Origin of the sequence: Paraburkholderia sp. BR10936 (assembly GCF_040965735.1) — a bacterium.
Taxonomy (GTDB): domain Bacteria; phylum Pseudomonadota; class Gammaproteobacteria; order Burkholderiales; family Burkholderiaceae; genus Paraburkholderia; species Paraburkholderia nodosa_A.
On the sequence record NZ_JBFRCM010000025.1, the window covers coordinates 1 to 57,671 of the forward strand.

General features: G+C 56.7%; 42 protein-coding genes and 14 pseudogenes. 21 read left to right on the top strand and 35 right to left on the bottom strand.

Annotation, left to right across the window (positions count from 1 at the left end):
* Positions 1-345: 345 nt before the first annotated feature.
* The 3 genes from nifH to nifK all read left to right on the top strand — a co-directional run bounded on the left by nifH (position 346) and on the right by nifK (position 4,402).
* Positions 346-1,227, top strand: coding sequence for a nitrogenase iron protein (nifH, locus tag AB4Y36_RS35240; protein ID WP_069268295.1), 882 nt, complete (start codon positions 346-348; stop codon positions 1,225-1,227).
* A gap of 79 nt (positions 1,228-1,306) precedes the next feature.
* On the top strand, positions 1,307-2,770 hold the full coding sequence (nifD, locus tag AB4Y36_RS35245; protein ID WP_069268296.1) for a nitrogenase molybdenum-iron protein alpha chain: 1,464 nt from the start codon (positions 1,307-1,309) through the stop codon (positions 2,768-2,770).
* Positions 2,771-2,842: 72 nt separating this feature from the next.
* Positions 2,843-4,402, top strand: coding sequence for a nitrogenase molybdenum-iron protein subunit beta (gene nifK, locus AB4Y36_RS35250; RefSeq protein WP_368685446.1), 1,560 nt, complete (start codon positions 2,843-2,845; stop codon positions 4,400-4,402).
* A 1,257-nt stretch (positions 4,403-5,659) separates the two neighbouring features.
* Here the strand turns inward: nifK and AB4Y36_RS35255 are convergent.
* Entirely contained in the window at positions 5,660-6,037 is a 378-nt protein-coding gene (locus AB4Y36_RS35255; protein ID WP_083245583.1) for an iron-sulfur cluster assembly accessory protein, read from the bottom strand.
* A 501-nt stretch (positions 6,038-6,538) separates the two neighbouring features.
* Here AB4Y36_RS35255 and AB4Y36_RS35260 point away from each other — a divergent pair.
* The 7 genes and pseudogenes from AB4Y36_RS35260 to AB4Y36_RS35290 form a co-directional block, all read left to right on the top strand.
* Entirely contained in the window at positions 6,539-7,039 is a 501-nt protein-coding gene (locus AB4Y36_RS35260) for an Lrp/AsnC family transcriptional regulator (protein WP_069268299.1), read from the top strand.
* 530 nt (positions 7,040-7,569) lie between these two features.
* Entirely contained in the window at positions 7,570-7,908 is a 339-nt protein-coding gene (gene nifW, locus AB4Y36_RS35265) for a nitrogenase stabilizing/protective protein NifW (RefSeq protein ID WP_069268345.1), read from the top strand.
* Positions 7,909-8,585: 677 nt separating this feature from the next.
* Positions 8,586-9,491: pseudogene (locus AB4Y36_RS35270) on the top strand (CoA transferase); the annotation flags it as partial.
* A 77-nt stretch (positions 9,492-9,568) separates the two neighbouring features.
* Positions 9,569-9,973: pseudogene (locus AB4Y36_RS35275) on the top strand (MFS transporter); the annotation flags it as partial.
* Positions 9,974-10,045: 72 nt separating this feature from the next.
* A pseudogene (locus tag AB4Y36_RS35280) lies at positions 10,046-11,177 on the top strand (amidohydrolase).
* Positions 11,162-11,350: pseudogene (locus AB4Y36_RS35285) on the top strand (IS110 family transposase); the annotation flags it as partial. The pseudogenes AB4Y36_RS35280 and AB4Y36_RS35285, both read left to right, overlap by 16 nt.
* Positions 11,351-11,392: 42 nt before the next feature.
* Positions 11,393-12,002 (top strand): annotated as a pseudogene (locus AB4Y36_RS35290) (IS110 family transposase); the annotation flags it as partial.
* A gap of 228 nt (positions 12,003-12,230) precedes the next feature.
* Here AB4Y36_RS35290 and AB4Y36_RS35295 read toward each other — a convergent pair.
* From AB4Y36_RS35295 to AB4Y36_RS35350, 12 genes are all read right to left on the bottom strand, one after another.
* Complete coding sequence (locus AB4Y36_RS35295; protein ID WP_342925257.1) at positions 12,231-12,911, bottom strand: ATP-dependent Clp protease proteolytic subunit; 681 nt, start codon at positions 12,909-12,911, stop codon at positions 12,231-12,233.
* 399 nt (positions 12,912-13,310) lie between these two features.
* Positions 13,311-14,297, bottom strand: coding sequence for an aromatic/alkene monooxygenase hydroxylase subunit beta (locus AB4Y36_RS35300; RefSeq protein ID WP_069268302.1), 987 nt, complete (start codon positions 14,295-14,297; stop codon positions 13,311-13,313).
* Between the two features lie 12 nt (positions 14,298-14,309).
* Complete coding sequence (locus tag AB4Y36_RS35305) at positions 14,310-14,624, bottom strand: MmoB/DmpM family protein (RefSeq protein ID WP_368619630.1); 315 nt, start codon at positions 14,622-14,624, stop codon at positions 14,310-14,312.
* 19 nt (positions 14,625-14,643) lie between these two features.
* The gene (locus AB4Y36_RS35310; protein ID WP_069268304.1) at positions 14,644-14,979 is read right to left on the bottom strand and encodes a Rieske 2Fe-2S domain-containing protein; all 336 of its coding nucleotides are present in this window, start codon (positions 14,977-14,979) and stop codon (positions 14,644-14,646) included.
* 7 nt (positions 14,980-14,986) lie between these two features.
* Entirely contained in the window at positions 14,987-15,247 is a 261-nt protein-coding gene (locus AB4Y36_RS35315; RefSeq protein ID WP_342925261.1) for a toluene-4-monooxygenase system B family protein, read from the bottom strand.
* A 24-nt stretch (positions 15,248-15,271) separates the two neighbouring features.
* On the bottom strand, positions 15,272-16,777 hold the full coding sequence (locus AB4Y36_RS35320; protein ID WP_368619629.1) for a toluene monooxygenase: 1,506 nt from the start codon (positions 16,775-16,777) through the stop codon (positions 15,272-15,274).
* 650 nt (positions 16,778-17,427) lie between these two features.
* The gene (locus tag AB4Y36_RS35325; RefSeq protein ID WP_069268307.1) at positions 17,428-17,814 is read right to left on the bottom strand and encodes an ATP-grasp domain-containing protein; all 387 of its coding nucleotides are present in this window, start codon (positions 17,812-17,814) and stop codon (positions 17,428-17,430) included.
* Between the two features lie 29 nt (positions 17,815-17,843).
* Positions 17,844-18,104, bottom strand: coding sequence for a hypothetical protein (locus AB4Y36_RS35330; protein ID WP_368619628.1), 261 nt, complete (start codon positions 18,102-18,104; stop codon positions 17,844-17,846).
* A 324-nt stretch (positions 18,105-18,428) separates the two neighbouring features.
* Positions 18,429-19,145, bottom strand: a complete 717-nt coding sequence (locus AB4Y36_RS35335; RefSeq protein ID WP_368619627.1) for a hypothetical protein — start codon at positions 19,143-19,145, stop codon at positions 18,429-18,431.
* A 158-nt stretch (positions 19,146-19,303) separates the two neighbouring features.
* Positions 19,304-19,504, bottom strand: a complete 201-nt coding sequence (locus AB4Y36_RS35340; RefSeq protein WP_368619626.1) for an EamA family transporter — start codon at positions 19,502-19,504, stop codon at positions 19,304-19,306.
* 22 nt (positions 19,505-19,526) lie between these two features.
* A complete protein-coding gene (locus AB4Y36_RS35345; RefSeq protein ID WP_342950270.1) occupies positions 19,527-19,778 on the bottom strand; it encodes a hypothetical protein in 252 nt (83 codons plus the stop codon).
* Positions 19,751-20,254, bottom strand: a complete 504-nt coding sequence (locus AB4Y36_RS35350) for a hypothetical protein (RefSeq protein ID WP_342950269.1) — start codon at positions 20,252-20,254, stop codon at positions 19,751-19,753. Before AB4Y36_RS35350 ends, AB4Y36_RS35345 begins: the two co-directional genes overlap by 28 nt.
* 537 nt (positions 20,255-20,791) lie before the next feature.
* Here AB4Y36_RS35350 and AB4Y36_RS35355 point away from each other — a divergent pair.
* From AB4Y36_RS35355 to AB4Y36_RS35365, 3 genes and pseudogenes are all read left to right on the top strand, one after another.
* Positions 20,792-22,018, top strand: coding sequence for a transposase (locus AB4Y36_RS35355; protein ID WP_368619625.1), 1,227 nt, complete (start codon positions 20,792-20,794; stop codon positions 22,016-22,018).
* 243 nt (positions 22,019-22,261) lie between these two features.
* A pseudogene (locus AB4Y36_RS35360) lies at positions 22,262-23,576 on the top strand (IS701 family transposase).
* 187 nt (positions 23,577-23,763) lie between these two features.
* Positions 23,764-24,930, top strand: a pseudogene (locus AB4Y36_RS35365) (IS3 family transposase).
* Between the two features lie 48 nt (positions 24,931-24,978).
* Here the strand turns inward: AB4Y36_RS35365 and AB4Y36_RS35370 are convergent.
* Entirely contained in the window at positions 24,979-25,422 is a 444-nt protein-coding gene (locus tag AB4Y36_RS35370; protein WP_368685447.1) for a universal stress protein, read from the bottom strand.
* A 113-nt stretch (positions 25,423-25,535) separates the two neighbouring features.
* Between AB4Y36_RS35370 and AB4Y36_RS35375 the strand changes: the two are divergent.
* Positions 25,536-26,157 (top strand): annotated as a pseudogene (locus AB4Y36_RS35375) (transposase); the annotation flags it as partial.
* Between the two features lie 77 nt (positions 26,158-26,234).
* On the opposite strand, the gene AB4Y36_RS35380 reads toward AB4Y36_RS35375, so the two are convergent.
* The 3 genes from AB4Y36_RS35380 to AB4Y36_RS35390 all read right to left on the bottom strand — a co-directional run bounded on the left by AB4Y36_RS35380 (position 26,235) and on the right by AB4Y36_RS35390 (position 30,335).
* Positions 26,235-27,041 carry a class I SAM-dependent methyltransferase gene (locus AB4Y36_RS35380; RefSeq protein WP_083245587.1) on the bottom strand — a complete coding sequence of 269 codons (807 nt, stop codon included), beginning with the start codon at positions 27,039-27,041 and terminating at the stop codon, positions 26,235-26,237.
* Positions 27,042-27,793: 752 nt separating this feature from the next.
* Complete coding sequence (locus AB4Y36_RS35385) at positions 27,794-28,819, bottom strand: aldo/keto reductase (protein ID WP_069268311.1); 1,026 nt, start codon at positions 28,817-28,819, stop codon at positions 27,794-27,796.
* A gap of 244 nt (positions 28,820-29,063) precedes the next feature.
* The gene (locus AB4Y36_RS35390; protein ID WP_218108682.1) at positions 29,064-30,335 is read right to left on the bottom strand and encodes an acyl-CoA dehydrogenase family protein; all 1,272 of its coding nucleotides are present in this window, start codon (positions 30,333-30,335) and stop codon (positions 29,064-29,066) included.
* An 804-nt stretch (positions 30,336-31,139) separates the two neighbouring features.
* Here AB4Y36_RS35390 and AB4Y36_RS35395 point away from each other — a divergent pair.
* From AB4Y36_RS35395 to AB4Y36_RS35420, 6 genes and pseudogenes are all read left to right on the top strand, one after another.
* Positions 31,140-31,516, top strand: a pseudogene (locus tag AB4Y36_RS35395) (transposase).
* A gap of 231 nt (positions 31,517-31,747) precedes the next feature.
* Positions 31,748-32,036 (top strand): annotated as a pseudogene (locus tag AB4Y36_RS35400) (helix-turn-helix domain-containing protein); the annotation flags it as partial.
* Positions 32,037-32,061: 25 nt separating this feature from the next.
* The gene (locus AB4Y36_RS35405; protein WP_368685448.1) at positions 32,062-32,331 is read left to right on the top strand and encodes a hypothetical protein; all 270 of its coding nucleotides are present in this window, start codon (positions 32,062-32,064) and stop codon (positions 32,329-32,331) included.
* A 13-nt stretch (positions 32,332-32,344) separates the two neighbouring features.
* A pseudogene (locus AB4Y36_RS35410) lies at positions 32,345-32,459 on the top strand (transposase); the annotation flags it as partial.
* A 52-nt stretch (positions 32,460-32,511) separates the two neighbouring features.
* Positions 32,512-33,234: pseudogene (locus tag AB4Y36_RS35415) on the top strand (IS6 family transposase).
* A 147-nt stretch (positions 33,235-33,381) separates the two neighbouring features.
* Positions 33,382-33,717 (top strand): H-NS family nucleoid-associated regulatory protein, encoded by a 336-nt coding sequence (locus tag AB4Y36_RS35420; RefSeq protein ID WP_069268313.1) that lies wholly within the window; start codon positions 33,382-33,384, stop codon positions 33,715-33,717.
* A 655-nt stretch (positions 33,718-34,372) separates the two neighbouring features.
* Here the strand turns inward: AB4Y36_RS35420 and AB4Y36_RS35425 are convergent.
* Both AB4Y36_RS35425 and AB4Y36_RS35430 read right to left on the bottom strand, forming a co-directional pair.
* A pseudogene (locus tag AB4Y36_RS35425) lies at positions 34,373-34,468 on the bottom strand (transposase); the annotation flags it as partial.
* 698 nt (positions 34,469-35,166) lie between these two features.
* A complete protein-coding gene (locus tag AB4Y36_RS35430) occupies positions 35,167-35,400 on the bottom strand; it encodes a hypothetical protein (RefSeq protein WP_176732985.1) in 234 nt (77 codons plus the stop codon).
* A 116-nt stretch (positions 35,401-35,516) separates the two neighbouring features.
* Between AB4Y36_RS35430 and AB4Y36_RS35435 the strand changes: the two are divergent.
* Positions 35,517-35,720, top strand: a pseudogene (locus tag AB4Y36_RS35435) (transposase domain-containing protein); the annotation flags it as partial.
* 73 nt (positions 35,721-35,793) lie between these two features.
* Here the strand turns inward: AB4Y36_RS35435 and AB4Y36_RS35440 are convergent.
* The 16 genes from AB4Y36_RS35440 to nodC all read right to left on the bottom strand — a co-directional run bounded on the left by AB4Y36_RS35440 (position 35,794) and on the right by nodC (position 57,401).
* Complete coding sequence (locus tag AB4Y36_RS35440) at positions 35,794-36,570, bottom strand: glycosyl hydrolase (protein ID WP_069268316.1); 777 nt, start codon at positions 36,568-36,570, stop codon at positions 35,794-35,796.
* Positions 36,571-36,661: 91 nt separating this feature from the next.
* The gene (locus tag AB4Y36_RS35445; protein ID WP_069268317.1) at positions 36,662-37,519 is read right to left on the bottom strand and encodes a sterol desaturase family protein; all 858 of its coding nucleotides are present in this window, start codon (positions 37,517-37,519) and stop codon (positions 36,662-36,664) included.
* A gap of 934 nt (positions 37,520-38,453) precedes the next feature.
* The gene (locus AB4Y36_RS35450; protein WP_368619623.1) at positions 38,454-39,809 is read right to left on the bottom strand and encodes a carboxyl transferase domain-containing protein; all 1,356 of its coding nucleotides are present in this window, start codon (positions 39,807-39,809) and stop codon (positions 38,454-38,456) included.
* 71 nt (positions 39,810-39,880) lie between these two features.
* Positions 39,881-41,221: an amidase family protein gene (locus AB4Y36_RS35455; RefSeq protein ID WP_368619622.1), complete on the bottom strand. Its 1,341-nt coding sequence runs from the start codon at positions 41,219-41,221 to the stop codon at positions 39,881-39,883.
* Positions 41,222-41,256: 35 nt separating this feature from the next.
* Positions 41,257-42,945, bottom strand: coding sequence for an NAD(P)/FAD-dependent oxidoreductase (locus AB4Y36_RS35460; RefSeq protein WP_368619621.1), 1,689 nt, complete (start codon positions 42,943-42,945; stop codon positions 41,257-41,259).
* Positions 42,946-43,607: 662 nt separating this feature from the next.
* Positions 43,608-46,652 carry an efflux RND transporter permease subunit gene (locus tag AB4Y36_RS35465; RefSeq protein ID WP_368619620.1) on the bottom strand — a complete coding sequence of 1,015 codons (3,045 nt, stop codon included), beginning with the start codon at positions 46,650-46,652 and terminating at the stop codon, positions 43,608-43,610.
* Between the two features lie 11 nt (positions 46,653-46,663).
* Entirely contained in the window at positions 46,664-47,815 is a 1,152-nt protein-coding gene (locus AB4Y36_RS35470; protein ID WP_368685449.1) for an efflux RND transporter periplasmic adaptor subunit, read from the bottom strand.
* A gap of 93 nt (positions 47,816-47,908) precedes the next feature.
* The gene (locus tag AB4Y36_RS35475) at positions 47,909-49,510 is read right to left on the bottom strand and encodes an efflux transporter outer membrane subunit (RefSeq protein ID WP_368619619.1); all 1,602 of its coding nucleotides are present in this window, start codon (positions 49,508-49,510) and stop codon (positions 47,909-47,911) included.
* A gap of 92 nt (positions 49,511-49,602) precedes the next feature.
* Positions 49,603-50,220 (bottom strand): adenylyl-sulfate kinase, encoded by a 618-nt coding sequence (gene cysC / locus AB4Y36_RS35480; RefSeq protein ID WP_368619618.1) that lies wholly within the window; start codon positions 50,218-50,220, stop codon positions 49,603-49,605.
* A 77-nt stretch (positions 50,221-50,297) separates the two neighbouring features.
* Positions 50,298-52,016 (bottom strand): nodulation protein NodU, encoded by a 1,719-nt coding sequence (gene nodU / locus AB4Y36_RS35485; RefSeq protein ID WP_069268347.1) that lies wholly within the window; start codon positions 52,014-52,016, stop codon positions 50,298-50,300.
* 13 nt (positions 52,017-52,029) lie between these two features.
* The gene (gene nodS / locus AB4Y36_RS35490) at positions 52,030-52,659 is read right to left on the bottom strand and encodes a nodulation methyltransferase NodS (RefSeq protein ID WP_368685450.1); all 630 of its coding nucleotides are present in this window, start codon (positions 52,657-52,659) and stop codon (positions 52,030-52,032) included.
* An 85-nt stretch (positions 52,660-52,744) separates the two neighbouring features.
* Positions 52,745-53,335 (bottom strand): NodA family N-acyltransferase, encoded by a 591-nt coding sequence (locus AB4Y36_RS35495; RefSeq protein WP_342922752.1) that lies wholly within the window; start codon positions 53,333-53,335, stop codon positions 52,745-52,747.
* A gap of 163 nt (positions 53,336-53,498) precedes the next feature.
* Complete coding sequence (locus AB4Y36_RS35500) at positions 53,499-54,296, bottom strand: sulfotransferase (RefSeq protein WP_083245588.1); 798 nt, start codon at positions 54,294-54,296, stop codon at positions 53,499-53,501.
* 95 nt (positions 54,297-54,391) lie between these two features.
* Entirely contained in the window at positions 54,392-55,183 is a 792-nt protein-coding gene (locus tag AB4Y36_RS35505) for an ABC transporter permease (RefSeq protein ID WP_305120853.1), read from the bottom strand.
* Positions 55,184-56,098 carry a nodulation factor ABC transporter ATP-binding protein NodI gene (nodI, locus tag AB4Y36_RS35510; RefSeq protein ID WP_368685451.1) on the bottom strand — a complete coding sequence of 305 codons (915 nt, stop codon included), beginning with the start codon at positions 56,096-56,098 and terminating at the stop codon, positions 55,184-55,186.
* 64 nt (positions 56,099-56,162) lie between these two features.
* The gene (nodC, locus tag AB4Y36_RS35515; RefSeq protein ID WP_083245589.1) at positions 56,163-57,401 is read right to left on the bottom strand and encodes a chitooligosaccharide synthase NodC; all 1,239 of its coding nucleotides are present in this window, start codon (positions 57,399-57,401) and stop codon (positions 56,163-56,165) included.
* Positions 57,402-57,671: the final 270 nt, after the last annotated feature.

Below are 57,671 nucleotides of genomic sequence, written 5' to 3' on the forward strand. Positions count from 1 at the left end.
TCCCTCCCTTTCTGGCCCACTGCCATTGAGCGAGGTGGGCCGAAAATGGTGGTGAAAATCTGGTTTGCGACAACAACGCACGATTTGTCAGGAAGCCGACGCTGCGAACGTCGGTAGGCGCCATGCCGACATGTTTTCTCAAAGCGCGATGTGCATGGCATTTCAACGATTCTGGAGTGTTGGCATAGAAACTGCACTATAGCGATCCGCGCGGACACCATCCGGCCAATGCGTGACTCCACAGAAGAAGATCATATGGACACTGCACGCTGAGGACATGATCGCGGCTTTGCAGCCTTGATTGGCAACCTTGGTTTAATCCTTCTATCTCAATGGAGTACCACGATGGCTCAACTTCGGCAGATCGCATTCTACGGAAAGGGCGGGATTGGAAAATCGACCACGTCGCAAAACACGCTCGCGGCGCTCAGCGACCTTGGGCAAAAGATCCTCATTGTCGGCTGCGATCCGAAGGCAGACTCGACACGGCTGATACTGCACGCGAAGGCGCAGGACACAATTCTCTCTCTCGCGGCGGAAGCCGGCTCTGTGGAGGACCTCGAACTCGAGGATGTCATGAAGATTGGCTACAAAGACATACGCTGTGTGGAGTCGGGCGGTCCCGAGCCGGGTGTCGGCTGCGCGGGTCGCGGTGTGATTACGTCGATCAATTTCCTGGAGGAGAATGGCGCCTACGACGGAGTGGACTACGTCTCATACGATGTGCTGGGCGACGTGGTGTGCGGAGGCTTTGCAATGCCAATTCGCGAGAACAAGGCACAGGAGATTTATATCGTGATGTCAGGCGAGATGATGGCTATGTACGCTGCGAACAATATCTCAAAAGGGATTCTCAAGTATGCCAACAGCGGTGGTGTGCGTTTGGGCGGCCTCATTTGCAACGAGCGCAAGACCGACAAGGAACTCGAGCTTGCGGAATCGCTCGCAGCGATGCTCGGCACACGTCTGATCCACTTCGTGCCGCGCGACAACGTCGTGCAACATGCGGAACTACGCCGCATGACTGTGATCGAGTACGCGCCAGAGAGCGCACAGGCCGGCCAGTATCGTGCGCTTGCAGAGAAGGTGCATAACAACGCCGGCAATGGCGTGATCCCAACGCCGATCACGATGGACGAACTCGAAGATCTCCTGATGGAAAAAGGAATCATGTCGCAGGTCGATGAGGCGAAGGTTGGCAAGACAGCGGCTGAGCTGACCGCTTGACGGCTGCGGGGATGACGGTTGCCGTGCGGCGTACGGCAACCGATCCCGGCGATCCCATTTCTCCACTTATGGATATGTAATGACCGAAACGGTTGAAGAACGTAAGGCCGCTCACAAGGCTCTCATTGACGAAGTGCTGCGAGCTTACCCGGAGAAGATGGCCAAGCGGCGGGCCAAGCATTTATGCACTTTCGAGCAGGGTAAGCCGGACTGTGGGGTGAAGTCCAACATTAAGTCGCTGCCTGGTGTGATGACGATTCGCGGCTGCGCATATGCCGGTTCGAAGGGCGTGGTCTGGGGGCCGATCAAGGACATGATTCACATCAGTCACGGACCAGTCGGCTGCGGCCAGTATTCGTGGGGTTCGCGCCGCAATTATTATGTCGGAACAACCGGAGTCGATACGTTTGTCACAATGCAATTTACTTCTGACTTTCAGGAGAAGGACATTGTGTTCGGTGGCGACAAGAAACTCGACAAAATCGTCGATGAGATTCAGGAGCTGTTTCCGCTCAACAGAGGCATATCAGTTCAAACCGAATGCCCGATCGGTCTGATCGGCGATGACATCGAGGCAGTTTCGAAGAAGAAGAGCGCACAGTATGGCGGGCACACAATCGTACCCGTACGCTGCGAGGGATTTCGCGGCGTATCGCAGTCGCTTGGGCATCATCTCGCAAACGATGCGATTCGCGATTGCGTGTTCGACCGTGTCGATCCGAATAAATATTCCGCGCTCGAGTCAACTCCGTACGACGTTGCGATCATCGGTGACTACAATATCGGTGGCGACGCATGGTCAAGCCGCATTCTCCTTGAGGAGATGGGTTTGCGCGTTATTGCGCAGTGGTCGGGCGACGGCACGCTCGCTGAACTGGAGAATACGCCGCGCTCAAAGCTTAACCTGCTCCACTGCTACCGGTCAATGAATTACATAAGCCGGCATATGGAAGAGAAGTATGGTGTCCCTTGGCTCGAATACAACTTTTTTGGTCCCACAATGATTGAAAGGAGCTTGAGAGAGATTGCGAGCCGATTTGACGACACGATCAAGACCAAGGCCGAGAAAGTGATCGCCAAATACCGTCTGCTCACGGATGCGGTAATCGCGAGATATAAGCCACGCCTCGAGGGTAAGAAAGTGATGCTTTTTGTAGGCGGCCTTCGCCCGCGCCACGTCATCGGGGCGTACGAAGACCTCGGCATGGAAGTCATTGGCACAGGCTACGAGTTTGCCCACAACGATGACTATCAGCGCACTACGCATCACATTCACGACGGCACGCTAATTTACGACGACGTGACCGGCTACGAATTCGAGCGGTTCGTCGAATGCATGCGGCCGGACCTCGTAGGTTCAGGAATCAAGGAAAAGTACGTCTTTCAGAAGATGGGTGTTCCTTTCCGCCAGATGCACAGTTGGGATTATTCAGGACCGTACCACGGCTACGACGGATTCGCGATCTTTGCGCGCGACATGGACATGGCAATTTCGAGTCCTGTCTGGAATCTCTCCAAGTCACCTTGGAAAAAGGCAGCGTGAGCCAGGTGGCCCCGTTGGCGGTACGGCCGTGTCGCCGGACGGCTCTTCAGGAAATCGATTCAGGAGCGAGTCATGCCCCAATCAAGCGACAAAATTCTCGATCACGAACTGCTCTTTCGCGAGCCGGAATATCAGGAGCTTTTGCGAAACAAGAAGCAACATTTTGAGTTTAACCATCCTGATGAGGCGGTGAGAGAGGTTGCCGAATGGACAAAGACTGAAGACTACAAGCAGAAAAACTTCGCGCGCGACTCGCTAACCATCAATCCAGCGAAGGCCTGCCAGCCTCTGGGGGCGGTATTTGTGGCAAACGGCTTTCATAAGACACTGCCGTTCGTGCACGGCTCTCAGGGCTGCGTGGCCTATTATCGCTCACACTTTTCGCGGCACTTCAAGGAGCCGACGTCGTGCGTGAGTTCGTCAATGACCGAAGACGCGGCGGTTTTCGGGGGTCTCAATAATATGATCGACGGTCTGGCGAATGCATACAACCTTTATAAGCCCGAGATGATCGCCGTATCGACGACCTGCATGGCAGAGGTCATCGGTGACGACCTCGATGCATTCATCAAGAATAGTAAGCAGAAGGGAAGCGTTCCGCAAGACTACGACGTGCCGTTCGCTCACACGCCCGCGTTTGTCGGCAGTCATGTGACGGGTTACGACAACGCTCTACTGGGCATTCTCAAACACTTCTGGGACGGCAAGGCCGGTACCGCAACACCACTCATACGTGTGCAGGACGAGAGTGTAAACTTTATCGGTGGCTTTGACGGTTTCGTGGTGGGCAACATCAAGGAGGTTCGACGTATCTTCGATCTGTTCGGCGTGAACGTCAACATCATCTGCGATCCTTCCGACACATGGAACACACCAACGGATGGCGAATTCCGCATGTACGAGGGTGGGACCACGAAGGAAGAAGTTGAACGTGCCCTGAATGCGAAAGCAACGTTCATTTTTCAAGAATATTGCTGCGAAAAGACGGCGAAGTATATCGCGGAACACGGCCAAGAGGTAATTGTGCTTAATTCGCCAGTCGGCGTTTCTGGTACCGACCATTTCCTCATGGAGATATCGCGTGTCACGGGCCGACCGATTCCGCCTGAACTGGAAAGGGAGCGGGGGCAACTCGTTGATGCAATGGCGGACAGTCAGGCTATTCTCCATGGCAAACGCTATGCGCTCTACGGCGATCCCGATCAGATGCTAGGTTACACGCAATTCCTGCTCGAGCTCGGTGCAGAGCCGGTGCATATTGTGTCGACAAACGGTAACGACGGCTGGGCCGAGAAGGTCAAGGCGTTGTTGGACGCGTCGCCATACGGTGCGGGATGCAGCGCCTATCCGAAGCGCGATCTCTGGCATCTGCGCTCGCTGCTATTTACCGAACCAGTCGATTTCCTGATCGGCAACACTCATGGGAAATACTTGGAGCGTGATACGCGAACACCGCTAGTGCGACTCGTGTTTCCTATTTTTGACCGGCACCACTATCACCGTTTCCCGACGTGGGGATATGAGGGAGGATTGCGCGTTCTATTGGCACTACTTGACGAATTCTTCGAAAAGCTCGATGCAAGTACAATCGACATTGCAGAGACTGATTACAGTTATGACATTGTTCGCTGATGACAGAATGATTGTTGCCTAGACTTGGTTTGCCCAGGCCCTCGACGTGGGCGATCGTGCGCGGCCGCTCGGCGGATCGCGGTCCGCACGATTTTTTACTAGTTGTCCACAGCACGCGGGTATGGCCGCGCTCCGTAGTCCGATTAGCAACTATCCTCTAAAAGCCCCTGCTGGAAGTTGTAAATCTCGATGAATTGACTTGATGCAATGAAAGAGGGCAGGGGAAGTAAGCCCTGCTGGTGTAGAGCGGGATTCGCGCGCTCATCTTCTCCGAGGAGCACGCAAACGGACGCGTCTGACACAGCCCTCCGTGGACGAATACGACGCTAGGTGTCCGCCTGGACATGGTTCTTGAGCTGGGCGAGAAGAACTGGAAGCTCCGCCCGTTCGCCACGTCGATCCCGATCAATTTGATCGCCGTGAAGTTTGTTGCGATTTCGAACCGTCGTCCAGGACTGAGGTGCAGCTGCCTATTTCCGGCGAGTTGAGCGGCCGTTTTGGTGAAGTCGACCAGGCTAGGGGGAGTGCGGCGTAGAGTTCAATTCTACCGCGACTGTTCGAGATCGGACTAGGCGCGTCATTCTTGCACATCGAATCGCCTCTTCGCTGCAAGCTTGGGTGCTCAATGGATGCTCAATTCGTATCGGGAAGCGTGGGCGATTTGAGCCGGGCGCGCCAGTGCTTGGGGGAAATTGGTTGGTAATGATCGAGTACCGCGTGCCGGCGTGATTGTCGCTTCAATACCTCAAATAGCCGGGCGAAGCCCACGTAAAGCACGGAAAGGCACGTGTCGGCAAGTCTGCTGGCCGAAGGCGCAGGCAAGCAGTCTTTTCCGGCGCCAGTGGCCCTGTCAGGATCAGGTTCTGTGCATTGCGGATCCAATCAAAGCTGGCGAGCGACGAGACCCTTGTCGAGTCCGCGGCTCTTGCCGACAGCGTCTGGCATCGAGATTGAACCCGGTACGCGTGTGCGCGCCACGGTATGGCGTCAATCCAGCGCAGTTGCGACTGGTGCTCCGCAGGCTGATGCCAGCATGATTGCTTGCCCAGCGGTACTCACATATGGCTGGGCAACGGGTGTTAGGTGACTGAATGAACCCGTAAGTGCGTTCATTCTGGTACTGTTGATACCAGCGCGCAAACCAACCTAGGCTTGCACGACTCTCATTGCATTCGGTGGTCCGCGCGTCGCCGATTCACCATCTTGTTCTGCATCGAGACCACGTGCAAGCGGGATAAATATCAGGCTGCTACGATGTTAGCGCGGACATGAGGAAAATGATTCACTTCGGCCGCAGGATGTTGATGCGATCGGACTTTCAATCACGAAGCGCGGAAGCGGGGTATCTTCCTCATAGTCGATCTGCGTGCCGATAAAATAACGTAGGTTAGTCTCGTCCACGAACACAGTGAGGCCCTGTGTAAGCACCTTCGTGTCGGAATCGCTTACGGAGTCAACCAGGACAATAAAATATTCCGGCTGTCTTCCCGCATGAAATTCGGCACGCAGTCGAATATAAAGCGGCGCTTCGTGGCTCTGCGCGACAAGCTCGGCGGCTTCTTTTGCTGCTCGGGCCGTGAACGTAAAAAATTCACACGCGGGTTCTGTCGATATGCTTGATCGTTGGGAGATCATAGATTTTCCTGGAAAATTAATAGAGAACTATATCCGTCTCTACAATGTGAATCTGCACGAGGAAGGAAAGCAAGTACTGCGCCACATCGCTCGCAATACTATCGCTCAGATACGGAATTAGATTGCTGAGGTGAGTGTGCAAGAGTGAAGCAATGCGCGGAACGGCAAGGTGCAGATCTCCTTGCGCCATAGCAAACAAGTGAGCGAGATCCGGGGCGCGAGCCTTGCGACTCATCGCGAGTCGATACACGTCCTCTTTAACCAGTTGAAGTTTGCGATCTTGGACGTCTACATTCGACGTTAAACTAAGTTTATCCTATACACAGAGAAACTAGCGCCACGCTCGGGAAACGCAGGCGGAACAACGGCGCGAAGTTAGCAGAAATAGAATGGTTGGCGCAGGCGACTCTCGCTTGGGGAGAGCGAGTTGCACGGATAACGCATGAAACAACGATACATTTTTCGGATGACATCTAATTCTTCGGATGGGAGATGAGTGAAATGAAATTGATAGAGCATCCAGTCGTGGCCCAGAAGGGCATAGCCGTCTTGGATTCCGTAGACCGCGCGATCCTCAGACACTTGCAGCAAGACGCCTCGCTATCGATTGTCAGCCTTGCAGCGAAAGTGAAACGCAGTGCTCCTGCGTGCCTGCGGCGTGTGGAACGACTCAAGGAGACGGGACTGATACGAAGAGTCGTCGCACTGCTCGACGCGAAGGCTCTAGGCGCGGGCATGTTCGCCGTAATCGGGATCGTGCTGGACGGCTCGACGCCCGAGGCGTTTGCCTCATTCGAGAAAGCGGCGCAGAAGGTGTCTGGCTGCGTAGCGTGCCACGCAGTGAGCGGGAGGTTTGACTATATCTTGCTCGTTCGAGCGCGCGGCAACGAAAGCTTCAACCGGTTGCATGCTGCACAAGCGTTGCAACTGCCGGGAGTACGGGAACTGCATAGCTTCAAGGTGTTAAAGGAAGTCTTATCGACGCAGGCGATACCGCTGTAACCGCAAACGCTTGGAAAGGTAGTCTTGACCTGTGTCACTCATCAGACAGGTTCTAGTCGTAACCAAACGACACGCTTCGAATCGCCCCGCTGGCTTTCGCAGACCAAACTCGTGACGGATAAACTATTGACCTATCCGGCGACCAAGTCCGTTCTTAGTGGCCCGAGCAGACTGAGTTGCGCCAGCAACGTCCCAACTCATGTTCAGTAAAGTTTCGCCGGCAACCGAAGCGGATGCGCTTCGCGCAACGCGCCACGCTGTCACAATCCAGACAATCCCGACGATTCAGACAAAGGCAACGTGAGACCGGCCCCCCCTGTTACGGTGATCGGGAATGGCGATGCATGCCACAACACCTTCCAGGTTTAGGTGGGACAGGCACGGACCTTGCGTGCCGTCGGCCGCTAAGTTAGAAGGCGCAGACAAGTTAATACCTTTCGTCAATTTGAAAGCGCTTAACGATGGCATATAAAACTCGCCGCCTCGCTACGCACGGCTTTGCGGCCAACTTTGTCATGCGGAGCAACAACATGAAAGTACTGATCGATAAACTGCACCGGCTTTCGTCGGCTGAGGACTTCTTCCGATTCTTCGCCATCTCATATGACGACAAGGTGGTGGACGTAAGTCGATTACATATACTAAGGCGTTTCTTCCAGTACATCAGACAGTCGGAGGACCTGTCCGCGGATCACGACGCAACCTTATTCTTGGTTTATCGAAATCTCCTGCTGAAAGCGTACAACGACTTTGTCATTTCCACGCCCGCTGAGCAAAAGGTGTTCAGAGTTCTTCAGGAAGCCGACGGAGAGCGTCATATCTCTCTTGATAGCCTGCGTGAATCCCTGCCGGCTCGGGCTAACAATTGAAGTTGGTGAGCGAGTCATATTGGTGCTTGTCTGAGTCGTCACGATGCGACTCATCGCTTGATGCACGTTGTGACTTCGGTTGACTTGTCTTTTGAACATCTGCCGGGAGTGGTCCATCAGCACTCAAGTCCGGCTGACGAGCGGACAGGAGCGGTTTCGATGCTTTCATTGCCGTCTTCGTCCCCGCACGTCATTTCTGTTGGCGGAACAGCGCTTTACACAACTCATAGCGGAGCTTATGCGTCTGGAACGATGGGTGGAAGAAGGAGTCCTGTGGGCGACAGGGGGCGGCACTCGCCCCTACGGACCAATGCCGCCGTGGCAATCTGCGCTAAGGTCCTCTGCGGGTCCATCTGGGCGCGGCGTGCCCGACATTCCCTTTGATGCAAAGGCGGAAACTGGGGCGCTTATCTACGGCACGGCAATGCCTCGCCGTTTGGCGGAACAAGCTTGGCCTCACCGAGATTCGTCGGGCTCTTCGCTCGCTTGCTGTCAGCCAGTGACAATACATTCGGTTTCCCCGGCGCATCGATATATAAGACTGCGGCCGCTAATCCGCCGGCGTTTCACGATGTAGTCAAAGGTAACCACGGCTTTCTGGGTCACGGGTACCGCGTCGGCCTAGGCTGGGATTATCCGACCGGTTGGGAGTATTGATTTCGCGGGGGGCAGGGATCGGTGCCAGCGAACGTGCCTTGTGCGGCTCCGGATTGGACTTCTTCGGCACGTTCAACGGGAACAGGAAAAGCATTGCGGTCGATGTGAAAGACCCGCGTGGCGTGGAAATCGTCCACAAGCTGCTTGCCGCGGCTGCGGTGTTCAGCGAAAACTTCAAGAGTGGACAAGCTAGGCCTCGGGTATGTCGCGCTTTCCAGGGTCAATCCACGTCTCGTCTATGCGTCGCACAAGGGGTTTCTGCCCGGCCCGTACGATCATCGCACCGCGCTCGACGAAGTCGTGCAAATGATGGGCGGACTCGCTTACATGACGGGGCCCGAGGGCAGACCGCTAAGCGCCGGGACGAGCGTCAACGACATCATGGGCGGTATGTTCGGCGCAATGGCGGCGCTGGCTCAACGCGAAGGCACGGGCCGCGGTCAGGAAGTGCCCTGCGCGTTGTTCGAGAACAATGTGTTCCTCGTAGCCCAGCACATGATGCAGTTTGCCGTGACGGGCCAGGCCGCGGCGCCGATGCCGAACCGCATTTTCGCGTGGGCTGTCTACGACGTGTTTTCGGTCAAGAACGGGGAGCAGATTTTTTGGTGGTGGTCTCCGATACCCAATGGGCACTGTTCTGCGACGCTTTCGGGCTCGCCGAGGTGACTTTGCCGTCCGATGCCAGTGGCGCAGGGCGGCCCATCGAGACGAGGACGCCGCTGCGGCCCTTGACGCTCGGCGGCGAGCGCTTGCAACTGCGCGCGGGACCGCCCTCACTGGGTGAGGACACGCGAGCGCTTCTGATGGGTCTCGAATACAGGCCGGAGGATGTGAGGCAATTGACCGAGTTCGGTGTCCTCAAGTGTGCGTACAGGCAGCCTGGCGATGCGTCGAAGCCTTCGGCGAACGAACTCGCCAGCGCCTGAAGCAGCCACGTAACACGAAAGACACATGGAATCATCGAGCCGCGGAAGCAGGAGAGGCCGCCGCGCGGAGAAACGACATGACATCCATCTCATCAAACATCGCAACGGGCAGCGCGTTCGCGTCCGCTCATGTGCAGTCCGCGGTCAGGAAGGCGGCGTGGCGTTTCATTCCGCTGATCGCGCTTGCGTACTTCTTCAACGACCTGGATCGCACGAGCGTCGGTTTCGCGGCGTTGACGATGAATCGCGATCTTGGTTTGACCGCCACACAGTTCGGGTGGGGCGCGGGCATCATGTTCGCCGGGTACTGCGTGTTCGAGGTTCCGAGCAACCTGGCGTTGTACCGCTTCGGTGGGCCGCGCTGGCTCGCGCGAATCGTGATCACGTGGGGCTTCTTCGCAGCGGCAACAGCGCTGGCCGTGGGCCCAAAGAGCTTTTACGCGATCCGGCTGCTGCTGGGCATCGGCGAGGCCGGCTTCTGGTCTTTCGATCGTGCTGGGTATCACGACCTTGCTGACCTTTTCCCTCTACGCCTTCGGTCGCGGAGATTAAGAATGGAGCCACGTCCCTCGTTCCGACGCCCTCAGGTCCTCGGCGCTCTCGCAACATCGATGTTGTTGCCCGCTATCAGCGCGCGTCTTGCATTTGCAAAAGAGGAAACGCATTCCGTGAGTATAACCAACAACTAGCTGCCCCGTTAGTGCCGACTGGCTCGCCTCCGGTGGCGAAGGGGCGCTCGAACCCGATATGCCGATCATCGACGCGCATCATCACTTTTACGAACGACCGGGCTGGACCTACCTTCTCGACGAGTACCTCGAGGACGCGCGCACGGGTCATAACATCACCGCCTCCGTGTTCATGCAGGCGCTGACACGGTATCGCGCCTCTGGTCCGGAGTCGTTGCGCCCGGTCGGCGAAATCGAATACGTGGCTGGCGTCACCGCGGCGTTGCAAGGCGGCAAGCCACAGGTAGCGAAAGGTATGATCGGCTACGCGGATCTTCGACGGGGCGCGGCGGTGCGCGATGTTCTCGGAGCGGAACTGCACGCCGGCGATGGCCGGTTCTGTGGCATTCGACATCTCGTTACATGGGACGCGGACCAGACACTCGCCAATCCCTTTTCGGCGCCGCCGCGAGGGCTGCTGCTTGACCCCGACTATCGGGCGGGCGTTGCACAACTGGCTCCGCTGGGCCTGTCGTACGACGCATGGCTATTCTTTCCGCAATTGCCGGAGCTGTTCGACATGGCAAAGGCCTTTCCGGATACACCTTTCATCATCAACCATTGCGGCGGTGTCGTCCGCATCGCGTGCTATGCGAATCAGCGCGTGGAAGTGTTCGATGCCTGGTCCCGTTCGATGCGCATGCTCGCCGGGTTGCCGAATGTTTATGTGAAGCTTGGTGGCCTCGGCATGCGTATGAATGGCTTCGCGTTTGAAAAGGGCGAACGTCCGCCGTCATCGGATGAGCTGGCGCACGCGTGGAAGCCTTGGATGCATACGTGTATCGAAGCGTTCGGTGCGGAGCGCTGCATGTGCGAGAGCAATTTCCCTGTCGATAAGGGATGCCACCCATTCAGAAACGGTTGGAACGCTTTCAGGAAATTGACTGCGCAAGCTGGCGCCGATGAGCGCGAAGCACTGTTCCAGGGAACGGTGAGCAAGGTCTACTGCCTTACGTAGCGCGGCGGATGCCTGCCGCGTGGACGGACACGCTGCGCTAGTAGTGGAACGGATTGAGCGGATTTGATGAGCAAATCGCCCGGATCGAGCGACGTATGCGCGAGTGGAAAAAGGAAGACAGGAATGTCAAGAAGGCATTTCGCGGCGGGCGCGAGTGTGCTGCCTGGACGGGGGACTGGTGCCAAACAGGTACTGTTTCCGGCACGGAAGCTAGCATGCAAGACGATAGCACGTTGTATGTAGGGCGCGACGTTCATAAGGATTCGATCATGGTTGCCTATGCGGTCGGTATGAGCGATGTGGAACTGCTCGGCAAGATCGGCACGTCACAGATGGAAGATGATCGCTTATGCAAACGACTGCACTTCAAAGCGACGCGCATCCGCATCGTCTACGAAGCAGTTCCACGCGGCTATGGCCTTTGCCGGCGACTGATGCAGAAGGCCTCGACATGTTGTATGTGCACCATCGCTCATCCCGCGCAAACCCGGCGAGCCCGTCAAGACCGACCGGCGTGACGCCATCAAGCTGGTGCGTTCGCTGCGAGCGGGCGATCTGTCCGCGGTGCATGTGCCATGCGGCGGAAGATGAAGCGTGTCGCGATCTGGCCAGTGCTTGGTCATCGGCGCGAGAAGACCTTAAACAGCTGCGATGCGGGCTGAAATCGTTCCTGCTCCAGCATGGTGTGAACTACATTGGACGTGCGGATTGGGGGCCGACACACCGACGCCGCTTGAGCACGCGCAAGTTCGACAGCGGCTGGCGTTCAATGAACACCGCAACACGATCGAGGATCGCCTAGCGCAATGCGAACGGCTGGAAACCGCGTTCCGTGATGGTGGCGATTGTTTCAGTCCGGTCCATCAGCATTTCGCTCTCAAGCGACGCGTCCTACGTGCCTCACTTTATCGCAAACAGCTTGCCGGCGCGCATTTATTCATTGGGGCCACAAGATTGCGGTGCGATCGAGCCGGCATTCGGTCACATGAATGCCGGCGCAAGTTCGATTTGTTTAATGACAAAGCGACCGGAAGCCAGTCCATCCCAGAAAGCTTACTTTGCGCGATCCGTTACATAGTAGGACACCGGTGCATCAATAATCTCATGAGCTATGCCAGTCACCATTCCATTTGCAGAAGCCTCATCTGGACTGAGAACCTTTCTGTTATTTTCACTGTAAATCATTGAATTTATTTCCTTGCCGTTCAGGTTGGTGCAACTTCTGTAGATATCTGAAAGCATTTGCTTGACGGTATCCAAATTTTCCGTGGCAACATTGAGCTGATCCGGCTGAAACCTGTTGCTCAGGTCTATGCTTGGCGGGTGCAGAATAAAGCGTCCCCCAGGAAAGGAGAGGCGATCCTGAGCGCCGCAAAACATCATCGTAGCAGCCGACATCACCGTGGCTAAATTAACTGTTATTACCGGAACCCTCGAACTCTGGATGGCGCGGTAAGTAATATACCCCGCGTCCGTATCTCCACCACCGCTGTCGATGTATAGATAGATCGATTTTAGCTTCGGGTACTTCGCGTTCAACTCGTCCAGCGCCGCTATCAAGTCATTCGCCTTTTGAATTGTAACGGGCCCTGTATAGAATATTTTGCTATTCAATACGTCGTATCTTCGATCCGCTTCCGGGATAACTTTTGAGAGGCAAGCATGGGCCGGCACTCCATAAAGAAAAGATAGCAGCAACGTGCCACGAATAAGAATTTCACAAAGAACTCTCATATTTTTCCTATTTGGAAAGGAAATACTGATTAATTAGCCCGTCGCTTATGTCGGAGCAGACGGACGGATCCTACAAACGATAGACATCGACACGCCCAGGGAAACTTGCCGCTTGGCTCGGGCTCACGCCGCAACATCATTCATTCGGAGCAAGGGCTAGCCGGGATCATCAAGCCACGACACCGATACATTTGCTCGAAGCGTGCCCGCCTCCGTGAGCCCGCTGCCGATGGTCTTGGCTTAGGTAATCGTGCAGATGGGTGCATACAATCGCCGAAGCTGCAAGGATTGTCCTCATGATCTAAAGCTCCGCTCTAGGTGTTGTTACGTTTGACGTTCCCCAAATTGTCGGAGCGGGCGGGCTTCCGACGACACTTCCTTCATTCAAGGCCTATTGACTCACAGTCGGATCGAACGCCGGAATTCGCGCGTGGCTACCTTCGCGCGTGCGCTAGCTCCGCGTGCGTCCGGCAAGACGGCGCACCATGCTGTTATGGCGTCAATGGCAAGCGGCTCCCATTTGTGCACCCACGCACGCAGCACGGCGTGATTGCCTTCCTGTTCGATGGCCATGCGAACGAGCTCCTTGGCCCAACGCCGATGCCGCTCGGTGTCAATGAGCTGCGCATCGGTAAGAAGGCCGAGTAGGATATCGCCGTTTTGGCGCGCCGTGACGCCGAGGCCGCGCAATACGGTCTCTTCCACTGCCGGGCGTACCACGAGATTTAGCGCGACAAAGCATTCAGCCCAGTCCCACGCGGTGAGTGCTTCTTCAACTAGTTTTCGCCAGCCCTGCCAAGGCGGGTCGAGTTCCCAGCGGCGCCGCTCATCGCTGCCGAAGCCGAGGTCCGCAAAAGTCAGGGACAGTTCTTTGGTGCGATACGCGGTGTGCGTGAGCCAGCGCAGAGAGTCAGCGGTCTGGTATGCGGCACAGTTGGAGATCGTGGAAGCGGGGGCCATCTGGACCAGATACGCTGAGCCCATCTGCAGCGCATGAAACAGGAAGCGAGCGGGGGTATAGACGCGTGCGAGCGAGGCCGCCCATGGCCGGGCGAGTTGGGCGTCGTGACCGCGCGTGGAGAACTGGTCGAGGAGACCATATACGTAAGTTTCCTGACCATCCTGCAGCAGGTTGTACGTGCGATAGACGATCTGGTCTGGATCACGAAATGCGTTCCAGTCGGGATGTCGCAGCGGCGAGGCGTTGCGGTTGCGCTTGAACCATTGCGCCATTTCGAAGTTAGGGTCCAGTTCGAAGGGGGCGTCGGGGTTGTCGGTGGTATAGTGCAAGTTCGTCGAGACGATCTCATACTCGCTTGGCTTGCGCCGCCGCGCGGCTAGATGGCTCCATGTTTTCAGCGGCTTGAGGACTTCGGGCTCAGTCATGCTCGTCTCCGGTTAAAGCGTTTTCTCGTAGTAAAACCGCACGTAGCATTCGGTTGTTTCGATGCGGCCTGAAAACGAGCTGAGGCTGACTTCCAGCTCGCACATCATGAACGGTCGGCCAAGCGTTTCCTCAAGCGTGGAGCGGCGGAGGATCAGTTCGCCATCCGTATCGATGCGCACATACGCGAATTTGTCGTCCACGCGGATCGTCTTGCCGGGGTTGTCTTCGTGCGCGGCTTCGATGACGCCCGCCGTAATGCTGCCCGCACGAAGCACGGGACCCACGCGGTTGTTGCGGTAAGCCAAGGCGGTGGTTTCGGTGGTCATGATCGGTTCTCTGTGACGTTCAGGAATGGGCAAAGAGGGTTTCAACGCTGCCCACCGCAACGAGAACGTCTTCGCCCTCGATCTTTGCGGGGTATTCGCGAAGCCGGGAGTCGCCAGGATTGATTCCTTTGCCGGTATTCACGTCGAAGGTCCATTGATGCGCGCGGCACATCAGCACGCGGCCGTCGAACTTTCCTTCCCCGAGCGGAATCGCCTGATGCGGACAAGCGCCCCGAAAGGCGTGCGGCTCGCCGCCTTCTGAGTTCACCACCACAATCACGCGGCCATCCACCTCCGCTTCGATCATCTCGCCTGCCCAAAGGTCGTCGAGCGTGCAGACTTTCTGGTACTTCATTTCGACCTCATTCGTCGCAAAAGATGAATTCGAGCGTTTCCATCGGCTTGATATCCGTCTCGCCGAGCTTTGCGTCGCGCGCGTAGAACTGCCCGGCGCCCTGGCGCCGCACGCGCACAACCTTGTCAGGCCGTGGGATGACGCGTCGGCCCACGGAATGGAACGCGGCGGCGGCCGCAACTTCATCCATCGTATTGCCGGTATCCACCGGCAACAGCTGCAATACGAAGTCGTATTGAAAATTTGAGATCACATGGAAGAGTGCCATGTCGTCCTCGTTTGCGTGGCAGCCTCAGGCGGCTTGTTTTGTTGTCACGGGTCCTCGGTACGATTCGACCCATGCATACTGGTGCGCGTCGTCGCCCATTTCGCCCGGCGCGAGCCCCATGTAGTTCAACGCGCCCAACAGGTCGGGTGGCTGGATATGACCGGCGAGGAGGCGATCGACGAGCGTGAGGTGATCGCGGTAACGAACCGGGTCCTGCTGGAAGACCCAGCGGTCGATTTCCGAATTGAAGTGATACCTGCGGCCGTTATGGTCTAGAGGGTAGTCCTTCACGTTCCAGCCATCGCCCGGAATGGCGCAAATGGGCAACTGGCTCATGTTGCAGAGGACAGGCAGCGTTTCGGGCATCGTAAGTTCCCGGCGGCCGAGGAGCAGGTTTTCGATAATGACGTCCCATACCTTGCCGAACGAGTTGTTCCAGCCGGGATATTTTTCTTCCAGCCAGTCGCGGCATTCGGGCGTCACGCCAGCTGCGGGGTCCCACCAAACCGTGGGACGCCAAAACCAGATGCCTAGCTGATAGGCGTGGTGCTGGTAATCGAATTCATTGATCAACTGGTCCCAGTACCAGGGCAAATCGAGGCCGAGATCGATGAGTGTCCGCTCAAACTGACTGACGATCCACTCGCGCGCGAATTCCTTGAACGACTGGTTGCGGTGCTCGATCGGCGTGGCGTAGTCCATCGACGATCCCGTGAGCAGACAGAACAGGCGCCATGTCCGTGCGATTGCGACATCCACGAGCTTCTGGGCCTCCGTCTTACGGCCGTTTGCAATCAGAATGTGCAGCGCCGGGCCGCCGATTTGCGCATGTCGCGATTCGTCCGTTTGAATGCTGGAGATCAGGCTTGCGAAAGTGAAATCGCCGACGTTGACTGCGTCGGCTGCCAGACCGAGGAACTGTACATTGGTGAAGCCCGTTTCGAACGCGAAGGTGAGCATAACCGCGATCTCGATCGCGCTGCGGGACATAAAAAGGTCGTCAAATGTGTTGCGGGCGGCAATTGCACCCCACTGGTTCGTGTGACAGGCCTTGTGCGCCCAGTCAAACTGCCTGTCTTTTGCACAGTAGTCGTGAGGGAAGTAGAGCTGCAACTGCCCGTGACGGTTTTCGTCGAGCATGCCGAAGGTGGCCATGTTGCGCATCCCTGGTGCACGGCCGAAGCGAACCATGCGTGCTTCGGCGCTCATTGCCGCATACTCGCCGAGTGCAATGGCGCCGTAATGGGCCTTAAGGATGGAAAGCCAGCCTGGATCGGTATCCTCGAAGCTGCGGCAGCAATTCAGGGCTGCCTTCACAGCATAGGCACCAGCGTCTTTTTCGCGCTGGATACGGACGTACTCGGGATACGACGTCTTGTACGGCTCGTCGTAGCTCTCCCATTGGACCATCGGAATACCTTGTGCGCCAGACATGATGTCGGGAAAGAGATCCGAATCCGACACGTAGGACGGGGTCCAATTGTTGGCGCGGGCGATGTCGTACCAGTCGACGCGTTCCAATAACGCCATGGTCAAGTCTCCTTCGTAAGTCGCGATTTGGTTTGCCGGAGCACTATTGCATCCGCCGGGCGGGTTACCTCAGAGCAAAATCGGTGCCAATGTGCCGACCTGATTGCATCGGCGAGGAAGAAGTCCCGGGAAAGGGAGATCGAAGATATACGCGCCCGTTGCCGGGGGGCGATCCGAATGCGCTAGTTTCCACGGGCGAGGAGTTAGAAAACCAGCAACGCGGGCAAGCGCGAAAGCTGCCGCGTGACACAAGGCCGGTACCAGGTCTTTTTTCGCAGGACCGAATCCACTCGGCATTAACTGAGAGTGCGTCCCGGGTCCTTCTCGTCGAGGGATTGTTCTGTCTGCCGGCATAACCACAGACCCAAGCCCCCGATCCTTGATTCCGAATGAGTTAGCGCGTCTGCCGCGACCTGAATGCACTAGGCGGGAATGTCTGGATTGTTATATAGATAACGCGCAATGTGGCACTTCTTCGACAAAAACTCGGACAACGTTAAAGCGAACTGTCGCGGTCAACTGATTCCGGGGAAGAAGGGTCTTTCGGTGACGGTGTTGCCTTGTAGGCGGTGGGCAACAGGCGAGCCAGCGTGGAGTGCAAGCACTGGAATGTTCGAGAAGACGAATACTGGTAGCTATTGCGCCGGGCCTCATTGTGGTTTCTGAGCTGCAATGCGGAGCTCTGACATGGGGAGGCGTTCAGCGACTACAGGCAGCCGTGTATCCAATAAGAACATCGGCAGTACTGGTCTGCGCGTAGCGTTGACAGTAATCGAGATTGACTTAGCTAGCTCAACGAGCCGATAGATCCGGTCGCCACCGAGCCGCACGGCGATTTCGATCAGCGTGGGACCGTCGCGCGTCATGCGCACTTCCGCATGAAACACGCCCAGCGTCAAGCCGATCTGTCTCGCCACCGTTTCGACATACGCGCTCAGCCGAGCTGGGTCGCGCTCGTCGAGCGTAGCGTCGACCACATGTCCCATCTCGACGAAGTACGGCTCGGGCCCGAGGATCTTTTCGGTAACGGCAAGCACGCGCGGACCGAGTGGACCGACGTAGCCTTCTACGCTGTACTCGGGGCCGTCGAGATACTTTCAAGCATCATCGCTTGACCGACTTCGCGGCCCATGTCCGGCACAGATCGATTCGCAACGCTGCGGATTATCGCGTGCAACGGCGCGAGGGAATCGACGCGGCGCACCAGTAGGCTGCCGCAACCATCGACCGCCTTCACTATGGCAGGAAATCCGACGTGCGCCGCCGCGCGGGCGACGTCGCCACGCTTCGCGATCGACGCGAAACGCGGGACGGCGAGCCCGGACATGCTAAGTCGCCGACGGCAACGGTATTTGTCGCGTTGTGAGCGCGGCCGCTTCGGGCGCTAGATGAGGTAAGCCCAATTGTGCGGCCGTCTGCGCGACGATGTCGACCGCGTACTCAAAGCCGGCAACGAGCGCGTCGATGCCTCCGACTGTCCGCACCGCCGCAGCGACGTCATCAGCCGAGCCAGTGTCGACACTCGTCAGCGACGCGACGGTCCGTAGGTGCGTTGGCGGCACGATGCGAGTATCTGCGCAGAACGCGTGTACCGGATGCCCGAGCCGCTGCGCTGCAGCGACCGGCGCGGTGCCCGATGAGACGGGCTCTACTACGACAGTAGCCATGATGCGCTCCTCATGCGACGACCACCTCCGACTGGCGCCCGGTTTCTGCCTTCAGTTCGTCGAAGTAATCGCCGACCAAGCAAGTTGCGCAGATGCATTTCGGCCTTGTCGATGCCACCCCATCCGTCGATCGCCCGCTGGAGGGAGGCGCACATCAGACCGTCGCGGTCGCGCGGTTTGTCGTATTGGATATGGCCAAGTGAACCCTTAACGGTGTGGTGGCCGAAGGCTCGACCCGCAGCCTCGGTGATCGTCTTATTGTAGCGGCCCGAATACCATTCGACGAACCAGTTCCACACCATCGTCGGCAACGGGCCATCGCGTTCGATGCTGAGATACAAGTAATTGATCAGCTTGCTGGTCGAGTGGAGCGGCTGAATGGTGTCAATCCGTTCGGCGGTGAGGCCAAATTTTTTGATGTCGCGCAGAAAGAGTCCTTCGTGGCCGTATTGCTCGGCGAGGTATTGCGAGAGGATCTGCGCGAGTTGATTGTCCTTGAAGCCAATCTTGTAGAGCGCGAATGCATCGATTTCATTGTTCAGGCGGATGCGCAGCACTGTCTCGACGAGATGCCGCCGATAGTATTCGCGGTCGATCCGTTCGCCGCGGTGAAACGCGGCGGTGTCGGGCGAGGCGGAAAAGAGCGCCTGCATTTCACAGTCTGCAACCGGTTCGAAACGGGCACGATCTTGGTGGGCCATTTTCAGTCTCCAGTAAAACTACATGAAGGGAAACAGCATCGCGAGCGCGACACATACAACGACGAAGCGAACCATCCCTAGTTAGTGTCTCGGCAACATTCGAAGACTTGGAAAAAAATGCAGTGCGAGACGACGATCCAATTGCCGGCAACACTGGCCTATTTTTGGCGACAGCAGGCTGTACTGGCGCAGACCACGAGCAACGTGCCGATGCTTTGCAAGCCCGTCATAGGCTGACCGAAGACGATAAAACCGATTGCGGCGGCAATGGCGGGTTCGACGCTCATCAGAATGCCGAACGCGGACGCCGTCATGCGCCGCAGCGCGAACATTTCGAGTACGTAGGGCAGGAGCGGCACGAGTACCGCGAGATATGCGGCGTCAATCAGTTGAGCGGCGGGGCAGATGGCCACCGCTTTGCGCAAGACCAAACGGCGTGGTGACAAGGGCCGCGACGATCAGCGACATTGAGAGCCCCTGCAGGCCATCGAACAGCGTGCCGACTCGTTTCATCATCACGATGTAGGTTGCGCAGCCGAGCGCAGCCCCAATCGGAAAGACCAGCGCGGCGAGCGAGGTGGTCCATATGCCGCCCTGCCGCGCAATCAGGACGACGCCGACCATCGCCACCATGGGCCACACCACACTAGCATCCGGAATTTGCGGATGCCGGCCATCGCGACGAAGAGGGGGCCAATGAAGCTGATGGCGACTCCGAGACCAAGGGGCACGCGTTGCACGGCTTCGAAGTAGCACAGCATCATGCCGGCCATGGCGCTACCGAGAACGAGAGCGGCGATCCAGCGCTGTCGGGAGTAGGCATGGAGCGGCGGTCGCATCGCGATCGCGAGTACCAATCCCGCGAAACAAAGACGCAGCCAAGTCGTGCTGAGCGTACCGTATCGGATCATCACGGGTCGCGACAATGCAGCACCAAGCTGCACGCTGCTGCACATCGATGCGATAGCCATGGCAGGCGCGAGCACGCTGGAAAAACGTTGCGAAGACGGCTCAGAACCAAGGGCGTTAGCATCAAACGCATCGCCGTTAACTGGCTCAAGCCCGGTGTCGATACGATTCGCTTGGACGGCATCTAAATCTTCGCTCATACTCGGCTTCGTGGCAACGACGGGAGAATCCTAACAGCGCAGATCCGCTTCGTATGAGCCATTAATATTTTTGAGCGCATCAATCATATCGATGATTCGCGATCCAGAAAAAGCTTGTTCTGCAGGTAAATGGTTTTGTCGCGGTAAGATCGGAGCGCTAGAATGCACGTCTTGTGAAGTGACGGAACCGACCGCACGCTTCTCGGCAGGAGTGGGCTTGCGCGGGAGCGCCCGGTAACAAATCGACACAAACCCAACCGACGCAGCGACTCTTTGGAAAGGCATCCCGCGCATCAGTGAGGTGTATTTCAACAGCCTGCTAGATACTAGGGAAGGGCCGCGGAAGTAAGCCTCCTGGAGTAAAACGAGGATTCCGACACCCGTTTTCCGAGGTGGTACGCAAATGAATGCGCCTCGCACGGCCCTTCATGGGCAGGATACAACCATCACCGGATCGCTGTACGTCGCCTTTGAACTGGGTGACAAGAACTGGAAGCTCTCGCTGGGCGATGGAGTGCACTCCCGAGCCGCTGCACAGTGGCCGCTGGCGATACGGCCGCGGTCTTTACGGCGATTTCAAAAGCCAAAGCGCGCTGTCATCTGACCATCGATGCCCCGGTGCGCAGCTGTTATGAAGCCGGGCGTGACGGCTTCTGGCTTCGCCGCTGCCTGGAAGCACATCAGATCACGAACCTGGTGGTGGATTCAGCCAGTATCGAAGTGAACCGGCGCAGACGTCGCGTCAAGACCGACCGTCTCGACAGCGACAAGCTTCTGTCGATGCTGATGCGTTACTACGGTGGTGAGCGCCGGGCTTGGGCGGTCGCACGTATCCCCACCCCCGAACAGGAAGATGAGCGGCGGGTACACCGTGAACTCGCTCGCCTGAGGCAGGAGCGCACTGCCCATAGCAACCGCATCCGCTCGCTGCTGTACTCCACAACCTGCGGCCCGAGCGAATCGGTGGCCGCGCGTGGGCGCACTGGTGGACGCAGCACACTGCACAGCTGTTGCCTGCCCTGCGCTCCGAGATCGAACGCGAATTCGAACGGCTGTTGCTCGCTGCCAGGCCAGATCAGGGCGCTCGAGGTACAGCAGCAGCGCGAAGTGCGCAGCGGTGCGCAACCCGCGATTGCGCGGCTCGCGCTCCTTGCGGGTATCGGCACCGGCAGTGCCTGGGTCCTGATCAGGGAACTGTTTGGTTGGCGGCAGTTTCACAACCGCCGTGAAGTGGCCGGCTGCCTGGGCTTAGCCCCGACGCCCTATGCCAGCGGCACCAGTGAAGTTGAGCAGGGCATCAGCAAGATCGGCAACAAGCGAGCGCGATGGCTGATGGTGGAACTGGTTGCGCTTCCAGCCCAGCAGCCAGCTAAGCGATTGGTTCAACGAGCGCTTTGCAGGCGGCGACAAGCGTATGCGACGCATCGGCATTGTGGCACTTGCCAGACGTCTGGCGGTCGCGCTATGGCGCATTCGGCGAGATTCCCCTCGGGGCAACCCTCAAGCCCCTGCGAAGAAGGTGACAGCGACCTGAGTAGCCAACGTCGAGCGGCAGCAGCGTTTGAAGGTTCGGCGCGCCCGGACAGTAAGCGGGTCACCTTCGCAGGTGACCGTAGTTCTAGATGGGGCGCGTCCATAAGGGGCGGTTCCAGCGCCTTGCGCATGCGGTATGTGGTGCCCGGTCTCGTGCCGGAACGGATAGAAGTTGGTCCGGTCAAGTGCCCGGACTTCAGACACCCCGACCTCACTACTGTTCTCGCTTGATATGGAGGATTGCAAAACATCTGATCGAGCAGGTTGTCCACGGCCAGCGTCGTGGTCGTAACAGACGACCCCGCCGGCCGGCCGTGGATAACCACCTGTCGCGCTCGGGAGATAACTGACGGGAAAACGGATCGCGAAAGGGCTTGACTTCCATTGCACCATAGAAGTCTTACTGTGTCACAAAATCTGTTTGCGGCAAAGCGATACCTGGTCGCATTGAATACTATAGACTTCGGGCGATCGATGAGAGAAGATGTCGACGAATTTGAGACATATCCGAATCATCTTGGGCAGGCGTTAGGGCATGCCGATCGCCATGCCGGCCTCAGCGGCTACTGTTCGGGCTTGGTTTTGCCCCTGTCGCGCAAGAGTGTCGAGCCAATGGCCGCGCACATTGACCCACTTCACGCGAGTGCGAAGCACTAGTCTCTCCACCACTTTGTAGCCAGGGCAGACTGGTCTGACCGTGCGGTCTTGCAGCGGGTACGAGAATGGGTGATGCCTGCGTTAGACGCACACGCAGCCGAAGAGAACGGTTATTACTGGATTATTGACGACACCGGTTTTCCAAAGAAGGGACGTCATTCGGTCGAGGTGGCACGTCAGTACGGCGGGCAGCTCGGAAAGCAGGACAACTGTCAGGTCGCCGTAAGCCTGTCGATCGCGACGCAACGCGGCAGTCTGCTGATTGCCTGGCAGCTGTATGTCCCCAAGGAATGGATTGACGACCGTGAACGAGCGCGTTATGCCGGCACTCCCGACGATCTCACCTTCGAGACGAAACCACAGATTGCGCTGGCCCAACTTCGAGAGGCTATAGCATCCGGCATTGCACCGGGCATTGTGCTCGCAGATGCCGGGTACGGCGATAAAACCGCTTTTCGGGAAAGCATAACTGAACTGGGTTTGTTGTATGCGGTAGGGATCCGGCCTGGCACTTCAGTGTGGGCGCCCGGTATGGAGCCGCTTCCGCCCAAGCCCTGGAGCGGGCGCGGCAAGCCGCCGACATTGTTGCGCCGTGCGCCCGGCCACGAGCCGATCGCCGTGAAGGAGCTGGACATGCAATTACCCGTGAACGCCTGGCAATCCGTAACCTGGCGGGAAGGCAGCAACGCAGCACTATCCTCACGCTTTGCCGCCGTACGGGTTCGTCCCGCACATCGCGACTATTGGCGAAGCGCCGTCCGCGACGAAGAATGGCTGCTCATCGAATGGCCCGATGGCAAAACGGAGCCGCTCAAATACTTTCTCGCTACCGCCCCCGAGGAAGCGACACTTGAGCAGCTTGTGTTCGTGACCAAGATGCGCTGGCGCATCGAGCGCGACTATCAGGACCTGAAACAGGAATTTGGGCTCGGTCATCATGAAGGGAGGGGCTGGCGTGGCTTTCACCACCACGCCACACTGAGTATCGCCTCGTATGCGTTTCTGATGGCTCAGCGACTCCGAATGCGACCAGATGGACGCGATAAAAAACTTCCTTGAACGCGCGCTGCCTGCCCTTCCTCCGGATTACATCCCGCGGGGCAGTCCAGCGCGCTCAACGCCACATTCCTGATTCCATCACTACGTTGCGCATCCTGCTTGGACAAAGACTCATGCAACGATGGCTCTCTTCCTGCGCGGCAATAGAGCGCGCAACTAATTATGTGACACAGTAAGACATAAGGATATATGAGCTTCCCCAGAATTTTCGCCTTCCAGTAGGTCATGTGTAAACTCGACCCGAAGGAAGGAAAGAATCGATGTTCAAGGTACCAAAGCAGGCATACACCGCTGAGTTCAGGACGATCGCGGTAAAGCGAGTGAAGGACGGGCAAAGCGCGCGGGATGTTGCTCGTGAACTGGGGATTTCCCACCAGTCGCTGCGCAACTGGGTCAAGGCCGATGAGGCAGGCACACTCAATGTCCCGGGGACAAAGGCTGCCACGCCGGAACAGATGGAGTTCTCACGCCTGGGGGCTGAGGACAAGCGTCTGCAGATGGAACTTGAAATCGGAAAAAAAAGCGGCGGCGTTGTTCGTGAAGGACCTCCTGTGAAGTATGCCCGGATTGATTCGCATCGCCGGCACTATCCGCTGTCGGCGCTGTGCGGGTCCTGTCGGTATCGGACGTGGATGCGCGGCGGCACGCCCGGGCGCGAGCGTCTCACAGAGGCCCAGTTGCTCGCCCTGATCCAGTCTATCCACGCCGCGGTCAAGAACGCCTATGGCTCACCACGGATGACCGAGGAAGTTTGCGCACGCGGCTTTCCGGCCTGCAAGGAGCGGGTCGAGCGGCTCATGCGCGAGAACGGCATGCGGGCTCGGCACAAGCGACGTTACCCTGTCACGACGAACTCGAAGCACAAGCTCCCGGTCGCGGAAAATCTGCTGGGGCGCGATTTTCACGCCGACAGCGCCGAATCAGGTCTATACATCGGACATCACGTACATCTAGACCGATGAGGGCTGGCTGTATCTTGCGATCGTGCTGGACCTGTTTAAGCGGGAAGTTGTCAGCTGATCGATCAAGCCGCGCATGACGGCTGACATCGTGACGGACGCGCTGACAATGGCATGGTTCCGACGCCAGCCCGAGCCCGGCGCGCTGCACCATTCGGACAGGGGTGGCGAATATGCCAGCGACGACTTCCAGCGCAAGCTGGCGCAATACGGTATGTGCTGCTCGATGAGCCGCAAGGGAAACTGTTGGGACACGCCCCGACGGAGAGCTTCTTCAACAGCCTGAAGAACGAACGGGGGCATGCTACGCGATACCGTACCCATCAGGAAGCGATGGTGGACCTGTTCGGATACTTTGAAGTGTTTTACAACCGCGGTCGTCCTCATTCGTCGCTCGGCTTTGTATCGCCGGTTCAGTTGCTGCAAGACTGCATCAAAGCTCAGCAGGCCAAGGATGTGGCCGCGTAACCAGAAAACTCTGGAAGGCGAAAAACCGAGGGAACCTCAATGCTGGCGTCAGATTTGAGAGACAATAACAACCATTCGGCCAACCAAACGCTCGATCAAATCGAATTGCCAAGGGCGGCCACGCCATAGCCTCGAAATTCCTTGACGATGGCGAAATCCCGCCACGATCAAACCAGCATTCAATCGCTCCGCGTAGTGCACGACACTGTCGACCACTGTACCGTGAGAAAGGTAGCCGCTCGCCCTAATGCCTTCGCTTTTCAGACGACAAAGCGCGTTGTCCAGCAACTGTGATGTATTGCTTAAATATGTTGAATAAGCAAGGTCGGTCACGATCCCAGCTGTCGATATGAGTGCAGTGGAAATGTCGGCAACAGTAAGCACATGGAGTTCACCCGCTCCTTGCCAGCGCAGCTCGGGAATACGATTCAGAGCTTGCTGGCTTTCTTCCGATCCGTCGTAATAAACAAGAATGCTTTGATAGTCAGACACTAGGAGTCCGTTAGACTTGTGAAGTTGATAATTCGCGAATCAATCGTATTACTTCGTCGAAATCCGGCGTCCGATGCTATGGGAGAGGGCTGCGGCGGTAGGCCAGACTGGGGAAACTAACCCCCAATGACTTTCCGCCTTGGGAGACGGTCTACCAGTAGACGCAGCGCTGGTTCCAGGCAGGCTGTTTCAAATAAATGGTAAGTGTCTGCGGTTGATTATCTGCGTGACGCACGATCGCCGGGGTCAGTGGGGGCATTCTCGATGGACGCGCTCTGCAGTCGAAGTGGTAGCGTGGTCCACGCGCAGGCTATGACGGGTAGTAAGCTCATATACCCTGCCCGTGCGTACATTTGGGCAACCACTGGGCGCGCATGTCACGCCGCCGAGTGAACAGGAGCGTGCATAGATCGGGAACTGGCGCGACAGGTCGAGCAGGCTACGGGGGAGACGGTGAGAATCGCGTTCGCTGACCAAGGCTACACCGGCGAAGAGCCCACAGAAGCCGCTCGCGATGAAGGCATCGAGCTTCGCGTGGTCAGGTTGCCGGAGGCAAATGAAGGCTTTGTACTGTTGCGGCGTCGTTGGGTGGGGGAGCGCAGTTTCGGCTGGCTCAACCGCCTCAGACGACTGGCCAGAAACTACGAGGGTTTGCCCAAAACCTTGGCTGGTTTGCATTTCGTCGTGTTCTCCCTGCTTATTCTCTTCCACTGCGCAGCCCTTAACAGAGCTGCAAAGCGCCTTCTAAGCTGGCTGTTGGGTGATCTGCTGGAACACCTTTCAGCAAGCCCAACAATTTTACGAAGCCGTCTCTAAGCCTTTGAACAATTCCGTGCCAGAACGCTGTGCATCCTCGCCCAAGTCATTGTTGTCTCAGAATTCGCCACGTGTACTAGTTTCTCATGAAGTTCAGAAGCTGACGAAGGATCGATTATTCCGTTTTTGATCATCTGCGGCGCGAGGTCACTCAAGCTCATCGCGTAAAGCAACCTATCTTTGGCTGAATTGAGTAACGGGTGATATAAGCGGTAATGTTCAATTGTCAAACCGAGATTCCTGATAACACTCTCCATACGGAAGGCGATATTGTAATCACGGCCGTTCACGATAAAACAAGATCTTAAGATTCTTATAAACTCATCGATTGCTTCAGACGGTGGAAAAGAGAATGAGCCGTCATGAATCACCGGCTCTTCGCACAGCAAATGGCCATCTGGGCGGAGCGCATTCACCATTTCACGAATCGCGTGATCAGCATCCGCCACATGATGGAGCACCATCCGACAATAGACTAAGTCATATGAGTTATCCAAATGATTTAGGCAATTAACGTCACCTTCGAAAAAGCGAACATTCTTGAAACCATTTTCTCTTACCAATTCGCGGGACGCATCTAGCTGCGCCGGACTGTTATCTATAGCCGTCACCGTTCCTTGATGTCCAACCGCGCGCGCCAGATTCAGTGTCATTGCGCCACTACCGCAGCCAACTTCAAGGATCTTCCTTCCGCGAAGCGTGCCGGCTCTGCTTATAAGGTCGACACTGGACTGTTCGTATAACCGGCTTTGGATGCCGAGTCTTAGCCTGGCACTGTCATCCGTTTTTATGATGTAGCCCATATTGCCTCATTGAGAATTCTTAATTTCGATTGAGTGACGCGGCTTTTGCAACCGTTATGCTCTCGTCTTGGCCCCTGGTGATGTGCCCTCGGGTTTTCGCATTTCAGGGGCCGACTTGCGAAAGACGACGCGGGCGCTGCGGATGCGAATTTTGCGCCGATTGCAGCGGCCCTGCCCGCAGACTCTGGTCCATTGGTGGCGGTTGGCACGGACCTTGATGGGGCATCAGTCAAAGGGCCGTTGTCTAGCTGAAAACGGTGGTCCCGATACGAAAGGGCGCCACCTTTTATCGCCTCCATTAGAATCTCGCTTGCTTTGAAGTAACGTTCTGGCACCGCGTCCACATCTATCCCGAAGTAACCTCGCTTGATCGGAAGAGAGCCGAGCCTGTGCTGTTTCGAACCCACCACCGTTCAGGTGATAAAGCATGCAGATCTCTTCAAGCGCAAGTAGCGGATGACGAAGGCTATAAGCAGCATGACTAGAGGGCCGAGACGAAGTTACGCGGCGCGCTGTGCGACGCTCGACAGGAACGGCGTCGTCAATGCGCCGTAAAATGGTGCTCCGCCAGAGGGTAGGCGTAAAAGCCTCGCTGTTGACAGGCTTCGGCTAGCCCGAGGCGGTCCACGTATTGTTGTCCAATTGCGCAAATCGTCGTCGTCCAAGATGCCGAAGGCCCGCTTAGGCGGTAAAGCGTTTCTCATTCAACTCTCTCCAACTTATATCCGGATACCGGCCTAGATTGAGGTGAATCAGGGTTTGCGGGTGCGATTACCGTTTTGGTCGTCGCGCTCCAGCCCATAGACATCCCCCTCAAGCTCCGTCGCTTCTGCCAGAACGCCGGTGATAAGGTCCATATCCTTGGCGGTCAAGGTGAGACCTGAGATGGCGACGTTCGAGGCTAGATGAGTGCGGTCGCGCGCGCCGATGATGACGGCCGCCACCCCCGGTCGGTCGAGCATCGCAGCGCTGGCGACTGTGGCGATGTCGGATCCGTGCCGGTCCGCGATCTGGCGGAGCATTGTCAGAAGGGCCTGGAATAGATCCCAACCGCCGATGTCGTCGATAATCCGCTTATATTTGACCAGCGAACGGTTCTCCAGCTCCCATGTCGGTTCCGGTGCGCCGAACCATCTGTCGGCGAGGAAGCCGCCTGCCACGGTTCCATAGCACAGAAGGGGGATACCGTACTCGACTGCCGCCGCAGCCATCCGCCGCTCTGGACGTCCGTCGAGCAGCGAATACTGCACCTGCATGCAGGTAAACGGCACTCCTGCGTTCACGATCTCCAGCATATGGTAAGTGTCGAAATTGGTGCCGCCGATCTTATCAATCTTGCCGGCGCGGCGAAGATCATCGAGCCACAGCGCCACCTCGATCCAACGTGGCTCTCGGTATTCCCACCAGTGGAGTTGTACGAGGTCGAGCCGCTCCTGGTTGAGGCGTTGCAGTGACTGGTCGATCACCCTCTCGACATAAGACTTGCTGATGCGCCGTAGTATGTCTAAATGCGGCACAAATTTGGTATGGACTTTGATTCGGGCGAGGGCCTCTTCCCCTCGCAGATCGCGATAGCGCCTTCTAAAATGACCGATCAGTTCTTCGACCCCGGTATAGATGTCGGCACAGTCGAAGGTGGTTATTCCGGCATCCGCGAAGGCCACCAGGTCCGCCACGGGATCTTCGCTTCGGGGCGTGCAGTGGCCACTCGCGAGTTGCCAGCCTCCGTGGATCACTCGTGAAATCTCGTAGTTTGGGGCGAGCTGGATACTCTGCATCTTAGTTGCGCCTTATAACGGTCATCATGGTGCGGCCCCGGTGTGCTTGCGAGGGGTTGAACTGGCATTGCCAACGCCGATCGGATAACTAACCATATAGGAGGAAAGCCGACCGATCGGGAGGTTGGCGCGCTTGGAATTCGCTGAGTATGGACATGCGGAAGGCTGATACGCAGGCCTGCCACTCCTAAAGCCTCCTGCCGTTCCCCGATCCGTTCTATGGCCATTTGTCCGACCTTGACGTTCATACGACCCGCTCCAGCATCATCCGACCAGCTTCCGCGTAGTGCCGCTGGTGGACCATGGCGTGTTGCGCAGCCGCCTGCAGATCGCGCAGCCGCCGCTGAAGTGGTGAAGATTCATACACTGCGACACCGCCGGCCAGGGTAAAGCAGGCATGCGCTGCGCGGGCACAGATCGTCGCAATCCAGATTCCAGTCTGTATGCCCTCGCTGTACAGCGCTTGGCCATTCAGCGTGCCGGCCAAGGCGTGCCGCCAGTGACTCTCCGCCTGAACCTGCATGGCCGCCCGCGCCGCACGCACATCTGCCTCAATTCGGCCCAGCTCGCCCAAGACCATCTCCGAGTCGCGCATAGGAGCCGGCGCTCGAAGTTGTTGCCTGCCGCTTTGGGCGAGCTCGGCAACATCCGACAACGCGCCCTCCGCGATGCCTACGCAGACCGCGCCAATAAGCACCGACTGGAGGTGCCGCCAAGCTTGATAAAGCGGTCCCGGTTCGCATGATGCGCCAGCCGGAAAGTCGAAAAAATTGGCCTCCGACGCGAGTACGTTCTGTAGGGCTATGTGGTGACTGCCGGTACCTCTGAGGCCGGAGGCGTGCCAAGTGTCTTCAATATGCCAAGCCGAGGCCGGCAAGGCGACACCCCGGACCAAGGCTGGCCCGGCATCCCCTGCCGGGCCAAGGAGTGGCTTTCCTCCTTCCGACATGACACACAGACCCGCCATCCAGTCGGCGTTGCGGCAACAACTGGCGAACGGCCAACGGCCGCTGATCTGCCACCCACCTGGCACTTTCTCGGCGGTGCCTCCAGGCATGGATACGCTAGCTATGATGATGTCCGACTTCTCCTGATACATCAGATCGTAAGTCTGTCTCGGCAATCGAGGGCTCATAATTGCCGATGAAATGCCGATCATCGCGGTCCAGCCGACTGACCCGTCGAGCCGAGCCAACGCGCTGATCACTTCCATTCCCCAAGGCAAATCTAACTCTAATCCTCCACGGCTGCGTGGCACGAACACGCGGAACACCCCGATCGATCGCAATTTCTCGATAAGGTCGGACGGCATGCATCGTCCGGCTTCGATTTCGGTTACGCGCGCGAGCATGTCCGGGGCAAGATCGCGAATCGCGTCGAGGATCCGACCGGCTGCAACTGACGAGATCTCCAGGCCCTCGTCGTCAGAGGGGGCTTGAATTTCAGCTTGATGCCCCTTTGGCACCGGGCGATCTGACTCGTGTAGAGCATTACTTTGCTTCATTAGTTTCAGCATGTGTCTGATTAATTAAATGAGCGAGCATGCCTTCACCTATGACAGGTTCAGTGCGGCGGTGGTTAGTTGTTGCGCCTTACGTCATGATTGACCAGCATTACGCGGTTCTCGTGCTAATCGCCTACCCGGCTGCAGTCTATATGCTATTGGTTCTGTGACGGGCAGCGTGCGTTCATTTCTGTGGTTTATGTGGCAAGCATCAATTGTGGCTGTAGGCGGGGGATTGGTGAGCCGGACCATGGGTTTTCCTCCTGTGCGCTTAGCGTGGTTGGAATGCAAGACCCGCGCAAATAGGCACTCGCGGTTCGGCCTCGGGTTGACAAATCTATTGTTCGTCGACGGATCTAATACTTTATACACGCTTTCAGAAGTGTGCCTCGCGTTCAGTAGAGACGCAAGGCAATTAATATCAAAAGAATTGAAATGTCGTTCAGTTATAGTAATGTCGCAATCATTGCATCGCCGAGAGATGACCGCTCAGATATTCCAGTTGACGGTTTCGCGTTCACCGCGCGTGACAATCGTCTTATCCACATGGCGTTGAGCTGTATGCTTGCATGCTGGAAGTCGATCGGTGCGGCGCCGTCAAAACCCGGCGCGAGCGATGCTAACCCGCGTTTAGATTCTTAACGGCAGGCCACTCACACCTCAGCAGAAAGCATGCTGCCAAGGAGTAAATGTAGCGAAAAAAGGCGCGTCATGCGGGTGGGCATGACGCGAAGGGAATAACCGCCGATGTCGACCCAACTGCGTTAATGTCCGACTATCAGGACTAGCGAGGGCACTGTAACGTAAGATGTCTCGATGAAGAAAAGAAAATCGCTTTATCACGGCCACCGCTTCCCAGCGGCAATCATTAGTCTCGCGGTTCGGCGGTGTTTCTGGTTCCAATTTAGCCTGTGTGATATTGAAGAACTGCTGTTCGAGCGCGCTGTCGTTGTCAGTTACGAGACGGTGCCGAAAACAGCCATCAACCTACGCGTGAGCGCGAACGCCGGATGTGTGGTTTCCGCGATCCTGGTCGCACACAAGCGTTCTTATCGAGCTTCGGACCGATTCGCCAGCACTTCGCGCTCAAGCGACATTTACTGCGTGCATCACTCTATCGCAAACAGCTCGACGCACGCTCTGCCGGGTGGCATCGCTTCACTAGGCTCACCCAAGATCCGTCCAATTTCTGAGCGAATGTACGTCCTGTGCGCTCTTGCATCTCGTACCTTAACGTGACAACGCCAATTCTACGGGTGAGCCCGTCTCCCAAGAACCATATGATGCATATCAACGTCGATGTCGAGTCGCATGAGTATCTTTGCGAATGCAGGTGCGCAAGCGTGCGGCAAGCCGTTAGCGCGTGGCGCACCGCGTTTACTAACATTTTCAAAGTATTGTCACAATGACGAGACAGTACGAGCATGAAATCCAAACGTCATCCCTATGGCCGGAAACTGGATCACGTGAGGTTGCAGGCAATGCGCCAGCAAGCAGTGAAGCCGTTGGCGAACGACAGGACGTGGCGAGTGTAGTGGCGGCCTGCGGGGTGAACGAACGCAGCGTCTATCGTTGGCTGGCCGACTTCGCCAACGGCGGACAAAGCGCCTTGCTCGTCGAGCCGGTCCTCGGCCGGGCGCCAAGGTCACTGCCGAGGAGATGCGCTGGCTGGCGCAAGCCGTACGGGGCCTCACGCCGTTGCAGTTCAAGTTTTAATTCGCACTGAAGCTGGACGACTATGAAGAATATGATCGACACCGACACGATGGAGCGGCGCGAGCGAATCCGAAAAAAGGCCTTCGAATTCGCCGAAAGCGGTGCCTTTACCAATTGGCAAGCAATTGGGGTGGCGCTCCGCTCACAATTTTCAACTAGTCACGTGGAGGATATCCTCGCGAGCCCATTCTGTCGTCTGGATCTGAATAATCGATGCGACAAAGCCCGCCGTCACGATCTGTCCGATAAAGATATTCACGAGCGAGACGGCAAGCAAGGAGGCATTGAATAGCGATCAACCGATCTTGCGCGAGATGCTCAATGCGTTGCGCTGGATGGCTCGCGCTTGGGCGGCGTGGCGAGTGCTGCCGACCAATTTATACGCCGTGGCAACTCGTGTACCAGCAGACACAACGATGGCTGGCGGCCGTCTGTTTGGCTTTTTCAAGTCGAAGGCGGTTAGAATGAGAGGGTGAAGAGGAACAAAACGCCGTACTATGGTTTGCGTTTTCCGGCCGCGATCATCAGCTGCGCGGTACGCTGGTACTACCGCTTTAACCTGAGCCTGAGCGACGTGGAGGAGTTATTGCTCGAGCGCGGCGTGATGGTCAGCTACGAGTCGGTGCGAAACTGGTGCGACCGGTTCGGGGCCCACGCGGCGCGGGAAAGCCGCGCGCGCAAAGCCTGGCTCCACCTGGCATCTCGATGAAATGTTCGTGAAGCTGCGCGGCGGGTCGTACGTGCTGTGACGCGCGGTGGACGAACATGGAGCAGAGCTTAGATGTGCTGCTGCAAGAGCGCCGCGACAAGGCTGCGGCCAAACGCTTCTTCAGGGGGGCTCTGCTCGCACCCCCGGTGCCCACGAAGATCGTTACCGACCAGTTGCGGAGCTACCCGGCAGCCAAAGCGGAAGTGACCGAGCTGGTCGGTGTGAAGCACCTCTTCGTGAAGGCCTCTGCCGGGGTCAACAACCGCGCCGAGAATAGCCACCAGCCCACGCGCGGGCGTTAGTGTCAAACGCAGGGGTTTCGCGATCCACACCGAACGCAGGCGTTTCTTACGCGCTTCGGACCGATCCGTCAGCATTTCGGCGTTGCCCCGGCATCAAATGAGCGCAGCCTGCCATAGAGCTGAACTTCAGGCGCACCTGCGCTGCTGGTTTGAGTGGACCGGTACGAACTGCATGGTTATCTGATAAGGATGCCTATTGTTAATGGGGTTTGGCAAACTCCATCGCTTAACTTGACAAAGCCAGACAAGGCATTCCAGACGTGGAAGCCGACCGCACCGAAGGCGGCCGGTTCGAACTGATCGCATCGACTAGCACGGAGGACAGAATCAGGTGAAAGGCGATACGTACAAGCACCTCATCGCCGAGTTGCAAAAGTTGAACCGGCGCATTGAGAGTGCGAGGCAGGACGAACGGCAAAACGTTTTGCGGGAGATTCGTGAGAAGATGACCGAGTGGGATATTACTTCGAACGAGCTCCGGCGATATCGACGTGGCACGTACCACATGAAGCCGGTTCTCGCGAAGTACCGAGACCCGGCCACTGGCCGCGAGTGGAGCGGCCGGGGCCGTGAACCGGCCTGGATCGCTGGCAAGGATCGCAGTCTGTTCCTCATCGAGAGCGACGATGCACCAGCCGGCACGCTGCGGGCCGTTCGCGCTGGTTAACTCTCTCTCGGCCTGCGCTACGTCGAGCCTCGTTGCGAGTCTCTGGCCAGGTGCGGCCGCACGTAGGCGCCCGCCGCGCGGAGTTCATCTCGGTTTCGGTTTGTGCCTGTGGCCGTTTCCCTGATTCGCCGTCCTGTCACGCACAATAGCTAACCCGCTACGGCCATCAAGGGCCGCGCGGAGCTGCGACGCGTCGAGCAGGGACTGTGCGAGACGCTCGGAATTCCGAGCGCGGTAGGATGATATCCTGAGCAGGGATGATCGCGTCCTTTTTGACTGAAGCGTAAGTGGCGGATGAAGCAGCTGCTAGTTCGAGGCAGAGCCGGCCATCGACGGTGAGATTTTTTGACAGTCGCAGGGTGAACCTTTGCAAGATAATCTGCAACGCCAATTTATGGTAAGACGAAACGCTTCAACAGCGTGTTAGACGCTCAATGGCCCCGGCTACCGGGCGAGGGATAACCGACAGGGCGGCGCAGACAATCAAGCGACGCCCGAAGGGATCTGTCAGATTTTTAGTTGCGGAGGTCATAAGACTACTAAGATTTCGGAAAGTGCTCTGCATGACTACATGAAAAGTCTTGTTTTCGTGCCGTTTGGCACGAAAACCCGCAGCGTGCTCATGCAACATGCATTACTCTCCGCGGTATGTAGCCACCTGCTCCATCAGTTGGCGCTCCGAGCGAACGCTGTAAAGCATCCAGACTAGCATGGCTCGCAGCAACTTCCCTGGCGCGACGCTCGACCGTCCAAGCGTGGTCAAGTTCATCTTTTCCATGTGTTCCATTGGATACCAAATAAGGTGCTTTTTCAACGATACAATGGACTAAAAGGGGCATCAATATGATTGAAGTATCCAGAAGAAATAACCATTTATATAAAGCGAATTGGTGCTGCTAGGATTTGTGCCTCATCGTCACTGAGCCGTGTATGAGCGAAGAATCGGATTCCGTCCGCGTAAATCGTAGTGCAAGTGGGCCCGCGCCTATCATGGCCATCGCGTCGATGTGCAGCGTACAGCTTGGTGCCGCGTTGCCGCGGCCCGTGATGGCACAATATGGTACGTTCAGCACGACTTGGGTGTGCCTTTGTTTCGCGGGCGTGGTACCGTCAATCGTGGTGCGACCGCCGCTTCAACCTTCTCCGGCGGCGCTAGATCGCCGCCATCGTCCTCGGTAGTGCGATGGCGGGCATGACGCTGTGCTACTTCGAAGCCGTCCGGCGCGTGCGTGTCACTCGGTCTTGCAGTCGCCATCAGCTTTCTCGGGCCGCTCTCCTTCGGTCGGTAGCCGCAAGTTCCGCATGCAGTGTGGCCCGTGCTTGCGCTGGCCGGCGTCCTGCCGCTTGCGCAGCAGGACGGCATGTAGGCCCCCTGGTTCGGGGCGCTCGTGTTTCCGATCGGGTCTGCGAGAAATCGTCAAGAATGGTGTATGCGGGTCGGTGGCATGATCAGGCGGCCAGCGCTTGATGGCCAGCATCGGATGTGGCCGTCAGACATAGGCCCACGCCAGCAGACTGTATCTTGGCATCGAACGCGACGGCCCGCTGCCGACGACGGTGTGGAACCGCTTCGTCGAATGGTAATCGGACCGCTATAACAAGACGGTCACTGAGGCCGCGGGCCGCGCCTTTTGTCTCGACACCGTCAAGGGTTCGCTGGAAAGAAACCTCGATCTTCTGCATGACTTGATCCAGCGCACGAGCGATTCTGGCATCTCCCGCTAAGGGGGCGATTAGCATGGTTTGATCAAAACGTGCAAATCGCATGAGGGCAAAGACGCAAAACGGTAGCGCTGGAACGGAACTTCCTGCACTTCGGCTCGGGCAGTGGCGGCGAAAGGGTTGCCGCAATCTACGCGCTGGTCGCCACGGCCAAGCTGAACGGCCTCGACCCCGAAGCTCTGCGCTACGTCATTGCATGTATCGCCGATCATCCAGTCAGTCGCGTCGGCGAACTGCTTCCGTGGGTAATTGCCGATCATCTCAAGAACGACCACGCCTGAGAATCCTCAAGCACTCACCGGTGTCAAGAACGGCCTGCACCGTACGCTTACGCGAGGACTGGAGGCGGCCACATCACTCGGTGGTGACGGCGAAGTTTTTGGACGCGAAAGACAGGCCACTAGGCGACGACGTGATCTCGAAGCCGTACTGAACCTCACCAAGCACGACGTCATCGAAATAATTCCGCGACTTGAGGTAATTCATGAACGCCAGCACGTCGAGCGTGGTGTGGTCGGTCTTTGTTGTGCGAAGAAACGAATAGACCGTGTTACGGCCGTTGCTGCCCACGTAGACATTCCAGGTACCACCCGACAGCGGGACATCTTTCTGAATTGGGATCGCACAGCCGGAGAACGTCCAGTTCGCGGAAATCGGTTTGACGTTGCCGCAGCCATCAGGCAATCCGGTATAGTTGAGCCAGACCATGATTTCGTGCGCATTGTTTCCGGCCCAGATATCGAAGGTCGATTCCCAAGCGCCGCCGTAAGGCGTGGTCGATGAGACGACAGCGGTCAGCGAGTTAAGCGAACTGAGTGGCTTGTTGACCGCGTATCCGATGTGCGGATAAGACTTGATGTGGCCGGTGTCGGGTTGTTTTGAAGAGACGCCCCAGTCAACGTTGCTCTTGGCCCAGATCGTCTGCTTGCCTGCGGCGACACCTTGGCAGGGCGCCCAAACGTCATTGTTGAACGTATAGCTACCGTAGGAGCTAGAAGCAAAAAGGAGATCGGCCGGATAGCAGGACGAGGCTTCGGGCGAAGTTGCAGACCAGCCATCGGCCTGTGCTTCTGCACTGCAAACCATCAAAACTGTGGCGGCACAGCCGGCGAGGAATGGCGTTCGCGGCATAAGGTTGCTGTCTCCTATACAGTGGATGATGTCAGTCGAGATTGGTCTCTCTTGGCTTTTAGGGGATATGAGCGGTAACTTTGCGGAACTATCATTCACTCATCCTGTTGCCACTTTTGACCGCCGGTCGGAACCAGCGGCGTTGGTCAAACGGGAACAGAACGTAGTCGCGAACCGTATGCGGTTCCGGTTGGTTGCGAAGACCCACTTCCGGCCATTCCTCTTTATCCGGCCAGTATGCCGTGCGAAAAACCGTGTCCCAGATGGTGGTGAAGAACCCATAGTTTTGGTGCCGGTGATGCGACTCCATTGAGTGGTGAATGCGGTGAAACTGGTTATCGCCGATGATGTATCGGAGCGGCCCGAGATTCACGCGCGTGCTAGAGTGAGAAAGATGTGCCTGAAAACTAATTAGCGTCATGGCAATCGCGGGCACGACACCGGAATTGAAGTGGATTAGCGCGAGTGGCAGTGCTACAAACACCGCGTAAACAAGCGGTTCGGAAATGTGATGATTACAGTTCCACGCGGTCAGCTCGCGGATCGAGTGATGAGTGGCATGCAAGCGCCACAGGAGCGGAATTGCGTGCTGTGCGCGGTGCATCCAGTAGTAAAAGAAGTCGCCGGCAATTGCAACCAGGACGCCAGAAAGAACCGCCATAAACACGCCGACAATCGTGTTGCCGGAATGGAACAACGCCCCAAAATCGACTGTCAGGAGTGGTTTCACCCCTAGCCACTGCAGCCCCATAGCGTAAAGGTGCCAGATTAATGCACCACAACCAATGCGGATTATCCAGTTCCGCACGCCTCGAATGTATGACGCAAAACTGTAGCGGTAGGCCGGATAGATCAGCTCGAGTACGACGCAGACGTTAGCGAACACCATCACGAGCTCTAATGAGCTCACGAAGAACCGGGCCATCTGATCAATATCGACAACGTGCATTCATTTGCTCCGGCGAATCGGCGCTCTATGCGCGAGCCTAGATTAAAGCGGTAATCGTCAGGCAGCCGCCTTACAGCTGTCGCTTCACCGGTCCGAAACTATTTGGTCCGGCGCGTCCTATAAATACCGATTCGGCATGCCATTCGATGTGAGGGTGGTAGTGCGCGGGTTGCACCTAGCAGATCAAGCAACATCAGTACCGTAGTACTTCAAACCATATCAAACTATAACCGTGACGACTGCACGGTAAGTTTTAGTATGCATCGCTTCGCGCCATTGCGAAAATCAATTGTTTGGATAGGAAACATTCGTATTCTAAATGCCGTTTTCGCTTCCGTCGTAAGTACTGGCGGCATTCAGCCACAGCTGACTTGTCGCAGGAGTTGATTGCCACACTGTTCACCGATCCTGCTCTTCTGCGGATAGGACGGCAATCTCATCGCGGCCGACCGTCCTTCCTATGCCGTCACAGTTGGGTTGGCGCGGCACGAAACCCACAGCAGCGAGTCGGTCTCTCAAGGACATCTGGGCACTAGGAGACGCGAGAAACCACAGCTGGCATTCAACGATTTGACTTCCCTGCCTGATGCACCGATATCGCCCTACATCATAGTTGAGCGGATGGGCAAGTGCGGAAGAGCCAACGGCCGTTCGGTGAAGGGGCCTGTATGGTCCAGCGACGTGGTGTCCTCGGGGCGGAAATGTCCAAAGTCCCGGTGCCGGACTGACAACGTGACAACGCCGACGATTAGCGGCTGATAGTGCAGTCTGGTTCTATGTGCGCGTAAGCGATCAGGTCTGGCTAATTGCGCATCGTCAGATGCCTCGATTTTACTAAAACTTTCTGAGGGATTTTGATGGCGCAGAACGGTCCTCTTCGAGGCGCCATTGCGCGCGACCGTCCGCTCAAATCTTCCGTGAGGAACGGACCGTGTCACGTCGGAAACAGATATCTGACAGCCTCTTGTCTAGTCTCTTCCACTCCTATTACGTCAGTAATCAGTCCATCAGCCTTTAAAAGATTAGGATTCTGGATCTCGTCAGATAGCTTCCGCATCGTGTCTTTAATAGCGCCTTCAGCACCAGACATCAGTTTGCCCATCGTGTCCGGGCTAAAAACGCCGATGTGTGCGTGCGGATACGCCAGCACGGCTATTGGATCGAATCCGGGGCCGCTCATCGCATACACACCGCCGGTGTAGGCTTTTCGGACGACAAGGAGTAGCTTAGGTACGTGGCATCTGACATGTGCTCTGAACAACTCCGCTGCTGCCAAAAATATACCGCTACTTTCAGCTTCCCTGCCTATCATGAACCCGGGAACGTCGGCAAGGAAGATGATTGGCATGCTGGTCTTTGCAGCTATGTTTATCATTTTTGCCATCTTGGCCGCGGATTTCCGGTGGATGGCGCCGCTGTTGAATCGCGGGTTGTTTGCCACGATTGCCGCGAAATGTCCCTTAATGCGCGCATAGCCCGTCAATGCTTCTCGTGCGTATTCGGCGTTTGTTTCAGTGAAGCTGCCTTTGTCCACAAAAGAAAGCAGCAAATGATGCATGTCATAGGGGGTGCGATGATTGGACGGAATCAAATTTTCAAAATCGACTGCGTCGGGTTCCTCATATTCAAGCGTGGTCGACGGTGTGCCTTTGACGAGGCAGCGTAGAAAATCTCTTACGCATTCAAACAAATGGCGTTCATCTTTGAACGCGAGCTGAACTGACCCCGAGCCCCGGCAGTGAACGTCTGTTCCGCCAAGCGAATGAAGATCCGACTGCTCAGCCAGCATCGCCTTCACCATATCCGGACGGCCCATACATAGAGCCCCTTTCTCAGTCATCAAAACCAGATCGGCGAGCATGATCGGAAGAGCCAACGGGCCTGACGTCGGTCCTAGTATTGCTGAGATCAGCAGATTGGCTTCTGCTAACTCTGCGAGCGACGCGCTGACCCTGCCCATCCCTGCTGGAGACAAAAGCAATCTCGACATATCTGATGAAATTACTTTCGTTGTATCGAAACTGCCCACCTCTCCCGGATGATCCTGAATGTATATCAACGGAGCCCGCTGGTCCCGGGCCTGATTCACAGTGCTTATGATTTGCTCGGCAGTACGCCATTGTCCGGTTCCATTGAACATACAGTCTTGTCCACGATTCATGACCAGAAATGACTTGACCGAATTGATTAGTCCCTCGCCGCAGAGGAAGTGGGCGTCCGCTCTTGGATCATGTTCGACAAAGCTACCCGCATCAAAAAGCATGCCAACTCTTTGCAACGAAATCTGCATGAACTGTTTACCTCCTGGCAGTGCGTGAGCGTTTGGAAGTCCAGCGCCAGCGCGATTGAGAGTCGCGTACGCTACGAAGCAAGAATCTCCTCCACAGCGGCCGCCATCAGAAGGAGCCGGCGGTCTTGGCCACGTGCGGCATCAAGGCTCAATCCCACGGGTAATGCATCGTTCGGCGCCACAGGCAAGGTAATGGAGGGCATTGCGACATTGCTTGCGAGGTCGGTGTTGCGTATTACGTCTGCGAACAGTCCCGGACGCTGTGCATCGCTAACGTGAGGAGTGCTGCGCGGGACAGTGGGATAAGCTAGAAAATCGATCCATCGAGCGTTGAGCAGCGCATTCATTTGTAGCCGCAAGTCGTTAATGTTCTGCACTGCGGCGGAATAGTCTTTCGCGGAAATCAAACTTCCGTCAAGGTGTTGATGAATGATGCTCCTCACGCACTTGTCATGGATGTTGTCGAACACAGCATTAACCCTGCTTCCCCATCCAAACGAGAGCAGTGCGCGCGGAAAGTCCGTAAAAAATTCGTAAACTGGAATAGTAAAAGTGCCGAACTTATTTAATTCTGAAACAACAGCGTCATCGAGATCGACGCACTGAAAGCCTGCACGAGTGAGACGCCTGATCGCCTGCCAGGAATGCTTCCGAACATCATCATCCAAGTCGTTCCACATGGAGCTTGGAAGACCGATTCGACAGCGAGTATTTGTTTGTTTTGGCGGGCTTTGGCTATCGGAGCTCAGCAAGTCGTATAGAAACAATGCGTCTTTTGCCGAACGCGTCAGGAGGCCCGGTGAATCCTTCGTGCGTGAAACCGGAATGATCCCGGATGAAGACCACCGGCCACTTGTTGGTCTGAAACCGACTATGCCGCAAAAGGCTGCGGGTATCCTCACCGAGCCGCCAGTGTCGGTTCCGATCGCCATCGGGACAATACCGGCTGCCACAGCTGCGGCGGAGCCGCCGCTGCTTCCGCCGGCCAAATGGCCCGGAGCCGCCGGATTGCCCACGGTTCCCCAATGGGGATTGACGGACGTGATTCCAAAGCTCAGTTCATGCATGTTGTTCTTGCCGGCGACGACGGCACCGAGGGATTTGAGCTTTCTGACCACAAGTGCGTCGCGTGTGGCTATACAATCTACCATGCCCGGTGTCCCGGCGGTTACAGGGAGTCCCTTGACGCAAATATTGTCTTTTGTAGAAAAAGGAATGCCGTAGAGTGGCGCGCCTCGCAGATTGTCCCTCGCCCTCGCGAAGTGAGCCTCCGGACTGCGAGCACGTATGAAGCAGTTTAGATGTGTCTGGTTAGCGTCTGCGTTCAGCGCGCGATCCCGGATCTCTTCCGCTGTAACTGCTCCAGACCTTATGACGTCGCGAAGTGATTCAAGAGTGTTGTGAAAATGCATGAAATTTTGCAAGTGGGAGGTCGGGGAGTGCGATATTAGTAGCTGTAGGCACTGCGTATATCGTCAAGAGGGTTGCCAGGCAAAAGATCACCCCCGACGCTACGTATAACGGCGCATGCGCTGTTGATCGCTGTCTGCACGGCTCCCTCAACCCACCCACCGGTGAAAGAACAGCCGCATCCTGCCAAGTAGAGTCCTGTATCGCTTGCTGGATCGTTTGCCGTCTGAAATTGAAAAAAAAGACGCTGCGAATAGACGTCCTCGCCGGGGTAGTTGAGCTTGAAGGCGCCGGACGAATGCGGGTCGGTCAGCCAGTCATGATGGAGGACGCAGCGTTCATAGTCCTTATCTGCAGGGACGAGGTGACGCGCAAGTTCTGGATGGAAGGTTGACAGGTCGTCGACGAAGCACTCGCATCGCTCTTTTTTGTCCGAAACGCTCAGCAACTTATGAGCGTCGTCCTCCCAAGTGTAGCTGAGCAAAACCACACCCCGACCATCTGGGTTGTGAGGTTCGTAGTCAAGGCAGTATACGCCTCGTGCGAAGCTGTCAGACTGGATGGTTATGGGCAGTTTCTTGTTTATCCAGAACTTGTCTCGGGTGAGCATGAAGAGTTTTGACGATCCGGTCAGATGAGTTTCTCTGACTGCTCTGGATACGTCGCGGCTGAGAAACGTTTCATCATCTGTCAAGCAATGAACCATCTGCATCGCCCTGTTGTTGCTGGTGACGATCACCCGGTCAAAGGTCGCAATTTCGTTATCGTCAGTCACGATCTTGATCTCTGAACCTTCTTTGTAGATGCGACCGACGCCGCTGAAGCGAACTCGTTCGGAAACGGTGTTGCCATAAATATTCTCGCCTGCAATGCGTTCAGCCAGTGTTGAAATTCCGCACGAGATGAGGCGTTGATCGTCCATGTAACCGTTAATGACGAGACGCAAAATTTCAGTGAATCCGGCCTGATAGACAGGGAGAAAACCACCTGAGCCAATCCCAAGGGACCCAAACAGTTCGAAGTCGTACGGCCTTTCCCAAGCGGTACCTCCAGGCGGGCAAGGACCCGTGAAAATGGTGACGATGGCGGCATAGAACGAGCTGTCGCGAAATAAATCCAGCCATGTTTGCCACGCGGTGCGTGCTTCGTTCAAGCGCTGCGATTTTAACATGGCAGTAATTTCGGCTGGCGCGACGAGAGCTGTGCCATTGATCACGCATCCATCCTGCAAAAGAGCTCTCCACCCTTCGTGTACACGCCTGAATAGAGGCGGCGGTGGATTTCCGGCCGGCCAGATATGGCGGACGCCGCGATAATGCAGTTCCGTATCAACGACTCCAGGATCGGGGAACGATGCTGTGGTGGGAATATCATACCGGTCAAGGTAATGAAAAAGACCGGTCGAACTTGGGGGAAACCGCATTGCGCCCATTTCGGCGATGAGATGTGGGTGCTCTGAATCAAACGCCTGTGACCACAACCTGCCGCCAATACGATCGCGAGCTTCAAACACAGTGACGTCGCATACACCTGCTCGCATCAGTTCGTTCGCGGCCAGAAGGCCGCTGATGCCAGCTCCCACAATAGCAACGCGTGGACTTGCGATATTCGAGGAGAGAGTTCCGATGGCCCCTACAGATGCGCCCCGGTCCAAAAACGGAGCATAGTCATACAGTAGATCGACGGTCGTCGATGGTACTTTTGAAGATGCGACGCAGTTTTTCATGAATTCCTCTCCTGTAATGGCAATGCATCGACGCGAAAGACGATGATGGCGGGAAGTGACGCACGAATCTCGATAGAACGGGGCGAGATCCTATATTTCGTTTCCGATAACGTGTTGCTCGTCAGTAGAAAATGCCGCGCCGGAATGTCTATGCAATCGACGATAGCAATCTGCTGTAGCGAAATCAAGCAAGTAAAATTGATGTCTGTAGCAATCTGGAAGCGGGCTATGGATAGTTGTGCCGATAGTGTGAAAATGGAGATGCTATACCTGAGGTCCGACAATGTGCTCTGGGTCAACCTTAAGGGCGCTGACAACGATGGTCTTTTCATCGGGTCAGAAACCTCGTCGCGCCCGCGCGTTTGCGAGGGTCACGGCGCCAGCACCTTGATCTAGGTGCCATTGCAAGCGTTTGACGCTTCGTCGTCCTCTTGTCCATCTCATTGCCTGTGAGCTCAAGAGCGCTCGAGGAGCACGACCGGTGGACCTTCCAGCGTTGGCTTCCCTAACTGCAAAAGGGTGGGTTAGGCGTGCTCGACGAAATCCAATGCCAAGCAGCGCATCGCTCGTCCTCGCACGGCAATCATGCTGACGCACGGGTGCCGGGGAGTGTGTATTTTGAATAGACGAAGACATCGCTACTGCACAGTTGGACAACCAGGTTATGACTGGTCTTTTGGCGTCCCCTGATGATTTGCACCCAGCAACATATACATCGCCGGTACCACGAACAGTGTGAACGCAGTGCCGATCGATAGTCCGGTGAAGATCACCAGACCCATTGCGTTGCGGCCTGCTGCGCCCGCGCCCGAGGCGACGACTAAGGGCAGTACGCCGAGCACCATGGCGACCGTCGTCATGAGGATCGGGCGCAAGCGTGCACCTGCCGCTTCCTCCAAGGCTTCTCGCTTGCCGCGGCCCACGCGCTGAAGCTGGTTCGCGAACTGCACGACAAGAATCGCATGTTTGCTGACGAGTCCCATGAGCGTGACAAGTCCAATCTGCGTATAGATATTGAGCGTCGAAAAGCCGGCATTGATGAAGACGAGAGCACCGAAGAGCGCCATCGGGACGGACACCAAAATGACCAGGGCATCGCGGAAGCTTTCGAATTGCGCTGAAAGCGCAAGAAACACGATAATCGTCGCGAACATGAGCGTGACCGAGGAGTTACCGGACTCTTGCATGAACTGGCGCGATAGCCCTGCGTAGTCGGTGTTGTAACCTGCCGGAGCTGCTTCGTTCGTGGACTGACGAAGGAAGTCGAGAACTTCGCCCTGGGAGACGCTAGGTGAGATCACAGCGGAGATCGTTGCCGCATTGAGTTGCTGGAACCGATTGATCGATTCAGGGACGACTGCTTGCTTCAGGTGCGCAACCGTCGATGCCGGAATCATGCTGCCGTCCGGCGTGCGCAAGTAATAGTCGAGTACCTGTGACGGATTCAGTCGATCTATTTGCTGGACTTGCGGAATCACCTTGTATGAGCGGCCAGCGATCGAGAAATAGTTTGCGTAGTTACCGCCGAGTGCAGCGCCTAGCGCCTGTCCTACATCGCTTTGCGTGAGGCCGAGTGACGCGATTTTGTCGCGGTCAACTATGACGACCGTTTCTGGCTTGTCGATCCTTAGATCGCTATCAATAAAGAGAAACATGCCACTTGCACGCGCTTTCTGGAGTACGGCTTTCGTCACCTGGTCGAGATTCTCGAAGGGCTCTGTCGTGCTGATCACGAATTGCACGGGGAAACCCTGTGCGCCCGGCAAAGGCGGGAACTGGAACGCGGCGACACGAGCACCAGCAATGCCATTCCACCTCTGCTGGAGCTCCTGCTGTAGTTCGGTTGCGCCTCTTTTCCGCTTGTCCCAAGTCTTGAAGAGAACGCCACCGAAGCCCTGATTCAATGTTGGCAGGCCAGTTAGCTGAAACAGCTGGGCATATTCGGGCAAGCGCTTCGACATTTCTAACACCTGATCGGCGTATGTCTGCATTTGCTGGACTGTGGCATTCGGCGGCCCCTGGATCAGCGATAGGACGATGCCTTGGTCCTCCTGCGGCGCAAGCTCTGCCTGCGAAGTCGAAAAGAGATAAACGGTTCCGCAAAGCAGCATAACTCCCATGACGACGAACACGGAAGATGTGTCGAGGGCCGCATGCAAGAGCCGCGCATAGCCGGCATGCACACGATCCAGCTGTCGATTGACGAAAACGGCGAAACGCCCGGACTCGTGCACATTTTGGAAAATGCGCGAGCACATCATCGGCGACAGGGTTAGCGCAATCACGCCTGACACCGCGACGGCGCTCGCAAGGGTGAACGCAAATTCAGTGAAAAGGGTGCCTGTCAGGCCGCTCTGAAAGCCGATAGGCAGATATGCGGCGATCAGCACGGCGGTCATTGCCAGAATCGGGCCGCCAAGCTCGCGCGCGGCAGTTAGCGCGGCTTCCATGGGAGACTTGCCTTCATTCATGTGGCGGTCGACGTTCTCGACGACTATGATCGCATCGTCGACCACCAGCCCAATCGCGAGCACCATCGCGAGTAACGTCAACAGATTGATCGAGTAACCGAGCAACTGCATCATGGAGAACGTGCCAATCAGCGAAAGCGGCATCGCGACCACGGGTACGATGACGGCGCGCAAACGACCGAAGAAGAGGAAGATAACGGCCGTGACAATCAGCAACGTCTCGACGAGCGTCTTCACTACTTCATCAATCGCGCTGTTGATGAAGTCTGTCGCGTCGTAGACGATATCACCAGCCATCCCCGTCGGGAACTGCTTCTGCAGATCGGGAAACACGGATTTAACGCGTCTGGCCACATCGAGCACGTTTGCGTCAGGCGCTACCTTAATTCCGATAAATACAGAACGCTTGCCGCCAAATGCGACGCTGGAATCATAATTGTCCGCGCCTAGCACGACATTGGCAACGTCCTCGAGACGCACGATCACTCCGTTCTTTTGTTTGACAGCCAGTTTCTGAAAGTCCTCCACCGAACGGACGTCGGTACGCGCGTTTAGACTGACGCTGGTCATCTGGCCTTTTGTTGTGCCGAGTGTCGCGAGGTAGTTATTGTTGTTGAGTGCTGTGTAGACATCAGAAGCAGTGACATTGTGCGCTGCGAGCTTGGTTGAATCTAGCCATGCGCGCAATGCGAACTGGCGACCGCCCAGTACTTCCGCGGTCTGCACGCCCTGAATGGAGTCGAGCTTCGGCTTCACAACGCGCAGCAGATAGTCGGTGACATTGTTGGGCGGCAGCACGTCGCTGTAGAAGCCCATATACATCGCGTCGGTGGTCTGGCCCACCTGCATCGTCAGCACCGGCTGCTGGGCCTCGCGCGGCAACTGGTTACGCACAGACGCTATCTGTGTATTGATCTCGGTGAGTGCGCGGTTCGGATCATAATTCATGCGTAGCGTCGCGTTGATCGTCGACACGCCCGTGCTGCTTTTCGACGACATGTAGTCAATGCCCTGCACCTGAGCGATGGCGGCTTCTAGCGGCTGCGTGATAAACCCAGCCATTGTGTCGGCGCTCGCACCGTAATAGGAAGTGGTAAGCGTGACTACGCCCGTCTGGGTTTGAGGATATTCACTGACCTTCAGCGTGGAGAGCGAACGCAAGCCTAGTACGAGGATCAGCACGCTCAGTACTGACGCGAGGACTGGCCGGTTGAGAAAAATGTCGGTGAATTTCATTGGGAGGCCTCTCACTCCTCCTGAGGCGTCGGAGCAGGACTGTCCGCAGGCAGCACACGATTATTGATGATGAGCGGTGTGCCGTTCTGTAGCTTGAGCTGACCGCTCGTGACGACCTGCGCGCCTTCGTCGAGACCCCTCAGGATCGCCACCTGATCCCCGCGCGTGGGTCCCGGCGTCACGAATACCTGTTGCGCCACCGGCATTGTTTTACCGTGCGCGTTTTTTTGCTCGCGCCGTCTAATGACGAATACCGTTGCACCGTACGCATTGTGCGCGATCGCGGTTTGCGGCAAGGTCAGATAGCGCTGCTCGCTACCCACATCTATCTTCACGTTCGCGTACATGCCGGGCAACAGCTTGCGCTCGTGGTTGTCCAGGACCGCTTCGATCTGAACGTTGCGGGTTGTGCTGTCCACGCGCGGATTTATCGCGCGGACTTGGCCACCGAAGCTAAGGCTCGCAAATGTGCTTGTATTTACGGAGACGTGCTGTCCGGCCTCGAGTTGCGCCAGTTGTTCCTGGGGTAGGTGAAAGTCGACGTAAATGGGATCGACGACTTGCAGGGTAACAATTGCGTCCCCCGGGTTGATGTACTGGCCGGGATTAACGGTGGTGATCCCCACGCGTCCTGCGAAAGGTGCGCGAATGGTTTTCTTGACGACGAGGGCAGCTTGCTGTTCGACTTGCGCCCGTCTGCTCTTCAGTTCGGCTGTGTCGGCATCCAACTGGGCTTTTGAAATGGCCTGTATGTCATACTGTGCCTTGTCGCGCGTGTAAACCGTTTGCGAAAGGTCCGCGGCAGCTTTTAGCGATGCGAGCTGTGCGCGATCAGAGTCGGCGTTGAGGCGCAGGAGAACCTGTCCGGCCTTCACCTCCTCACCGGAACTGAATTCGAGCTCGCGCACGAGGCCTGCGACTTCTGTCGTCACGTCGACGCCGCGCACCGCGCGTAGGCTGCCCGTGGCGGAAAGCTGCGGCTGCCAAGTCTGATAGCTGACCACAGCTGACGTGACCGTGGCGGCGGCCATGCCATCGCGCATCATGAACTTTTTAATCATATGCGCTTTGTAAAGATTGAAGCCGATCAGCGTGCCGAGTAGACTGCCCACGCAGATCAGCATGATGGTCATCCGTTTTCCTGTTAGTCTTTTCATCGTCATCGTAGTGTCCTTGCACGGCAAACTCACGAGGCACAAGCGTCTTTGGCGCGCTACCCGTGAAACGTATGCGGCGGCAGCAATCGTCATGAGCAGTCACTGGGAGCGGGCGCCGGCGTTTGCATGCCCAGCATGCCCCTTCTCGTCATACGCCGTGTCATTCCACCAACCGCCACCCAGTGCCTGGAATAAAGCAGCTGTATCTGCATAGCGAGCTGCTTGCGCCTGCGCGAGATTCACGACGGCCTGCTGATATTGGCGCTGTGCGTCGAGCAGCGACAGATAGCTGACTCCGCCGACTCGAAACTGTCCGCGCGCCACATCCAGTGAACTGCTAGCCGCGCGCCAGGCGTCGGTTTGGGCGGCAAGAGCAGCCGCGTCGTGATCGAGTGCGCGCAACGTGTCCGCCACATCTTCGAATGCGAGCAGCACGACTTGCCGATATCGCGCGTTGGCCTCGTCAAAGGCGGCTTCCGCCGCTCTTTTTTTTGCGGTCAATTGCCCACCATGGAATATTGGTTGCGTGAGTCCCGCGCCGATGTTCCAGATCATGTCGGCATACTTCAGCATGCCAGCCGGCGTTAAAGACTGTGGGCCGTAATTCGCGGAGAGCATGAGTTGTGGATAGAGGTTTGCCGTGGCGACACCGACCTCGGCGCTCGCCTGGTGCAGCACGGCATCAGCGGCCAAAATATCCGGCCGCTGCCGGACCAGCGAGGAAGGCAGACTGACCGGCAAGGTTTGCGGTAGTGTGAACATCGACATCGTGAATTCGGACACACCTGCTTCGCTCGGTAATCTGCCCGAAAGCACGGCAAGCTGGTGTCGAGTCCGATCGAGCGACTGCCGCAGCAGCGGTAGCGTCGCCCGTGTTTGCGCGACTAACGTCTCTTGCGAGAGCACGGCAATCCGGTCCGCACCGCCGAATTCGAATTGCTTGCGCAAAACGCCAAGCTGCGTCTCCTCGTCGGCTACGATGTTCTCGGTCGCGCTGATCTGCTCACGCAGCGACGCTTCCTTGACGGCAGTCGTCACGATGTTTGCCGACAGTGCTAGGTAGGCGCCTTGCAGCTGAAAGCGCTCAAAATCGACCTGCGCGCCCTGCGATTCGAGCTCGCGCCGAACTGCACCAAACAGATCCAGATCATACGAAACACTTACCGACGTGTTGTATAGAGTCAGTATTTTGTTGATGTTGGGCTGCCCCAACGTCGCGCCGTTCAGCTTCTCCCGTATCGCGTTGAGCTTGATATCGACAGACGGGGAGAGTGCGCTGCCTGCTTGTGCGCTCATATTCTCGGCGGCCTGGCGTAGCGCGGCACTGGCTGCTGCGATCGTTGGGCTATTTTTAAGTGCTCCGCTTATCAGCGTGTTGAGCGGCTCGCAGCGATAGAGCGTCCACCATTGAGCGGGCAGGTCGCCGCCGGCCGCAAACCGCTGCTCGAGACCCGCCTCGCCCTGCGACGAAGCCGTGCGATCAGGTAAAGGCGTTGCTGTGTAATGCTGAATCGCGGGTGGCGCTGGCGTGTGGTATTCGGGGCCGACCGTGCAGCCGGCCAGCGAGCCGAGGAGTGGAAACACTACAGCGATTACTGCGGCACGCGTGACAACCCGGCCTGTTGTGCAGTGAAAAGCTACCGCGCTGGATTGCGGATGCAAACGTGCACGACCGGAGCCGCATTGGACCTCGTCATTCATCTATCTACCTGGCTTGCGAGCGATGGGTGTTCTCAATTGTTGGATGCAGAACTCCTCCAGTTTCAACGGTGTTGCTGCGAGCGTGTATGCAATCACGAATGATGGTAACGGTCTGAACTGCGGAGCCAATTCAGGACCATATCGGCACCTTCGTCGATGGACTTGCAACATGTGTCGATGAAGACGTCCGGATCCGTCGGCGCCTCATACGGGGAGTCGATGCCGGTGAAGCGCTGGATTGCGCCGCGCCTTGCCAGCCGATACAACCCTTTAGGGTCACGGGCTTCCGCCGCGGCTAAACTCGCGTGGACATGGATTTCGGCGAAGTTACGGCGGCCCGCCGTAGAGCGGGCGAGTTCCCTATCGCGGCGGAACGGCGAGATGAGACATACCAAAACTACGATGCCGGCGTCGGCCATTAATTTTGCGACCTCTGCGACGCGCCGTACGTTCTCGTGACGGTCTGCATCGGTAAAGCCAAGGTCTTTGCATAGACCGAGCCTGACGGAGTCGCCGTCAAGAATGTAGGTGAGTCGGCCAGCTGTATGGAGACGCGCCTCCACGGTGTCAGCAATAGCCGACTTTCCCGCGGCTGATAGGCCGGTAAACCAGAGAATGGCCGGCGTTTGCCGAAGCAAGCGTGCTCTTGCCTCCGGGGGAACCCGGAAGCCGTGCGCATACAACTCTGAAGTGGAAGGCTCATTCGCCATACTTGCCTACTTAGATCGGTCCGGTCGGGGCATGAGCTAGCGCTCACTTGTTGCGGCATTGCGGTGAAGATCCAAAGTCATGCGAGTCCAAAAGAGACCGGCTCATCGACTGACGCCGAAATCTCGTCTCTGCATGTCTTGGTAAATAGAAGACCATTGCACCAAACGTGTTCGACACGTCCCCATTCACACGCCGACGCAGCATCGGGAAAAAAGCCTCGTCCCAGGTGGTTGGCGCTGGTGTTGCACAGCAAGGGAAGGCCTGTGAGCTTCTCGTATTCGATTAGCAGCTGCGCAACAGGGTGTTCGGATGACCTTGCAATGGTCTGCAACCGCGCAGAACCGTCGAGATGCACGACGGCAGGTATCTTGTCCCGCCATTCGTCGCGTGTTTGATGATCGAACAGCATGTAGGGGTCTGGAGTGCCGGGGAGAAATACAGCAGGCGCCCGGTCTTCAAGACATATAGGTGCCACAGGACGGAAATATTCCCGATGCTTGACATCGTTGAGAAGAGCCTTCATGCTCGGCGAAGTCGCAGCGGCGAGAATACTTCTCGCCCCAAGTGCTCGTGGGCCCAGCTCGGCGCGTCCGGCAAGGAAAACGACGGGTCTATTTTCGGCGAGAATATGTGCAAGTTCAGCTAAGGAACAAGGCGACGCAGACCAGCCGGGCACTCGGGTGCCCGTTTTCATTGCGGGGCCGCTATATACCGACCACTCTAACGGCATGAAGCCCTCGTTCGCGGCTATCGCGCAGCATGCGGTACCGATCGCCGAACCGCTGTCGTTCGGAAAGGGCGGAATCCAGGTAGCATCGAACAAGCCACTTGTGCGTAATGCACTGTTCCATTTGATATTGAGCCCGCATCCGCCGGATATGCACAGGTTGCGCGGCCCGGGAATACAATGCTGCCGCAGGGCCTTCTCCATTTCGCGGACGAGTAGGCGTTCAAGGAAAGTATGGAAAGAGGCGAGTACGTCTTCGGGAGGTTTAGCTTGCAGGTCCGGCACGCATGCGTGGAAGAAATCGCGTATCGCTGCGAGCGATGTACTCGGAAGGTGGAGATTCTGGCGATAGTTTCGCGCGAGTTCTGTGTCGCCTGCGAAGCGTTCCAGGTAAAGGTGACGAAATATATCAATGATGTCTTCGTCGACTGACCCCAGCGCGATGTACGCCATTAGCTTGCCAGCCACTCCCAGGTCCCACTCAGCACCCGCCGCCTTTGCGTACGGCCCGAAATGATGTCCGGCCGCTGCATACATTTGACCGATGATGGGGAACAGCTGGTCAATGAGCCGCACGTCGTCGCGTCCTACATGGTACAACCGTGGCACCATGCCGCCATCCCACACTAGGCATAACGCAGGTTGCCCTAGTTGTGCGAATGGACTCGTGCAGTATGCGGCGGCGACATGGCCGGACACGTGAGGGTAGCTCCTGTATCGATATGACTTGCCGCCGATCAGCAGCCCAGTGCCGTCGACCGAAGCCAGAAGATCGCCGTTTCTTCGTTCCGTATAGGGGGCACCCTCGAGGACGATTGGGGTGGGGCCGCTCAGCGCCTGGAACTTTGACGTCACTTCGCCGTCCCAGCCGTCTATCACAAATTCGTCGATGTCGTCTGTCTGTAGACCGTGCTCGGCTAATGCGGTTTCAATTGCATCGAGGTTCCATATAGCGTGATATCTCGGATTGTTGTCCCGCTTCTCCTGTTCGATGCAAAAAAGGAGCTTTCCATCTTCGACAACGGCGATCGCTCCGTCGTGTGTCAGCTTGAGGCCACAGATGCGCATGGTATCTTTCACCCTAGCGAGGTAAATCTGATTGATGGGAAAAATGCACTGCGTTCTGGAAGCGTGCGAGCAGGCAATCCTCGTTGGACGACTGGCCGACGCACTCGACTCGCTCAATCTCGGTGAACCGTTCGTTTAGCATCTTCAGCACCGTTTCGGCACCAGCAATATGTCCCCAGCGTCGACAATTGGCGTCACGTGCTGAACCGAATATCAACTGGCCCTCAGGCGCGAGTACGCATGCCAGATTGCGGATAGCATCTCGCACTTCGGCGATGTCGGCGAGATAGTAGAAAACCTCCGCGACTACGATCAGTTCGAACCGCTCTGCGCTAGAAAAGTGCTGGACGTTTGCAACGATCCAGTTCACGTTCGGCGGGTAATTTAAGCGCTTGCGTGTTCTCGCAAGCGCTTGCGGCATCACATCCATCACGGTGAGCCGCCCACAGTATGGCGCCAATTTCTCTGTGAACGCGCCCCCCGCACAACCAACCTCAAGGGCATGGGCAACGGGGCCTTTAGAGAGGGATAATCGAAGCATGTGCATATGACGCTCATGCTCGAACGGATTACTGTCCAGTTGCCACGGGTCGTCCGCGTCCAACTCCCGTCGCAGCAAGTCAAAATGCGTTACGGTTTTCAATTTAGTTACCCGAGAGTGTGCGTTCTAATCTCGTTGCAGGACAGATCGAGCCGCTGACCGCATGTCCGGTACAGATGCAGGCGAGTCATAGCTCAGGGCCATTGCGTTCGATTTCAGTCCCGTGCGGCCACTCACTCATAGCCCTATCAATTGGCAAAATCACCGCCAGTACATCTTCAACACGTGTTGCCGGCAAATCGAGGTGAACGTTGGGAAGCGTTGAACGGACGCGAACTCCTGGAATGATCGTTCCCATTCCATGTCGACACAACCTCGTGAAGTGGTTCTTCAAAGCATGGCGGACGGTGCCAAATGCGAATGGCACGCGAAGCTCCTGCAATACAGGATACATCGCGCGAATGGATTGGCTAATTCCGAGCCCCTCGAGGTCTGGCCGCACTCCATACAGACCCAGTTCCGCCACCAGCACATCGGTTGTGCCAACCTTGATGAAGCGGCGCAACGAACCCATGTGCGCCGCCACACCTTGCGAATCGTAGGCAATTGCGCGGAGTTCGGGCCTCGCCCCGGCCCAACTTCGACCGCCATCGAACGGCTTAGCATTGAACGGTCCGGTCGGGCCATACGTCGTCCGAAAAAACTGGGCCAATTCGAGATGATCGGAAAGCTGGAGCTCATTTTCCCAGCACAGTTTCCACTGCACCTTTGAAGACATGGAAAGATACCTTGTTCAATTGCGTCTACGCGCAACCAGTGGCGTGCGATTACCCAGGAGGTGGAAGCCTCGCGTTCGGGATGTTGCGCCAGTAGGGAACGCAAGATCGTAAAATTAGTCTTTCGATAGCAGACTTGTTTGAAGGATAGATTTGGTGCTGCTTCTATGGAAATGAACATGGGCGAACATGGATCCTGCCATTACAGGAAAGTCCACCTCTCGCTGTTTCAAAAAATCTCTCATGCTTCCCGCCACTGAAGTGACATTTCAACTCGTCGAAGTTGAGTACGGTCTGCTCCAGAGGCCGTACTTCCTGCCTTTGAAGAACTGTCCTGTGAGAGCAGGGATGCATGGAAGTCCCAAGGTACGTCTGTACCGCTTCCATGCATCCGGCGGGATCATCGAGGAGGTTTTCATAGTCTATTGAAAGCAGATTCTCTGGCGCGAAAGAGTCGACGACTTGACGATGAAAATCGTCTGCAGCTTTGAAGTAGGCTTCGCACAATTCAATGGTCAACGCGACCTGAGGAGGCGGAGCTGATCCATTGTCCGAACCGTACTTCAGCCATTCACCACTTTGTCTCGCTTGCACCAGAGATCGCAGCGATTCCAGCGTATTCCTGCGGACTACAAGCATTGCCTTCAGGCATGGCCACCGTGCCAATTCCTCAAAGAATCCTGGGCGTTCCAGAAATTGCGGCTGATTGATCTTGCAACCGATATGCGTGGCGTGTGCCTTTCCCTTTTGGACCGGATAGCGAAGATAGGCAAGCTCGAGAAGTTCCAGATTGCTGCACCTGAGCCGGTTGGTATCAGGCCAATTGGTGTCATAGGTGTTGAGCAACTCGCCATTGCTCAAGACGCTCGGATGAGCATTCAGCAGTTCTTCCAGATAGTGAGTGCCGGTTCTGGGCATCCCGAGAATCACGAATGGCTGAGTTTTCGGCATCAAGTGGGTCATGGCGTGCATTTCATTAGGTTGAAAGCGGTGGTTCGGGTGTAGCCCCAGTCTGACGCTTGTCACAAGACTGCTGCTGAGGCGCAACGCCGTCGGCATCAAGACATCAGCCGGTGGCGGACCAGTGTCGCAGACAGGAAGAACGGCAGTATTGTGTAGACACAAAGCACGCCCAGATGCAGCCCCATTCCGCCGACCGGACGTGCAAGCATCGCCGGACGGATCAATTCAACGGAGTGGGCAAGCGGCAGGAACTGTGCAAGGTCTTGAAGCGCGCCGGGCAGTTGGCCCACAGGGAAGACGACACCACTCAGGAACAACATGGGCGTAAGCACAAGCGTCTGGTAGAAAACGAAATAGTCATAACTCGGCGCGATCGCAACGAGTACCATTGCCACGCTCGCGAAAGCGAGGCCAGTCAGAAAAACGACAGGGATCACAGATACGATGCTCGAAAACGCCGCGTAACCGAGCGTCGCCGCAACTACCATCACGGCGGAGCCCGCGAGAAGGGCTTTTGTAGCGGCCCATGCCAATTCGCCAAGAATGACATCGCCAATTGTCAGTTGGGTACAGAGCACGGCTTCCCACATGCGCTGAACTTGCATGCGAGCGAAGGCAGCGTAAATCGTTTCGAAAGTCGCTGAGGTCATGGCGCTTGTCGCAACCATTCCAGCCGCCAGGAATGCAATGTAAGGAGTGCCATCGATGTGACCTATCATTATTCCGACGCCGAAGCCGAGACCGAACAAGTACATCATCGGGTCAGCCAGGTTGCCGAGAAGGGAGATAAGTGCCGCTTTTCTCCACGCCAGATAATTGCGCCGCCATACTGTGCGCCAGTTCCAGGCGTTGCCGGGTAGAGTAATCAAAAACACTTCGCGCATCATTCAATCCTTCATTTCTCGTCCGGTCAGCCGAAGAAAAACGTCCTCCAGGTTCGCGGGACGTTGCACAATACGCAGACCGTTACGCTCACGCAGTCGCGCGCATACATGTTGTGGATCGGCCGTGTAGCAGAAGAGTGCATCACCGCTAACCTCTGTACGCTGCGCAAACGGCATGAGCAGCGCTTTGAGTTCATGTGGGTTGCCGCCGTATATCTCGATAACGTGACTTCCAATCTGCTCCTGGATTAATGCATTAGGTGCACCATCAGCAATGCTGCGTCCCCCGTCGATTACACATAGCCGATCGCACAATCGCTCTGCCTCTTCCATGAAATGGGTAGTGAGAAGAATTGTTTTGCCGCGTGCGAGTAAACAGCGCAAACGATCCCAGATGAGGTGGCGCGCATGCGGATCTAGCCCGGTTGCCGGTTCGTCCATGACAATAAGTTGCGGATCGTTGATGAGCGCGCGTGCAATGGTTAGGCGGCGCTTCATCCCGCCCGATAACTCTGTGACGCGTGCGTGAGCCCTGTCCTCAAGACGTGCGAAGTGCAGCAAGGATGGAACGACCGCCTCGATTTCGCCTTTGCTCATCCCAAAGTAGCGCCCGAAGAGTTTCAGGTTCTCGCTCACACTAAAACCTGGCTCCAAGTTGTCGAATTGCGGAACGACACCAATGCGCCTCCGCGCCAGGCGTGCCCGCGCTGGCACCGGTTCTCCGAGGACGGTAATCACGCCTGCGTCAGGCAGCGCCATACCCAGCACCATTCGCGTGGTAGTGCTTTTGCCGGCACCATTAGGCCCGAGCAGACCGAAGCACTCGCCGGGCTCTACACGGAAGGACAATCCGTCGACGGCAAGCTTACCGCCATAAGATTTCCTTACGCTGGAGAAGGTGATCGCTGCATTAGACATGGAGCCGGAAATGTATACAGACCACTGTTTAAGGAAGATTCCGTAGCGCGCGCGATGCTACGCATTACTCGCTTTTGGGAACATGGTGCTCGTCGCGGTCTTGGACGGCAGAACTGCGGGAAAGCCAGTCACTGTTGTCCAATGTACATAGAGCGTATGCCTTTACAGGAAGCAGGAGCAAAAGATTTATGAGTGTGTGCACTGAAAATCCGAGAAATCGAAGCTCGCGAGCGCGAATGGCCGCAACGGAGCAACGGACCATCGTCATTGAAGCAATAACGAAGCATGCCTGCCAAGGAGCAGTGGCTGTGAGCGCGATCTGCAGAAAGCCAGAGATCATTGAAATGGCCAGCAGCAGAGAGCCAATGTTCTGCGCTACCACATCAAGAGTTAGGTAGCGGTCAAGACGAGGCAAAAGGCGAAGGGCGAGCAGCGTGTCGCGATAGGTACTGCGCGCCCAGCGCAGTTGCTGGCGCAGGTATGGTCGCAGCCTATCCGGAACCACGGTCGCGGCGACTGCATCTCGAACGTACTCCGTCCGATAGCCCGCCGCGAGCATCAGAATTGTCAGATGGCGGTCTTCGCCGAAATCGCTGCGCTTGCCCCGGAACATTTGCGTTTCGTACTGGTCCAGCAGCAGAAGAAGCGCTGTGCGCCGGTATATTGCACACGGTCCGCAGCAGCACATCACGGCGCCAAAGCGAGCTTGCGCCGCGCGCTCCTCGTTGCACGCAAGCCAGTATTCCATATCGATTAGGCGGGTCAGCCACGTGTCGCTGCGATTGCTGGCTACCAATTGACCCATGGCTGCACCGACCGATGGGTCGCTCATTGTCAGCACGAGTTTCTTTACTGCGTCCGGCGCCAGAGTGGTGTCGGAATCTACGTTAAGTATGAGATCTGAGGTCGAAGAACGTATCGCGGCGATTTGCGCTTTACGCTTTCCCACATTCTGTGGAAGAAGCAGTACCTTGAATCGCGGATCATGCTCGTGCTCCCGATACACCACGTTCAACGCATCGCGGTTGGCGGATCCATCATCGACTACGTGAACCTTGATAGCGCCCGCGTAATCCTGGGCGCCAATCGAGTCGAGACACGCCCGCAGCGTTTCGGGGTTTTCGTTAAAGCACGGGACGATGACGTCGATGTCCGGCAAATACTCTATGTCGAATACCTTGATGCATGCAGGTGGGCCGCCGCTAGTCGGTAGAGTGTGAAGAACCTGCGCGCTTTTATAGATGGCCGAAAGTGACGCGTATAGTAGGACAGATGTCGTGTTGATTGCGGCAGGAATGTTCATCGGGTCAGTGTGCTAGGAGACGTTGGGATTCTCAGTACAGGCCTGCCGTGAGCGATGGCGCGGGAGTCAGGCGCGGTAATACCATCCAGGTTCATGCATGATTCGAGTGGCAATTATTCTCGTGCCTGTAGAGTTGACGTTTCTCCATGGGGCAGGAAAGACGCTGTTGTGGCGTACGAGAGAAATTTCCAGTAATGCACCTCATGGTAGCGAGGTCGCCCAGGACGCTTCCATCGGTATCGGCTGAAAGTCAGATCAGCCAACGCCTGC

Coding starts and splice junctions, on each gene's coding strand:
- AB4Y36_RS35505 (WP_305120853.1), bottom strand. CDS start 55,183: ATGATGCGCGAAGTGTTTTTGATTACTCTACCCGGCAACGCCTGGAAC.
- AB4Y36_RS35495 (WP_342922752.1), bottom strand. CDS start 53,335: ATGTCTTCAAAGGTGCAGTGGAAACTGTGCTGGGAAAATGAGCTCCAG.
- AB4Y36_RS35350 (WP_342950269.1), bottom strand. CDS start 20,254: ATGAGCGAAGATTTAGATGCCGTCCAAGCGAATCGTATCGACACCGGG.
- AB4Y36_RS35470 (WP_368685449.1), bottom strand. CDS start 47,815: ATGACGATGAAAAGACTAACAGGAAAACGGATGACCATCATGCTGATC.
- nifW (WP_069268345.1), top strand. CDS start 7,570: ATGAAAGTACTGATCGATAAACTGCACCGGCTTTCGTCGGCTGAGGAC.
- AB4Y36_RS35465 (WP_368619620.1), bottom strand. CDS start 46,652: ATGAAATTCACCGACATTTTTCTCAACCGGCCAGTCCTCGCGTCAGTA.
- nodC (WP_083245589.1), bottom strand. CDS start 57,401: ATGAACATTCCTGCCGCAATCAACACGACATCTGTCCTACTATACGCG.
- nodI (WP_368685451.1), bottom strand. CDS start 56,098: ATGTCTAATGCAGCGATCACCTTCTCCAGCGTAAGGAAATCTTATGGC.
- AB4Y36_RS35295 (WP_342925257.1), bottom strand. CDS start 12,911: ATGAGAGTTCTTTGTGAAATTCTTATTCGTGGCACGTTGCTGCTATCT.
- AB4Y36_RS35385 (WP_069268311.1), bottom strand. CDS start 28,819: ATGCAGAGTATCCAGCTCGCCCCAAACTACGAGATTTCACGAGTGATC.
- nodU (WP_069268347.1), bottom strand. CDS start 52,016: ATGCGCATCTGTGGCCTCAAGCTGACACACGACGGAGCGATCGCCGTT.
- AB4Y36_RS35335 (WP_368619627.1), bottom strand. CDS start 19,145: ATGGCCCACCAAGATCGTGCCCGTTTCGAACCGGTTGCAGACTGTGAA.
- AB4Y36_RS35315 (WP_342925261.1), bottom strand. CDS start 15,247: ATGGCACTCTTCCATGTGATCTCAAATTTTCAATACGACTTCGTATTG.
- AB4Y36_RS35440 (WP_069268316.1), bottom strand. CDS start 36,570: ATGCCGCGAACGCCATTCCTCGCCGGCTGTGCCGCCACAGTTTTGATG.
- AB4Y36_RS35320 (WP_368619629.1), bottom strand. CDS start 16,777: ATGGCGTTATTGGAACGCGTCGACTGGTACGACATCGCCCGCGCCAAC.
- AB4Y36_RS35330 (WP_368619628.1), bottom strand. CDS start 18,104: ATGTCCGGGCTCGCCGTCCCGCGTTTCGCGTCGATCGCGAAGCGTGGC.
- AB4Y36_RS35305 (WP_368619630.1), bottom strand. CDS start 14,624: ATGACCACCGAAACCACCGCCTTGGCTTACCGCAACAACCGCGTGGGT.
- AB4Y36_RS35500 (WP_083245588.1), bottom strand. CDS start 54,296: ATGACCCACTTGATGCCGAAAACTCAGCCATTCGTGATTCTCGGGATG.
- AB4Y36_RS35460 (WP_368619621.1), bottom strand. CDS start 42,945: ATGAAAAACTGCGTCGCATCTTCAAAAGTACCATCGACGACCGTCGAT.
- AB4Y36_RS35455 (WP_368619622.1), bottom strand. CDS start 41,221: ATGCATTTTCACAACACTCTTGAATCACTTCGCGACGTCATAAGGTCT.
- AB4Y36_RS35260 (WP_069268299.1), top strand. CDS start 6,539: ATGAAATTGATAGAGCATCCAGTCGTGGCCCAGAAGGGCATAGCCGTC.
- AB4Y36_RS35300 (WP_069268302.1), bottom strand. CDS start 14,297: ATGACTGAGCCCGAAGTCCTCAAGCCGCTGAAAACATGGAGCCATCTA.
- cysC (WP_368619618.1), bottom strand. CDS start 50,220: ATGGCGAATGAGCCTTCCACTTCAGAGTTGTATGCGCACGGCTTCCGG.
- nifH (WP_069268295.1), top strand. CDS start 346: ATGGCTCAACTTCGGCAGATCGCATTCTACGGAAAGGGCGGGATTGGA.
- AB4Y36_RS35345 (WP_342950270.1), bottom strand. CDS start 19,778: ATGGTGGCGATGGTCGGCGTCGTCCTGATTGCGCGGCAGGGCGGCATA.
- AB4Y36_RS35445 (WP_069268317.1), bottom strand. CDS start 37,519: ATGCACGTTGTCGATATTGATCAGATGGCCCGGTTCTTCGTGAGCTCA.
- AB4Y36_RS35450 (WP_368619623.1), bottom strand. CDS start 39,809: ATGCAGATTTCGTTGCAAAGAGTTGGCATGCTTTTTGATGCGGGTAGC.
- AB4Y36_RS35310 (WP_069268304.1), bottom strand. CDS start 14,979: ATGAAGTACCAGAAAGTCTGCACGCTCGACGACCTTTGGGCAGGCGAG.
- AB4Y36_RS35475 (WP_368619619.1), bottom strand. CDS start 49,510: ATGAATGACGAGGTCCAATGCGGCTCCGGTCGTGCACGTTTGCATCCG.
- AB4Y36_RS35390 (WP_218108682.1), bottom strand. CDS start 30,335: ATGCTGAAACTAATGAAGCAAAGTAATGCTCTACACGAGTCAGATCGC.
- AB4Y36_RS35405 (WP_368685448.1), top strand. CDS start 32,062: ATGAAGAATATGATCGACACCGACACGATGGAGCGGCGCGAGCGAATC.
- AB4Y36_RS35255 (WP_083245583.1), bottom strand. CDS start 6,037: ATGATCTCCCAACGATCAAGCATATCGACAGAACCCGCGTGTGAATTT.
- AB4Y36_RS35430 (WP_176732985.1), bottom strand. CDS start 35,400: ATGCAGAAGATCGAGGTTTCTTTCCAGCGAACCCTTGACGGTGTCGAG.
- nifK (WP_368685446.1), top strand. CDS start 2,843: ATGCCCCAATCAAGCGACAAAATTCTCGATCACGAACTGCTCTTTCGC.
- nifD (WP_069268296.1), top strand. CDS start 1,307: ATGACCGAAACGGTTGAAGAACGTAAGGCCGCTCACAAGGCTCTCATT.
- AB4Y36_RS35380 (WP_083245587.1), bottom strand. CDS start 27,041: ATGGGCTACATCATAAAAACGGATGACAGTGCCAGGCTAAGACTCGGC.